34 protein-coding genes and 1 tRNA gene are annotated in these 41,275 nt (G+C 57.5%); 17 read left to right on the top strand and 18 right to left on the bottom strand.

All coding sequences use genetic code 11. The features are described from left to right. Positions 1-194: 194 nt before the first annotated feature. The 3 genes from PMI31_RS28395 to PMI31_RS28385 form a co-directional block, all read right to left on the bottom strand. A complete protein-coding gene (locus PMI31_RS28395) occupies positions 195-1,589 on the bottom strand; it encodes an undecaprenyl-phosphate glucose phosphotransferase (RefSeq protein ID WP_008023430.1) in 1,395 nt (464 codons plus the stop codon). A 378-nt stretch (positions 1,590-1,967) separates the two neighbouring features. Beyond that, positions 1,968-2,627, bottom strand: coding sequence for a helix-turn-helix domain-containing protein (locus PMI31_RS28390; protein ID WP_008023429.1), 660 nt, complete (start codon positions 2,625-2,627; stop codon positions 1,968-1,970). Between the two features lie 270 nt (positions 2,628-2,897). Beyond that, positions 2,898-3,662, bottom strand: a complete 765-nt coding sequence (locus PMI31_RS28385) for a winged helix-turn-helix transcriptional regulator (RefSeq protein ID WP_043302722.1) — start codon at positions 3,660-3,662, stop codon at positions 2,898-2,900. Positions 3,663-4,218: 556 nt separating this feature from the next. Between PMI31_RS28385 and PMI31_RS28380 the strand changes: the two genes are divergently transcribed. After that, positions 4,219-5,052 (top strand): undecaprenyl-diphosphate phosphatase, encoded by an 834-nt coding sequence (locus PMI31_RS28380; RefSeq protein ID WP_008023425.1) that lies wholly within the window; start codon positions 4,219-4,221, stop codon positions 5,050-5,052. A gap of 55 nt (positions 5,053-5,107) precedes the next feature. On the opposite strand, the gene dusA is transcribed toward PMI31_RS28380, so the two are convergent. Continuing rightward, the gene (gene dusA, locus PMI31_RS28375) at positions 5,108-6,103 is read right to left on the bottom strand and encodes a tRNA dihydrouridine(20/20a) synthase DusA (protein WP_008023424.1); all 996 of its coding nucleotides are present in this window, start codon (positions 6,101-6,103) and stop codon (positions 5,108-5,110) included. A gap of 1,257 nt (positions 6,104-7,360) precedes the next feature. On the opposite strand from dusA, the gene PMI31_RS28370 reads away from it, so the two are divergent. The 3 genes from PMI31_RS28370 to PMI31_RS28360 all read left to right on the top strand — a co-directional run bounded on the left by PMI31_RS28370 (position 7,361) and on the right by PMI31_RS28360 (position 10,695). Then, positions 7,361-8,746, top strand: coding sequence for an MBOAT family O-acyltransferase (locus PMI31_RS28370; RefSeq protein WP_238539324.1), 1,386 nt, complete (start codon positions 7,361-7,363; stop codon positions 8,744-8,746). A gap of 11 nt (positions 8,747-8,757) precedes the next feature. Continuing rightward, the gene (locus tag PMI31_RS28365; RefSeq protein ID WP_008023416.1) at positions 8,758-10,293 is read left to right on the top strand and encodes an alginate O-acetyltransferase AlgX-related protein; all 1,536 of its coding nucleotides are present in this window, start codon (positions 8,758-8,760) and stop codon (positions 10,291-10,293) included. A 183-nt stretch (positions 10,294-10,476) separates the two neighbouring features. Continuing rightward, positions 10,477-10,695: a hypothetical protein gene (locus PMI31_RS28360; RefSeq protein ID WP_043302720.1), complete on the top strand. Its 219-nt coding sequence runs from the start codon at positions 10,477-10,479 to the stop codon at positions 10,693-10,695. 50 nt (positions 10,696-10,745) lie between these two features. Here PMI31_RS28360 and PMI31_RS28355 read toward each other — a convergent pair whose 3' ends face one another. The 7 genes from PMI31_RS28355 to PMI31_RS28325 all read right to left on the bottom strand — a co-directional run bounded on the left by PMI31_RS28355 (position 10,746) and on the right by PMI31_RS28325 (position 17,080). Then, positions 10,746-11,174: a DUF2628 domain-containing protein gene (locus tag PMI31_RS28355; protein ID WP_008023412.1), complete on the bottom strand. Its 429-nt coding sequence runs from the start codon at positions 11,172-11,174 to the stop codon at positions 10,746-10,748. Positions 11,175-11,409: 235 nt separating this feature from the next. Continuing rightward, positions 11,410-12,171: a transporter substrate-binding domain-containing protein gene (locus tag PMI31_RS28350; protein ID WP_008023410.1), complete on the bottom strand. Its 762-nt coding sequence runs from the start codon at positions 12,169-12,171 to the stop codon at positions 11,410-11,412. A gap of 117 nt (positions 12,172-12,288) precedes the next feature. After that, positions 12,289-13,212, bottom strand: coding sequence for a copper homeostasis membrane protein CopD (copD, locus tag PMI31_RS28345; RefSeq protein WP_008023409.1), 924 nt, complete (start codon positions 13,210-13,212; stop codon positions 12,289-12,291). A 3-nt stretch (positions 13,213-13,215) separates the two neighbouring features. Continuing rightward, positions 13,216-13,599 carry a copper homeostasis periplasmic binding protein CopC gene (gene copC / locus PMI31_RS28340; protein WP_008023406.1) on the bottom strand — a complete coding sequence of 128 codons (384 nt, stop codon included), beginning with the start codon at positions 13,597-13,599 and terminating at the stop codon, positions 13,216-13,218. 52 nt (positions 13,600-13,651) lie between these two features. Beyond that, positions 13,652-14,554: a copper resistance protein B gene (locus PMI31_RS28335; protein WP_008023404.1), complete on the bottom strand. Its 903-nt coding sequence runs from the start codon at positions 14,552-14,554 to the stop codon at positions 13,652-13,654. 10 nt (positions 14,555-14,564) lie between these two features. Beyond that, positions 14,565-16,271: a copper resistance system multicopper oxidase gene (locus PMI31_RS28330; RefSeq protein WP_008023402.1), complete on the bottom strand. Its 1,707-nt coding sequence runs from the start codon at positions 16,269-16,271 to the stop codon at positions 14,565-14,567. Between the two features lie 107 nt (positions 16,272-16,378). Continuing rightward, complete coding sequence (locus PMI31_RS28325) at positions 16,379-17,080, bottom strand: murein L,D-transpeptidase catalytic domain family protein (protein WP_008023399.1); 702 nt, start codon at positions 17,078-17,080, stop codon at positions 16,379-16,381. An 81-nt stretch (positions 17,081-17,161) separates the two neighbouring features. Here PMI31_RS28325 and PMI31_RS28320 point away from each other — a divergent pair, with 81 nt between their 5' ends. Continuing rightward, positions 17,162-18,916: a L,D-transpeptidase family protein gene (locus PMI31_RS28320; RefSeq protein WP_008023398.1), complete on the top strand. Its 1,755-nt coding sequence runs from the start codon at positions 17,162-17,164 to the stop codon at positions 18,914-18,916. Positions 18,917-19,047: 131 nt separating this feature from the next. Here the strand turns inward: PMI31_RS28320 and PMI31_RS28315 are convergent, their stop codons facing one another. After that, positions 19,048-19,515 (bottom strand): hypothetical protein, encoded by a 468-nt coding sequence (locus PMI31_RS28315; protein WP_008023394.1) that lies wholly within the window; start codon positions 19,513-19,515, stop codon positions 19,048-19,050. A gap of 209 nt (positions 19,516-19,724) precedes the next feature. Here PMI31_RS28315 and PMI31_RS28310 point away from each other — a divergent pair, with 209 nt between their 5' ends. Then, positions 19,725-21,296 (top strand): sensor domain-containing diguanylate cyclase, encoded by a 1,572-nt coding sequence (locus tag PMI31_RS28310; protein WP_008023392.1) that lies wholly within the window; start codon positions 19,725-19,727, stop codon positions 21,294-21,296. Positions 21,297-21,408: 112 nt separating this feature from the next. Further along, on the top strand, positions 21,409-22,815 hold the full coding sequence (locus tag PMI31_RS28305) for a DUF1254 domain-containing protein (protein WP_008023389.1): 1,407 nt from the start codon (positions 21,409-21,411) through the stop codon (positions 22,813-22,815). 38 nt (positions 22,816-22,853) lie between these two features. On the opposite strand, the gene PMI31_RS31565 is transcribed toward PMI31_RS28305, so the two are convergent. After that, complete coding sequence (locus PMI31_RS31565; protein ID WP_008023388.1) at positions 22,854-23,177, bottom strand: hypothetical protein; 324 nt, start codon at positions 23,175-23,177, stop codon at positions 22,854-22,856. Between the two features lie 204 nt (positions 23,178-23,381). Here PMI31_RS31565 and PMI31_RS28295 point away from each other — a divergent pair, with 204 nt between their 5' ends. The 7 genes from PMI31_RS28295 (at position 23,382) to PMI31_RS28260 (ending at position 31,990) form a co-directional block, all read left to right on the top strand. Continuing rightward, the gene (locus PMI31_RS28295; RefSeq protein ID WP_008023385.1) at positions 23,382-24,212 is read left to right on the top strand and encodes an arylamine N-acetyltransferase family protein; all 831 of its coding nucleotides are present in this window, start codon (positions 23,382-23,384) and stop codon (positions 24,210-24,212) included. Between the two features lie 334 nt (positions 24,213-24,546). Continuing rightward, complete coding sequence (locus tag PMI31_RS28285; RefSeq protein ID WP_008023383.1) at positions 24,547-26,064, top strand: nucleobase:cation symporter-2 family protein; 1,518 nt, start codon at positions 24,547-24,549, stop codon at positions 26,062-26,064. Positions 26,065-26,902: 838 nt separating this feature from the next. Continuing rightward, positions 26,903-27,379, top strand: coding sequence for a hypothetical protein (locus PMI31_RS28280; RefSeq protein WP_008023380.1), 477 nt, complete (start codon positions 26,903-26,905; stop codon positions 27,377-27,379). 22 nt (positions 27,380-27,401) lie between these two features. After that, complete coding sequence (locus tag PMI31_RS28275; protein ID WP_008023377.1) at positions 27,402-28,259, top strand: SH3 domain-containing protein; 858 nt, start codon at positions 27,402-27,404, stop codon at positions 28,257-28,259. 8 nt (positions 28,260-28,267) lie between these two features. After that, entirely contained in the window at positions 28,268-30,205 is a 1,938-nt protein-coding gene (locus PMI31_RS28270) for a hypothetical protein (RefSeq protein WP_043302715.1), read from the top strand. A gap of 12 nt (positions 30,206-30,217) precedes the next feature. Continuing rightward, positions 30,218-31,429 carry a hypothetical protein gene (locus PMI31_RS28265; protein WP_008023372.1) on the top strand — a complete coding sequence of 404 codons (1,212 nt, stop codon included), beginning with the start codon at positions 30,218-30,220 and terminating at the stop codon, positions 31,427-31,429. A gap of 84 nt (positions 31,430-31,513) precedes the next feature. Further along, positions 31,514-31,990 carry a hypothetical protein gene (locus tag PMI31_RS28260; RefSeq protein WP_008023370.1) on the top strand — a complete coding sequence of 159 codons (477 nt, stop codon included), beginning with the start codon at positions 31,514-31,516 and terminating at the stop codon, positions 31,988-31,990. A 258-nt stretch (positions 31,991-32,248) separates the two neighbouring features. On the opposite strand, the gene PMI31_RS28255 is transcribed toward PMI31_RS28260, so the two are convergent. Further along, positions 32,249-32,324 (bottom strand) — tRNA-Asn (locus PMI31_RS28255). A gap of 227 nt (positions 32,325-32,551) precedes the next feature. Between PMI31_RS28255 and PMI31_RS28250 the strand changes: the two genes are divergently transcribed. Then, positions 32,552-32,782, top strand: coding sequence for a hypothetical protein (locus tag PMI31_RS28250; RefSeq protein WP_007978659.1), 231 nt, complete (start codon positions 32,552-32,554; stop codon positions 32,780-32,782). Here the strand turns inward: PMI31_RS28250 and PMI31_RS28245 are convergent. Then, on the bottom strand, positions 32,779-32,979 hold the full coding sequence (locus PMI31_RS28245; RefSeq protein ID WP_008023364.1) for a hypothetical protein: 201 nt from the start codon (positions 32,977-32,979) through the stop codon (positions 32,779-32,781). The two genes, PMI31_RS28250 and PMI31_RS28245, sit on opposite strands and share 4 nt — an antisense overlap. A 228-nt stretch (positions 32,980-33,207) precedes the next feature. After that, complete coding sequence (locus PMI31_RS28240) at positions 33,208-34,404, bottom strand: amino acid aminotransferase (protein ID WP_008023362.1); 1,197 nt, start codon at positions 34,402-34,404, stop codon at positions 33,208-33,210. Between the two features lie 335 nt (positions 34,405-34,739). On the opposite strand from PMI31_RS28240, the gene uvrB reads away from it, so the two are divergent. Next, positions 34,740-36,755 carry an excinuclease ABC subunit UvrB gene (gene uvrB / locus PMI31_RS28235; RefSeq protein ID WP_008023360.1) on the top strand — a complete coding sequence of 672 codons (2,016 nt, stop codon included), beginning with the start codon at positions 34,740-34,742 and terminating at the stop codon, positions 36,753-36,755. Between the two features lie 133 nt (positions 36,756-36,888). Here the strand turns inward: uvrB and PMI31_RS28230 are convergent, their stop codons facing one another. Both PMI31_RS28230 and PMI31_RS28225 read right to left on the bottom strand, forming a co-directional pair. Continuing rightward, positions 36,889-38,379: an MDR family MFS transporter gene (locus PMI31_RS28230; RefSeq protein WP_177323588.1), complete on the bottom strand. Its 1,491-nt coding sequence runs from the start codon at positions 38,377-38,379 to the stop codon at positions 36,889-36,891. A gap of 49 nt (positions 38,380-38,428) precedes the next feature. Next, on the bottom strand, positions 38,429-39,517 hold the full coding sequence (locus tag PMI31_RS28225) for an HlyD family secretion protein (protein WP_008023357.1): 1,089 nt from the start codon (positions 39,515-39,517) through the stop codon (positions 38,429-38,431). Between the two features lie 241 nt (positions 39,518-39,758). Here PMI31_RS28225 and gltX point away from each other — a divergent pair, with 241 nt between their 5' ends. Continuing rightward, complete coding sequence (gltX, locus tag PMI31_RS28220) at positions 39,759-41,240, top strand: glutamate--tRNA ligase (protein WP_007956429.1); 1,482 nt, start codon at positions 39,759-39,761, stop codon at positions 41,238-41,240. Positions 41,241-41,275 lie beyond the last annotated feature (35 nt).

The raw sequence follows: 41,275 nt of genomic DNA, 5'->3' as shown, positions 1-41,275 counted from the left end.
CGGGCTTGCTCGCGAAGGCGTCGGCACATTCAGCTTTGATGTCGACTGACCCAACACTTTCGCCGGCAAGCCACGCTCCCACACGGGTCTTTTGGTGATCCAGAAATCCGGGCAGACCCCCATCTCCCGAATCACAGCCACGAAAAAGGGGACTTGCGTCCCCTTGCGGTGTTGCGTTGCGCAGCCCTAATCCATCAGTAGATGTCCTTCGACAACAACGTGAACGGCGTCTTCACCAGAATCTTCAGGTCCAGCCACAACGACCAGTTGTTGATGTACTTGAGGTCGATCTCGACACGCTTCTGCATCTTGTCGATGGTGTCCGTCTCGCCACGGCAACCGTTGATTTGCGCAAGGCCCGTAATGCCCGGTTTGATTCGATGGCGCGCCATGTAGGCGAGGATTTTCCCGGAATAGTAGTTGTTGTGCGCGACGGCGTGAGGGCGCGGGCCGACCAGCGCCATGTGTCCCTGCAGCACATTGAACAGTTGCGGCAGCTCGTCCAGCGAAGTGCGACGGATGAAGCGTCCGACGGCGGTGATACGCGAGTCGTTACGGCTGGCCTGCTTGACCTCGTGATCATCGTGCACACGCATGGAGCGGAACTTCCAGACCTGAATCACCTTGCCGTTCCAGCCATGGCGGTCCTGCTTGAAGAACACCGGGCCGGGCGAGTTGAGCTTTACGGCCAGTGCAATGACCAGCAAAACCGGACTCAGCAGGATAATGGCCAGCAGGGCCACACTTTTTTCCACCAGGCTTTTACTCAACGCAGCAGTGGGCCGGCTGGTCAGCGGACTTTCGTTCAAGTAGATCGCCGGCAGGCCGTCCACGACTTTCACCGAGTGATTGAGCAGCGTCAGGCTGTTCAAGTCCGGCACCCAGACCACGTCAACGTTGGCATCCAGCAAATCGACGTACATGGCTTCGATTTTTGCCGCTTCCGACAGGGGCAGAGTGATGTACAAACGACGAATGTCATGGGTTTTGATCAGGTCCAGCAGGCCCTCCTGGGCACCGACGATGCGCGGTGCGCCCGGCTCCAGGGAAGGAAGGGCACCATTGCTGACCAGCCCCACCAACGGCAGGTTTTCGATGTTGCTCAGCTTGTTCGCCAATCCCAGCGCCAGTTCACCGGTGCCGACGATCAGGGTTTTATGCTCGCTTTTACGTGACCGCTGGTAGAACTTCGAGAACGCATGCAGCGGTGCATAAAGCAACGCCTGACCGAGGAAGCCGTACACCGCCCAACCCAGGATGACTTGCCGGGAAAACAGCTCATCGGCCTTACAGATAAACGCGATGCAGGCCAGCGCTGCCATCGTCATGGACCAACCCATGAACAGGCGTCCCAGCCCTGTCAGATAATTGTCTCTTTTTCGGTACACGCCGCTAAACGTATAAGCCGGAACCGAGGCCAGTACGGCGAGCGTTGCGCACATGCGGTAATAGAACTCGACTGTTCCAGTGTGCTGTTCAGCAAGAATGAACAACAAGGAAACTACAAAACCCTGTGCCAGCGCCCATTGCCCCCAAAAGGTAAGTCCCTTGAGGCCGGTGTTTCGATTGATACTAAGAGTAAGATCCATACAATATCCCCAAAAGACGTCCATTCAGGTTTCGACAGTTGAAATCCGAGTTGTTAAGTAGGCTTATTGTTGTTGTTAGAGCGAGTGTCCTGAGGTAACAACGTCGATATGCCGAACTGTCGTCAGTCAATAGACTAAGTTATTGGTGGAGATGCTGTCTGACGAGTTCTAACAAGATGGCAAAGTGCCAACTATTAAAGTTTTAGAAAGGTCGAGCGTTAGAAAAGGTCGAGTCGAAGGAGGTGAATAATTAAGGAGGTGTTTGGTATTGTAGGGGGGTAAGAGGGGCTGGCTAACGCGGGGGTGGAACCAAACAGAGTGCTCTTTTTGTTTTTGTAATCGCACTGCTTTCTGTTTGTTTTATTCGCTTGGGGAGGCTTACACCACGATTTCCTGTATCAGGCAATAGCCACGATTTCTCACTGCACGAAACAGTCGTTCACCGTTACTGGCATTTTTGAATTTTTCTTGCAAACGACTCAGGCACATTTCCAGACCGCGATATTGTGCCGGCTCTCTGCCGATGCTGAGGATCAGTTCGTCACGACTTACGACACGCTCTTCATGGTTCAGCATTTTCTTTACCAGCGCGGCTTCCAATCCGGTCAGGCTGATCTCGACACCCTCTTTTACCAATACGCTTTGATCTTTGTCGAGTTGCCAGGCTTCGCTGCAAGGAGTGTCGCCCTCGATTGTTTGCGCAATATCGCTGGCTGCCACTGCTGTTGCCGGCATGCTGTGGAATGGATTAGCGGATTGTGCTGCCAGCCATTCTGATTCCAGGGTGGCCAATAATCGCTGCGTATCATGTTCGATACTGCGCGCGACGTTTTTCCTTGAAACGCTTGGGTAGGTGAAATCCATTAGCACTGGAGCGGAAGAGGGCGAAGCAACATCTTCAATAAACATTTGTGCCTGGGAGGTCCCAAACGAGTTGAAGCGCTCACTGGACAGAATGCTCTCAAGTTCGCGCTGCGACGTTGTGCTGTGGGTCACGACGACAAAGTATTTTCTTGGGAGGGTTGTACTGATTTCCATGTCTCTCTCCTGAGGTACACACCAAATTTGGCTAAAAGATGATCGGCAGGGGAGCAATGACTCCCTCGGAAATAATCGAAAGGCAGGGTCTGGGCCCAAATTTGGCCCTCGATAGGTTCCACTCGATCTGCTGCTATAGAATAAACTTTTATTTTTATGGTTCGATGTTGCTACGGTCATGGAAACAATAAATTGCCTTTGGTATCAAGTACAAAAAACGATGAATTCGAGATCTTTGTATCATTGAGGAAATCAACCGGCAGTTTGATATTAAAGTGCCGGTTTTTCTGTCGGTCGGGGGGTTGAAATCAACCCCCTCATCAAGCGGTATCCATGCCCGCGGATGCTCTGGATGGCGTTTGTGCCGTACATGTCCTTGATTTTTCCACGAAGACGACTGATCGATTTTTCCAGCGCCCGGGGGTCATAAAAATTGCTATTGAGCCCCATGATGTTGGCAATTTCATCGTGACTTAATATGTGGTTACTGGTCTGCGCAAAGGCTTCCAGAATCTTCATTTCTGCAAATGAGATGTCCAGCTTCTTGCTGGTACCCAGTAGACAAATACGGGTGGGGTCCAATATCAGATTGATATCTCTTTGCCATTCTTCACTGTTAAAGAATTCGGCAAGCAACTCGGAGCCTTCGTCGGACAGGGTATTGAATTTGATGCAGTAGTCGGCCCCCGCAAGATAGTACTTTATCTTGTTGTAGGCGCCTCGGCCCGTGATGACCGCACAAATGATGGGCTTCAAGTTGCCGGTGCGCAGGTTTTCTACTAGCGCGAGGCTTTCCTCGAGGGCCGGGGGGCTGTCGATGACGATGAAGATGGCGCGATACGAACCGGGGCGTTCATTCTTGTTGGATGAACTAGTGTACGAATTGGCCTCTAATGCCATATCGGTCCGCACATGCCTTGCGACTAGCGCTCTAAAATGTTCAGCCACGCCACGGGTACGACCCAGAGTGAGAACACCGGGTTCATCGTTTGTCTGGCGATGGCTTCTAGTCGCTAAGTTCCCTGTAAGCATCATGCATTGACTCGAAAAGGTGCTGACATCGGGATGTTAAAGCACCGGTTCTCATCTGTGACTGACAATTGGTAACATTTACGCGATTTTTAGACGTGGCTCCCGAGTTTTCTAACAATAACTAAGCTTTTCAAGCTTTTAGTTGATTTTCTGGGCTGCCTGAACTAGTGAAATGACGTCGTTAGATGGTGGCAATATGGAATTGTGCCACTATTTTGAATCGATGGCGATTTGTTTTTTATGTCCTTTTGCCACTGTTTGGCTATGTGTGTGCCATCATGCATCCAGGGTGGTAGTTCCAGTAGAAATACCAATAGTGTGAGAGCGGTCACATTTTATTGAATGGCGCGATTTTTTTCTACTGAGCATCTAAATATTTGCGCAAGGTGTTCGTAGGCGGACGATTAATAACATGGCTTGAGTGTGCCTTTTGATAAGACATATTCTCCCCGGCTACATCAGGTAATGGGTGTGGATGTTTCGATTGTTTTGCTTAAGTTGCTCAACATCTGAGTGCAGTTGACGGACCGCTCTCAACGATCGGTCTGATGGAGGATTAATGGATTTCTGGACTCTTCTCAAAGTGTTGATTTTAGGCGCGGTAGAGGGCCTGACTGAGTTTTTGCCCATCTCCAGTACGGGCCACCAGATTATTGTTGCAGACTTGTTGGCATTTGGCGGTGAACGCGCCATGGCGTTCAATATTATTATTCAGCTAGGCGCAATTCTTGCCGTTGTCTGGGAGTTTCGCCCGAAGATTGTAGAGATCGTCAAAGGACTGCCGACCCAACGCAATGCACAACGTTTCACGCTGAATTTGCTGATCGGTTTTCTTCCGGCAGTCGTTCTGGGTGTCTTGTTCGCCGACCAGATTCATCACTACCTGTTCAACCCGATCACCGTGGCAGTCGCATTGGTCGTGGGCGGTATTGTCATGCTGTGGGCGGAGCAGAGGGACCACGTGGTGCACGTCGACCATGTCGACGACATGCGCTGGCCGGATGCGCTGAAGGTAGGGTTCGCGCAATGCCTGGCGATGATACCCGGCACTTCCCGCTCCGGATCGACCATTATCGGCGGCTTGCTGTTTGGCCTGTCGCGCAAGGCCGCCACCGAGTACTCATTCTTCCTGGCGATGCCCACCATGGTCGGTGCGGCGGTGTATTCAGGCTACAAGTACCGGGGCCTGTTCCAGACCAGCGACCTGCCGGTTTTCGCCCTGGGCTTCGTCACCGCGTTCTTTTTCGCCATGATCGCCGTACGCGGCTTGCTCAAGTTCATTGCGAACCACAGTTATGCCGCCTTCGCGTGGTACCGGATCGTTTTCGGATTGCTGATCCTGGCAACCTGGGCATTCGGTTGGGTGAACTGGACGGCGGCGGCCGCAGGCTGACAGGTGAGCCAGGCGGATCAGACTGCCTGGCTGAAATGGCTGGAGTAGCCGGGCATCAACGCCCTTCAAGCAACCCGGCAGCCTGATCCAGCAACGCCAAAGGCTCTTTGGCCTTGTGGATATCCACCGACAACAACTGCCGGAACTTGCGCGCCCCCGGGAACCCGGTGCCCAGCCCCAGTACATGTCGGGTGATGTGGTGCATCGAACCACCGGCATCGATATGCGCCGCAATATAAGGCCGCAACTGCGCCAGCGCCTCGGCGCGGCTGATCACCGGTGCCGTGCTGCCAAACAGCTGTTGATCCACCTCGGCCATCACATAAGGGTTGTGATACGCCTCGCGGCCCAGCATCACGCCGTCGAATGTCTGTAAATGCTCGTGGCAGGCTTCCAGGGACTTGATCCCACCGTTGAGAATGATCTCCAGCTCCGGAAAGTCTGCCTTCAACCGTGCCGCCACGTCATAACGCAGGGGCGGAATGTCGCGGTTTTCCTTCGGCGACAACCCCTCCAGAATCGCAATCCGCGCGTGCACGGTAAAACTGGTGCACCCGGCATCCCGCACCGTGCCGACGAAATCACACAGCTCCTCGTAACTGTCCCGCCCGTTGATCCCGATCCGGTGCTTGACCGTCACCGGAATCGACACCGCATCACGCATCGCCTTCACACAATCGGCCACCAACTGCGGATGCCCCATCAGGCACGCGCCGATCATATTGTTCTGCACCCGATCGCTCGGGCAGCCGACATTCAGGTTCACCTCGTCGTAACCATGCTCCTGCGCCATTCGCGCACACGCGGCCAGGTCCAGCGGCACGCTACCGCCGAGTTGCAACGCCAGCGGGTGTTCGGCCTCGTCGTGCCGCAGGAAACGTTCGTGATCGCCGTTGAGCAGGGCGCCGGTGGTGACCATCTCGGTGTAGAGCAGGGCGTTTTTCGACAATAGACGCAGGAAAAAGCGGCAGTGGCGGTCGGTCCAATCCATCATGGGCGCGACGGAGAAACGGCGGGAGAGCGGGGCGGGTGTGGCGGTGGTTACGGACATGGGGGATCTGGAATCGGTGAGGCTGGGAGGTGGGGGAGTTTATCAGGAATGGGCTGATAGGGCGCAGACGAGTCTCGCTGCAATTGTTCAGGGCGTATGAGCAAAGGGTTGGGGTAATTTAGCAAAGCAAGCTATGAGTAAATAAATCCGTCCCCTTTATTCTTTATTCTTACTTTATTCTTCAGGAACAAGTGACGGTATTCGTCGCGACAGGAAAGACATCGGGATGAATACACAAGGGAAAAGGGAAGCAAGCAGCAACCAGATTTCTGGAGTGTGCATGATGAATAGTGGTTCCATTGCGACGACCTTGAAAAATTCGCGGAACCTCATCAGATATTGGCACAATGCCTCTACTAGAACTCTCTCGTTCTTGGCCAAAATCTCCTACATTCGATGCCGACCGAGGGAATCCTCTTCGTCGACACACATCCATCACAAATTGCTGTAACCCTCTCAAGGCAGCATGGTCGGCAATGGTTTTCGCCCGGCCGACTTGTAAACCACCCCTTATCCGCCCAGGATTTCCTGCTGTTACGCTGTGACCTCCACGGAGGAGTAGCGGTGCCAAACCCAGACCCAGACCTGCTTCCTCCCTGCTGTTCACGCTCAACGAAAACCAATTCGCTTTGGCGGCCACCATCATGGACCGTTCAAAGTGAGTGGAGAGGCGGGGGTTCTGCCGGCGTCGCCGAAAACGTGCGCTGCGCTCTGAAGTCAACCGATCGGATGAGGTGCTTATCAAGATGACGCTAACGGTACTCATGACGCCGGCGTGCTCCCAAACCACAGGTAAACCGCCTGATTCTACATATCAGGTGTAAACAGCAGTTTGCATGAGTGACTGTAAGCTGCCATCTACGGACTGTTGAAACCCTTTAGGTGTCACAGGGCCAGCATCTGTAGACTTACCGCTAGGGCAGCGATACCATGCGCGCATCGAAATTCACCGGTAACTGAATTGCGAAACTGGGGCTTTCATCGCTCGGCGTAACTCAGAATGGGTTTTTAGAAAACTTCCAAATGCTGGTGGAGTTGGTACTATCCAAGATGATGTGGCTATGTTGCATAGTCTGTCGCAGTGCATTTGAGATGGCACAAACACGCAGCTAGTTAAACTAACCCTAATCGGCCTAATTCCACATGATTTTTAGCTCATGGCAGTTCATTCTGCTTTTTCTACCAATCTCATTTTTTATCTATTTTTGGCTAAATCACCGACGCTTGATCACCGCAGGAAAGGTCTGGTTGGTTGCCGTGAGCCTGTTTTTCTATGCGTATTGGGATATCCAGTACCTACCTCTGATACTGGGTTCGATTTTTTTAAATTTCGCAATCGGTACAGGGCTTGCCCAAGCGCATGGGAAATCTCTTGGTGAGATAAAAAAGCCGCACCATGGGGTCAATAGAAAAGTAGTACTGACAACCGGCATTGCAGCCAATCTGATATTGCTAGGCTACTTCAAATATACTGATTTCCTGCTTGGCAACATCAATGTCGTCTTGGGCACAAGCTACACGCTGCCTCATATCTTGCTGCCACTAGCGATCAGCTTTTTTACCTTTACGCAAATCGTTTATCTGGTGGACAGCTATCGAGGAGAGACAGCGGAATATGACTTGCTGAATTATTCGCTGTTTGTGACATTTTTCCCGCATCTTATTGCCGGGCCGATCGTTCATCATCGACAGATAATGCCGCAGTTCGCCTCACGCTGGACACTGACCCAAAGATACCCAAATATTCTGAAGGGTTTATTCATCTTTTCGATCGGCCTCTTCAAGAAAGTTGTAATCGCAGACAGTTTTGCCGTCTGGGCAACGGCGGGATTTGATGGCGGTCAGGCACTTGGATTTTTCGCTGCCTGGGCAACAAGTCTGTCCTACACCTTTCAGCTTTACTTCGACTTCAGCGGGTATTGCGATATGGCGATTGGCGCGTCGTTACTATTCAATATCTGGCTGCCAATAAACTTTAACTCGCCCTACAAGGCGCTGGATATCCAGGATTTTTGGCGGCGCTGGCACATTACCCTCAGCAGTTTTCTTCGCGATTACCTTTACATCCCTTTGGGCGGAAATCGTTCTGGAAAATATCGCACCTATTTCAATCTCCTCGCCACATTCGTTCTTGGCGGCTTATGGCATGGTGCAACATGGATGTTTGTGATTTGGGGCGCCATGCATGGCGGCGCTCTTGTAGTCCATCGGTTCTGGACACGCTTCCGCAGCCCGATGCCACCAGTGCTCGCGTGGGTCGTGACCTTCATGTTCGTGAACTTCACATGGGTATTTTTTCGCGCCAAGACATTGGATGATGCCTTCCGCGTGCTGGATGGAATGATCGATTTTCGCTCCGCGTTTGGTCATACCATTGCTGCGACCCCAACATCAGACTTGGCCTGGGGTGGCTGGTTGTCTGACTTGGCTTTGAAAATAATGCCCGCAAGCCTCGTCGGGCAAATTCCCATTTATCTCGCAATTATCTTCGCTTTTGCGATCATAACCCAAAAGAATTCGATGGAAATGGCAAACGGGAACATGGAAAGGTGGAAGCTGATTTATGGCGTCGCCCTGCTCTCGGTAGCAATGTGCTTTACGCTGGCGGCTACTAGCTCAGTATTCCTTTACTTCAACTTTTGATTGCACTAATTATGAAACGTAGCATATTCGTTTTCTTGTTATCGGTTTTGCTGGTGCTGCTTGCAGTGCCAACAATCAACATAATTGTTGCGCCGAGTCGCGATGCAATCAACCTGAAGGAAAAGTCATTCCTTTACAACGTGGACTTCGTGTCCAGGTGGACGGCAACACTGCTCTATCCGCTTGGTATCAGCACAGACCCGAAGCAAGTGGTCGTTGGAAAAGATGGCTGGCTTTATCTAGGTGATATGTACCAGCAAACTCTATCCGATGACAGGCGCTCTGCAACGGAAAATGACACTCTCATTGGCAAGCAAATTGGAGCCGCTACCGAGGCTTGGGATGCTTACCTTGCCGGCAAGGGCGTAAAAGTCTTCCGAATCATGATTGGACCGAACAAAGGTACAATTTACCCAGAACACATGCCTTCCTGGGCCAAGCCGGCTTTGTCTAACCCTACTGATGCCCTGCTGGCAGAAACAGGAGGGGAACATTACATTGACCTCAGGCCGCCTTTGTTGGCTGCCAAGGAGACACAGGGCGCAGCTCTCTACTACAAAACGGATACGCACTGGAACGACCTGGGTGCCGGGATCGCATTCCGTGCCTTTGCCCAACAGGTTGGAAAAGCTGCCCCGGAACTTCAATGGCCATCAGAAAAGACGTATGAAATAGCTCGAGTCGATCCGCGAAAAGGAGGCGATTTGGCTAATTTTCTTCGACTCACAGCAAGCCTCACTGACTACGAGCCGATAACTCATGTATCCAGTCTATCCGTAGAAACAACAGAATCTGACTTCGATACCAAAAAAGTTCTTCGCCAAGGCGGTAACCCGGTGGTCGGCGCACCAATGACGCCAATTCTGGTCACGTCTGTGGGAGCGCTAAATAACAAAAAGGTTCTTTGGCTAAGAGATTCATTCGGAATATCGTTGTCTCCCTTGATGGCTGCAACGTTTAGCGAAGTACTTCAACTCCATTGGAGTGAGGCGATAAAGCCGGGCGGTCGTTTTTCTCAGCTTGTTGAAGAATTCAAGCCTGATTACGTTTTTGTAACTGTAGTTGAGCGTGCTTCGAGAACACCTTGGTTTGCTGCTTACCCTCCACTGGCCTTTTTTCCTAAGGGTAAAGATTTTCAGACGGTTCGGACTGTTGCACCCGTAAGGTCAAATCATCTGATACAGGGCCCGTCCGAGAGCGAATACCAAATCAGTGGAAATGACGCCTTTGTCGATTTTGCGCTCTTGGATTCCGCCACTCAGTCAAACGCGCAGTATCTCAATATCGGTCTTACTTGCGCTGACGGATCACCATCGGTTCCACTGCAAGTATTTTGGCTTGAAGATGGGCAACCAACCTACGACGAAGAGCACAGCGCAAGGTTCTCGATTCGCACAGGGCAAACTTTGATTGACCTTCGTACGATACCGAAATGGCGTTCCGTCGCTTCCATCAAGCGGGTTCGCGTGGATATTGATTCTGAAAGTTCTTGTACTCACTTCAAGCTGAACAACCCGAGTTTTGGTGTAAAAACCTCGTCCCTTTAAGAGATTATGCGATTACAGACTATGTCGATCCGCAAACCGGTGGGGGGAGAATATAGCCAGGTGCGCAAGGTTCCTGAACCATCGCTGTCACCTTGCAAAGTTTCATGATGCTTGGCGGAGGCGAGGCATAGCATGACCGCCAAAGGTCATGTCCCCCTCGCCTCAACCCACAGGAATCAAAAAATGATCGCAAACCTCGTCAAAGTCTCGCTGATCACCGGTGCTTTGTTGTTGAGCGCCTGTTCGGGTGTGAGCACCCATAGCAATTATTCGGTCGATTCCGTGCAGCCTGCCGGCTTTGGCCCGGGGCCTGCCAATAACTCCAACAAGATGAATTTCCATGGCAGTGCGCTGGGTAACAGTTTTGGCGAGTATGGTTCAGGATTGCTGCACGACGATTGACCGGTGGCGCAACGGTGGATTGATTTCCACCGTTGCGCTCTGGGTGAGACTCAGACGAGCCTCAAACCTTCAAAAGGATTCCAGCCTTGCGAGCCTTTTACCTGTTTCAGGTAGTAGGCGTAGTTGGCGCTCAATCCGTACATAACTGCACAGGCGATGTTCATACTGGTGTTGAAGGCCTTGGGTGCTTCTTCATAACCCAGCAGGGTGAAAATCAATGCCAGGACGAAGGATAGGGCAACGATGATCGCGATTATTGCCAGGTTCTTTTTCCACAGCCCAAGCACGAAAAAATAGATGGGCCCGAAAAAAAATGCGATGAAGTTCAGGTTGATCAGGATGCGCTTGCGCGCGGGCAACTGCTTGAACCCCGCTTTGAAATCGGGGCTTTTGGGGCTGCCGTATTTATCAAAGAAAGCGAAACGTTCTTGCCATTTCGGTTTGGCATTGTAGGTTTGCAAGTCATCCGTGCTGCTCATTGTCTGTCCTTTTTTTGAGGGTTTTGCTCGGTCGAGGCATCGACCGAATTATCGTTCGGTGCGCTTATCAACGCGTCTTGCATATGACCGGCCTGCTACCGGTGCGATAGCAGTTTCAAGCACATGAAGAGATTAAACAATCCATGACAAAGAGCCTTGGCATGCTGTTGTCGCGTCATGGGTTGCGGGAAAAACGATCAGACGGCGGTAACCCGCTTCAGTGGCAGGCATGCCGTTATTTGCCTTCAGGCACCGCCAGCCACTGCCGCAGAATCTTCTGGTAGTTGCCTGTCGCCTTGGCCAGGTGCAGCCACTGATCGACGTACAGCTTCCAGGTGATGTCGTCCCGGGGCAGCAGGTAGGCTTTTTCGCCGTATTGCATGTAGTGCGTGGGGTTGACCGCGCACAGGCCGGGTTTGAGCTTCTGCTGATACAGCGCCTCCGATGCGTCGGTGATCATCACGTCGGCTTTTTTATCCAGCAGTTCCTGAAAAATGCTGATGTTGTCGCGAAGCTGCAATTGCGCCTGGGGCAGGTAGGCGTGGACGAACGCTTCATTGGTGCCGCCGGCAGGTTCGACCAGGCGAACCAAGGGCTGGTTGATCTGTTCGACGGTCTGGTACCGCGCCTGGTCTTCGCAGCGTACCAGCGGGATTTTGCCATCGACGTCCAGGATGCTGCTGAAGAAGGCTTTTTTCTGCCGTTCCAGGGTGACCGAGATACCGCCCATGGCGATGTCGCACTTGCCGGCGAGCATGTCGGGCATCAGGGTTTTCCAGGTGGTGGGCACCCACTCGACCTTGACGCCAAGGCTTTCAGCCAGGGTGCGGGCCATGGCGATGTCGATGCCGGAATACTCGCCGTCCTCGGCTTTGAAGGTGTAGGGCTTGTAGTCGCCGGTGGTGCAAACGCGCAGTTGTCCCTGTTGCATGACGCTGTCCAGATGCGAAGGTTCTGCCTGGGCGCCAAGGGAGAGTGCGAGCAAGCCGCCGAGCATCATTGCTCTTTTGATTTTCGTCATTGTTATCGGACTTTTGTGCTGGAGTGGTTTTGAAGGGGGGGAGTGTAGTGAAACTTTCATCGGTGTGAAAAATCTACGCTCCCTGAAGATGGCTCATTCCACTTCCGGGCTCAACGTCCCCAGCCACGCCACTAACCCCACAATCAATACCGCCGCGGCCATTTCCACCACCACACTGCGCCGAAGTGCATGGGCCGCCACGCGATACTGGCCCTCCCGCAGCGACTGCTCCAGCAAGGGGCCAAGATGAAAGCGGTTCAGCGCCGCCAACGCCAGCATCCCGGTAAACAGCAGTACTTTGATCGCCAGCAGAATTCCGTACTGACTGAGTAGAACTTCATCGAGCTTCGGCCCGACGATGTACAGGTAGTTCACTAAGCCCGTCACAGTGATGATCACAACGATCAGCGCACCGACAAGTTCGAAGCGCTTGACCGCACCGGCTAGCAAGCGAATGTGTGCTTCGGTTTGCAGGGCCCGGGGTTGAGCCATCAGGGCAAACGCGAGCAATGCGCCGAGCCAGACGCCCGCCACCAGCAGGTGCAGGATGTCTGCCGTAAAGTGCCAGTAGCGGCGACTGCCTTCGTCCATGGCGCCATGCCCGCTCCAGGCCAGGCTGGCGAGGGCGATGCTGCCGGCCGTGGTGGCGATCACCAGGCTGATGCCGGGGGCGCGTGAGTTGAATATCAACGCCAGCCCCACGAGCGCTAACGCAATCATCCGCACGGCCCAGGCCAACCCGACGTCTGTCTCGAACAGCATCATCTCGATGTGAGGGCGCAACTCGGCAACGTCTGATTCGCCGCTCATGGTGCTGGCCATCAGCACCATGCCGGCGCTCGACAACAATGCCCCGAGTCCGGCAAAACCCGCCAACAATCCGCGAAAGGGCAGCACGGTCCCCGAACGGCGCTCCCGTCCTTTGAGGCTATACAGCCCGAACAGCGCCACGCCAAACAACAGCATCAAATCCACATACAACACAAACCGCAGCACGACGTTGGCCGAGTCGTTCATCGATCATTTCACTTTGAACGTGACGTTGCCGGTGATCGGGTGGGTGTCCGCCGACACCGCGCGCCATTCGACCTTGTAAGTGCCCGCAGTCAAGGGTGTTGTCGGGGTGATGAACATGGCCTTCGGATCACTGCCGCCGCTGACTTTGGCCTTGACCGGCATCGGGGCGTGGGCCATGCCGGGCATTTCGGTCATCAGCAGTTTTGCGCCGGAAAACTGGGTGACGAGGTTTTCGGAAAAGTGCAGTTCGATCTTGTCGGGTGATGCACCTTCGACGCCTTCCGCCGGGGTGGAGGAGAGTAGTTTGGGATGCGCTTGAGCGAGGTTGCTCATGAGCAGGCCAGTGATCAGCGCGATGGCGACGGTGGTGGGTTTGATGAGGCGCATGCAAGGTCCTTTACCGCTTGAAGCGGTTGTTATTGGTTTGAGGTGAATCTGTTCAGAACCACAGCCGAATGCCGAGCACGAGGCGTGCTTCGCTGCGGTCCTTGCCTTCGTCGTTGGCAAAATCGGCGGTGTTGCCGTAGGTGCGGTTCCAGGTCACGCCGAGGTAGGGCGCGAATTCCCGGCGGATTTCGTAGCGCAGGCGCAAGCCAGCCTCGGTGTTGGACAGCCCCGCGCCGATGCCCCGTTGCGGATCGTTTTTGCCGTAGGCGTTGAGCTCGACGGTCGGCTGCAGGATCAGCCGGTTGGTCAGCAGGATGTCGTAGTCGCCTTCCAGCCGCACGGCGCTTTGGCCGCCTTCGCCAATGAAGGCTGTGGCTTCGGCTTCGAAGTTGTACAGCGCCATGCCTTGTACGCCGAGCGCGGCCCAGGTCTGTGGGGCGCCGGGTTTGAAGTCCTGGCGCACGCCGCTGACGACGTCCCACCATGGGGAAATGGCGTGGCCCCACAGGGCCTGGATTTCCGCGTCTTCGGTCACGCCGTTGCTGCGCTCGCCTTCGGAGCGCAGCCACAGGCGATCAATGTCGCCGCCGATCCAGCCCGACAGGTCCCAGGCCAGGGTGCTGCCGTCATCGGCGTCCTGCCATTCCAGTTTGTCGGCGAGGAAAAACGAATTGAGTGTGTTGTCGTGCACATGGTGACCGGCGGGATCGACATACACCGCAGCGCGATCGGCATCGGTCAGCACCGGGATCGGCGTGCGGCTTTCGCTGGGGGCGGCGGGCTGCATCTGGCCCTCGTCCATGCTTTGCATCTGACCGTGGTCCATCTGGCCATGATCCATGCCTTGCATCTGGCTGTGGCCCATCTGGCTGTGATCCATGCCTTGCATGTCATCGCTGGCGGCCATCGCCGTCGAGGTCGCGAGTGCGAAAAAAACCGGGGTGAATCGAATCATGGGGTGCGCCTCATTCTTCCACGCGAACTTCACGGAACATGCCCATTTCCATGTGGTACAGGAGATGGCAGTGATAGGCCCAGCGGCCGAGCGCGTCGGCAGTGACCCGATAGCTGCGCCGGGAGCCCGGTGGCATGTCGATGGTGTGTTTGCGCACCATGAACTGGCCGTTCTCGTCTTCGAGATCGCTCCACAGGCCGTGCAGGTGGATGGGGTGCATCATCATCGTGTCGTTGACCAGCACGATCCGCAGTCGCTCGCCGTACTTGAGGCGCAGGGGCTCTGCATCGGAGAACTTCACGCCGTTGAACGACCAGGCGAATTTTTCCATGTGTCCGGTCAGGTGCAGCTCAAGGGTGCGGCCAGGGTCGCGGCCGTCCGGGTCTTCGAAGGTGCTGCGCAGGTCGGAATAGGTGAGCACGCGGCGACCGTTGTTGCGCAGGCCCATGCCGGGGTCGTCGAGTTTCGGTGAGGTGGACATGGCTTGCATGTCCACCAGCGGGTTGTCGGTTTCCGAGGCCGGGTGGGCCTGCATGCCGGGCATGTCGCCCATGGCCATGTTGCTGTGATCCATGCCCGCCATGCTGCCGTGGTCCATGCCGCCCATGCCCATGTCATCCATGGTCACCAGGGGGCGCGGGTCCAGTGGCGGCAGCGGCGCAACCAGCCCGGTCTTCACCGCGAGGGTGCCCCGGGCGTATCCGGTGCGATCCATCGCCTGGGCGAACAGGGTGTAGGCCGCTTCGGTCGGCTCGACGATAACGTCAAAGGTTTCCGCCACGGCAATGCGAAACTCGTCGACGCTCACCGGTTTGACGTGCAGGCCATCGGCGGCGACCACAGTCATTTTCAGGCCGGGGATGCGCACGTCGAAGTAGGTCATGGCCGAGCCGTTGATGAAGCGCAGCCGCAGCTTTTCCCCCGGGCGGAACACCCCGGTCCAGTTCGAGTCCGGCGCCTGGCCGTTCAACAGGTAGGTGTAAGTGGCGCCACCGACGTCCGCCAGGTCGGTGGGGTTCATCTTCATCTCGGCCCACATTTTGCGATCGGCGACGGTCGACCCCCAGCCTTTATCGCTGACGTCGTGGATGAAGTCGCCCACGGTGCGTTTGTTGAAGTTGTAGTAATCGGACTGTTTTTTCAGGGTCTTCATCAGGCCGACCGGGTCTTCGTCGGTCCAGTCGCTGAGCATCACCACGTAGTCGCGGTCGTACTGGAACGGCTCCGGGTCTTTGGCGTCGATCACCAGCGGGCCGTAGACGCCGGATTGTTCTTGAAACCCCGAATGGCTGTGATACCAGTAGGTGCCGTTCTGGCGCACGGTGAACTGGTAGACGTACAGGCCGCCGGGCTCGATGCCCTTGAAACTCAGCCCCGGCACGCCGTCCATGTTGGCCGGCAGCAGGATGCCGTGCCAGTGAATTGACGTGCTGTCCTTGAGCTTGTTGCGCACCCGCAGCGTCACCGTATCGCCTTCACGCCAGCGCAACAGCGGGCCGGGAATGCCGCCGTTGATAGTCTTTGCGGTGCGTGGGCTGCCGCTGAAGTTGACCGGGGATTCGCCGATGAACAGGTCGAAATCATTACCGGCCAACACCTGTGGTTCACCGGGACTGCTGATCGCCCAGACCGGCGTGCGCCATAACCCGAGGCCGCCGAAGAGCCCGCCGATGGCCAGCCCTTTGACGAAAGTGCGTCTTGAAGTGTGGGAGTGCATGCCGTGTGTTCCGCCCGTCAGCCTGTTGAACTTGTCGACGAGGCTAGCGGGCGGTGCCTTTCAGCAGGCTGAGGCGAAGATTACAGTTTTGACAGGTTGGGCGTCGCTTACCGGCGTGAAGTGGACTTTTCCCTTGAGGCCACCGTGTCGCCGCCGCAATTGATGTAGGAAGACGACTTCAACCAGCGTTGGTCCGGGTAGTAGGAAAACAACAACTGCCCGTCCTTCATCGAGTCGATCAGCCGATGGGCAATCGCCGGTCTCACGGCCGGGCAACCCAGGCTGCGGCCGATCCGGCCGTTGGCGCGGGCCAGTACCGGGCTGACATAGGGCGCGCCGTGAATGACGATGGCCCGGTCATAGGCGTTATCGTTGAAGCCGGGCTCCAGGCCTTCCATGCGCAGCGAGTAACCGTTCTGGCCGAGGTAGCTCTCCTGGGTGCGGAACAGGCCGAGGCTGGTGGCGTGGCTTTCGTTGCGGTTGGAGAACAGCGTCGCCATGTTTTCGCCGCTGTTGCGGCCATGGGCGACCAGTTCGTGAAACAGCAACTTGCGTCGTTTAAGGTCGAAGACCCACAGGCGTTGTTCGGTCGAGGGCAGGGAGTAATCGATCACCGCCAGTCTTTGGGCGGGGGCGACACCTTGGGCGCGGCTGCATTGAGTGGCGCGAACGGCCAGGGCAATCACTTTGGCGTCGGCGCCGGGTGCTGCTTTGACCAGCGCGTTTTCAAGCGAATCGGCGTAGGCTGACGTTACTGAAAGGCACGTCAGTAAAATGGCAAATAAAAGGCCAAAGCGGTTTAGCGCCATAGTCGGGTCTCATCATGATAATTTCGAGTCTAGCAGCGAGCGGAAAACTAGCCGTTTGAAACGGGGGATTAAGGATTATCCATGGTGCAATTAACAAGGTCATTCGTCATAAGCCGCATGTTTTTTATGGGCTTTCTGATCAGCGGTGCGGCGATTGGGCAAACTTCGCCGATTGAGCCGGTATCTGCGGCGAGCAGCACAATCGATGCCGCTGCGCCCGACGACACGGTCGGCCAGGCGATTCAGGCGACGCTGGAACCGCTGCGTTCGGCCTTTCCGCCGTTGCTCACGTCCAGGCGCCATCAGCGTGTGGATGTCAGCCGGGTGGTGCTGGATTTCTATATGCATCGCAGCTATCGCGCGGCGTGGACGGATGACCGTGATGTGGCCCAGTTACTCAAGAGCCTCGAAGACACCCGGATCGACGGCCTGAATCCCGCGGATTTTCGCATCTCCGAACTGGCCCAGGCCCATGAATCGCTGGTAGCGGCCATGCCTTCCACGGCGCAACTGGCGACGTTCGACATGGCGGCCACCCGCACGTTCATCACCGCACTGCTGCAACTGCGGCGGGGCAAGGTCGATCCGTCGCGGCTGGACATTCACTGGAATTTCGACCCAGCCGGCGGCGATGCCCGCGAGGACATGAACAAGCTGTTTGCCGCCCTTGATGCCCATGACGTGGCGCGTGCATTCGCCGAGGCGCCTCCTCAGGAAGAGATTTACCGCAACTTGCGTGAAGGCCTGGCCCGGTTGCGCCAGGTCCGTGATGCGGGCGGCTGGCCGAAAGTCACCGAAGGGCAATCGCTCAAGCCCGGCATGGACGGGGTGGCGGTCGCCCAATTGCGTGCGCGTCTGGTGGCGGGCGGTTACCTGAATCCGCACCTGTCGAAAAAAGCCGGTTACGACGACAAGGTCATTGCCGCGGTGAAGAAGTACCAGACCGAGCAATACCTGGGGGCCGATGGCGTGGCAGGGGCGGCGACACTGGCGGCACTGAACGTGCCGGTCGAGGCGCGGATCGATCAGGTGCGGGTCAACATGGAGCGCGCCCGCTGGCTGTTGTACAAGCTTCAGGGCACGTTCGTGATCGTCGATATCGCCGGATACAAGGTGGCGATGTACCGCGACGGTCTGCCGATCTGGCGTTCCCGGGTGCAAGTCGGTAAGCCGGTGCGCAGTACGCCGGTGTTCCAGGCCGAAATCACCTACATCACGTTCAACCCGACCTGGACCGTGCCGCCGACCATCCTCAAGCAGGACGTGATTCCGAAAGTCCAGAACGATCCGGGTTATCTGGCGGCCAACCGGATTCGTGTGCTTGATCGCGAAGGCAATGAGCTCGATCCGTCGAGCGTTGACTGGAGCAACCCGCGAGGCATTCACCTGCGTCAGGATGCCGGGCCCGACAGTTCGCTGGGGCAGGTGGCGATCCGCTTCCCCAACGACTATGCGATTTACCTGCATGACACGCCGCACCGCGAGCTGTTTGCCAAAACGGTTCGGGCCACCAGTTCAGGCTGCATCCGCGTGGAAAACCCGTTGCAACTGGTCGAGTTGTTGTTCAACGACCCGGTGCGCTGGAACAGTGCCGGGATTCAAAAACAGTTGGCCAATGGCAGGACCGAGAACATCCCGCTACCGGTGAAAGTGCCGGTGCTGTTGGCTTATTGGACCGTGGACCTGAGCAATGACGGGCGGGTGACGTTCAAGCCCGACATTTATGATTTCGATGCCAGGGTGCTGCAGGGCTTGAGTCAGCCTGTGAAGTTGCCGGCTCTGGACTTGCGTCGTGCAGAGATACCGCTGGTGGTGACGGGGCAGAACAAGTTGTAGGAGCGAGCTTGCTCGCGATGGTCGTTAACGATACCGCGTGTTTACTGGCTAAACGCAGCGCCTTTGAGTCCATCGCGAGCAAGCTCGCTCCTACAGTATTAGCGTTAGCCCATAGCCGATCGGCAATCACCCTAAAGCGCCAACCCTCGTTGCACCACTGCCAGCAGGTCGGTTTCCGTCAGCGCCACCGCGTCCAGCTGCACTGTGGCCTGCTCGATCGTTTGTAGCCACCAGTGTGTTTCACCGTGTTCGTCCACGGTGCGCAACAGGGCGAACTCGTCGGTTTGTGAGTGAATTTCGACCCGCCCCTCGCCATCGGTTGTGAAGCGTGCAACCGGGTCAAAGGTGAGGCTGTGGGCGTTGCCGGAGATGACCAACTGGTCGATGGCATAAGCGTAAGAGTCGCCATTGGGGTGACTTTCAAACACGTGGGTGGGGTTGCGCCGCAGGGCCAGGCCAACTTCGGTCAAGGGCTGCAGCCAGGCCTCTATCCGTTGATACAGTTCGTAGACCTGGCCCGGCCAGGCATCGATCGCCTGGTCCGTGCTGGCAAGCCGTGTCTGTTTCAATTTTGCCGCGAGCTCGTCTGCCTTGCTCATGTCGATTCCCTGTATTGAGGTCAGTCTAATCTTAGCTCGTTGCGGCGCAGGCAGCGCTGCCCTGGATCATGTTTGCGGCACCACCGGGCAAGTGTGACCACTGGGCACGTGATCACCCATTTATCATGGATAACCCCGTAAACTACGCCCCACAAAGACTGAGGGCTTTGGGTCGTTGCCCATGCCTTGCCCCCCGACAGGATGAACTTTTGCCCACACGCTTCAACGACCCGGACCACGCCCCAGGCGTCGCATTGAAACGCATACCGTTGCGCAAGGCCGCGGTATTGTTCATTGCCACGGTGTGCCTGTGCCTGTGCGGTTTGCTCTACCTGCAACTGGAACAGTCCCGTCGCCATGATCTGAGCTTGGCGCAAGTGGCGTCTTCGAACCTGACGCGGGCCATGGCGCAGCAAGCCGAAGACACCTTCATGAAAGCCGACCTGGTGCTGACCAGCCTGGTGGACTGGATTCAGGTCGACGGTTTCGGCCCGGACCAGCGACCGCGCTTGCAGCAGACCTTCGCCCGGCGAGTGCTGGCGCTGGATCAATTGCACGGCATCCTGCTGTTCGACCAGAAGGGCCAGTGGGTGGTGACCTCGTTTGAAAATCTGCCCCGGGGGGCCGGGGTCGCGGATCGCGAGTACTTCAAGTATCACCAGCAGAACGTATCGTCGGTGGCGCATATCGGCCCGGCCATCCGCAGTCGGGAAAACGGCGAGTGGATCATTCCGATTTCCAAACGGGTCAACGACAGGAACGGGCACTTCCAGGGCGTATTGCTGGCTGGCATCAAGATGTCGTACTTCGACCAGTTCTTCAAAAGCTTCAGCCTCGACGACAACGGCTCGATGTTTCTCGGCTTGACCGATGGCACGTTGTTGGCGCGTCGACCTTTTGTAGAGGCGCAGATCGGCACGTCGCTGGCCCAGAGCGAGATTTTCCAGAAGTCCCTGCCACTGGCCACCTCCGGCAATGCGGTGTTCACGTCCATCATCGATGGCGTGACACGCCTGTACGGTTACCGACAGCTGGAGGCGTATCCGCTGGTGGTCACCGCTGCGTCGTCCACGGAATCCATTCTCGCGGGTTGGTACGACACGGCGTTTCGCTCCAGTCTCATCGTTGCCCTGGTGTTAGTGGGCGTGGGGTTGTTCGGTTGGGTGTTCATTCATCAGGTGCGTGTGGGCGAGCGGGTCGAGTCGGATTTGCGCAGGGCCCAGGAGGCGCTTGAGCTGATCGCCACCCACGACAGCCTGACCGGGCTGGCCAACCGCCGCTTGTTCGAGCGGGCGCTGGACATCGAGTTCGGGCGCGGCGCCCGGCAGGCGAGCCCCTTGAGCCTGATCATGCTCGATATCGATTACTTCAAGCGCTACAACGACACCTACGGTCACGTGGTGGGGGATCACTGCCTGGCCGAAGTGGCACGCGCGCTGAAGAATTGCTGCCACCGCAAGGCCGATCTGGCGGTGCGTTACGGCGGAGAAGAGTTTGCGGTGCTGCTGCCCGACACCGACATCCACGGTGCCATGACGATTGCCGAGCAGATCCGCCGCAGCGTCATCGACAAGAGCATCAGTCACACTGGCTCGCCCAACGGTTACGTGACGGTCAGTCTGGGTTGCTATTCGTTTGTGCCGTCGGGGCGTGACAGCATGGACGTGTTTGTCCAACGGGCGGACGCGGCGTTGTATCAAGCCAAGCATTCGGGGCGAAACCGTGTGGCAACGTTGTCGATGGCCAGCGGTGTCGAGGCGTTGATGCGTTCCGATCGTTGAAGTGTTCTTCCTGCCGGTTGTCCGTCTCACTAGCCAGGCCGAATTGATCGTCTAGAGTTTCGTAAGTTCTGTCGAGCCCGGCAGACTTCCCTTCGCACGGACGATCGCCAACATGTTGATACCTCAAGCGTTGACAGCTGTTGCTTTGACCGTCGCAGCCGCTGCCATCTTCCCGCTGGCCAGCCACGCGCAATCGAAAATCACCGCCGAAGAAGCTCATGCGATCGGCGTGGATGCCTACATCTATTTTTACCCTCTGCTGAGCATGGACATTACCCGCAAGCAGTTCACCAACATCGAGCCAGGCAAGGAATTCGGCAAAGGCCCGATGAACATGTTTGTGAGTGTGCCGCAGTACCCGCCTGCCGAATTCAAAGGGGTGGTGCGTTCAAACTTCGACACACTGTATTCGATTGCCTGGCTGGACCTGACCAAGGAGCCGCTGGTGATCGCCGCACCCGATACCGACGGGCGTTTCTACCTGTTGCCGATGCTCGATATGTGGACGGATGTGTTCGCTTCGCCGGGCTGGCGCACCACGGGCACCGAGGCCGGGCAATTCCTGGTGACACCGCCGGGGTGGGCCGGCACGGTGCCCGCCGGGATGAGTCATCTGCCGGCGCCAACCCCGTTTGTCTGGGTCATCGGCCGTACCAAGACGGACGGCGCGGCGGATTACGCGGCCGTGCACAAGATCCAGGCCGGCTACACGGTGACGCCGTTGTCCCGGTTGGGTAAAGAGCCTGAGGCCGTTACCGTGAAAATCGACCCGGAGGTGGACATGAAAACGCCACCGAAGATTCAGGTCGATACCATGTCGGCCGCCAATTACTTCACTTACGCTGCCGACCTGCTCAAGGTCAACCCGCCGCACAGCACCGACCAGCCCATGCTGGCGCAGATCAAGCGTATTGGCATCGAAGCCGGTAAGCCGTTCAACATGGACGCGCTGGACCCGCAAATCCAGGCCGCGCTGCAATCGGTGCCCCAGGATGCGCAGGCCCTGATGACCTGGAAAGTGCCGACCCTGGCGCGGGACGTCAATGGCTGGTCGATGAACACTGACACCATGGGCGTCTATGGCAACTACTACCTCAAGCGCGCCATCGTTACGCAGATGGGGCTCGGTGCCAACCTGCCCGAGGACGCGATCTATCCGTTGAACATCGGCGACAGCAATGGCAAGCCGCTCGACGGCGCAAACAAATACGTGCTGCATTTCGATAAGGGCGAGACGCCGCCGGTGAACGCCTTCTGGTCGATCACCCTGTATGACCCGGAAGGGTTCCAGATCGCCAATTCACTCAATCGTTTTGCGGTCAGTAGCTGGATGCCGTTCAAGGGCAATGCCGATGGCTCGCTGGACCTCTATTTCCAGAACGAAAGCCCCGGCAAGGATCTGGAGGCCAACTGGCTGCCTGCGCCCAAAGGGCCGTTCAACCTGACCATGCGTTTATACGGCCCGAAAGCCGAGGCGCTGAATGGCAAATGGAACCCGCCGGCGGTCAAGCCGATGTAGGCCTCGGGCGACAAGAAGCAGGCAATGACTGCCCGCCATTACCTGCTTTTGCCTGTCCAGCTGCCCGTCCCGCCACCGGCGCCACCGGTTCCACCGCCGGGAGCGCCGGTGCCACCGCCCGCGCCACTGCCTGGACCATTGACGCCGGTGGTGCCGATTGACGAGCTGGGGCCCTGACCGCGGCCGTAGTCGCCCGAAGGGGCGCTGGGCCTGTTGTTGTCTGGCAGAGTGGTTGAGCTTCGGGTCGCACCCGATGTCGTACCGGTTGTGCCAGCGCCATCGCCGGACGCGGCCAAAGTAGCGAGGGGCGTTGCCGACAATAATCCCGCCAAGAGCAGCGAAGTTATTCTGATGTTCATCATGGTCGTCTCCTGGGATGAGTCGTTCCCTGATGTTGGTGTGAAGGGGCGCGCGGAGTCGTGGTGCCAACTGGATTCACACAAACAGTGTTGAGTTTTTCATGCAGGGTGATTGGCTAAATCAATTGTCGGCCGCAGTGCCTGATCCCGTATACATAGCGGCCACTGGCGGAGCAATCCGCCGCTTGCGTGCAAAAGGACTGAACGATGAGCGAGCCACGCCTGACTGACCGTGCTTTGTATCTGCAACGCCTGGGCTTCGATGCGCCTCCGGCACCGACCCTGGAAACCTTGCGCCAACTGCAACTGCGCCATACCGGCGTTTTTCCGTTTGAAAACCTCACCACATTATCCGGCGAGCCGGTACTGATCGACTTGCCGTCCATCGAGCAGAAGGTCTTGCACGATGGTCGTGGCGGTTACTGCTACGAACTCAATAACCTGTTCCTGGCCTTGCTTCAATCGTTGGGTTTCGACGCCCGTGCCATCAGTGGCCGGGTGGTGATGGGCCAGCCGGAGGGGGCCTGGACTGCCCGCACCCATCGCCTGAGCCTGGTCATCATCGACGACGTACGCTACATCACCGACGTCGGCTTCGGTGGCATGGTACCGACCGCGCCACTGCTGCTCGATTTCCGCGACGAACAACTCACCCCGCACGAGCCGTATCGCATCGATCTGCACGTCGACGGCTTTACCCTGCGCGCCAACGTTGCGGGTGAATGGCGAGCGATGTACATCTTCGACCTGCAACGCCAGGAAGACATCGATTTTGCCGTGGGCAACTGGTACGTCTCGACCCACCCTGAGTCGACTTTCGCCAAACAGTTGATGGTGGCGCGCACTGGGGAGGGGTGGCGGCGCACGCTCAACAATGGCAGCTTCGCGATTCACCGGATTGGCCACGACAGCGAGCGGCGGGAGGTGACGGATGTTCAGGAATTGATTGGCCTGCTGGGCAGCGAGTTCGGCATTCGCGTACCGGAACAGGCGCAGTTGGTGCGGACCCTGGAACGCTTGATCGCAGCGCCGCAATAGCGGGCCGATCGAAAACATCACATCGCCAAGGGCTGATCCGATCGATCAGCCCTTGGCGTTTCAGGGCCGAACCCCCGGCTCCATCACCCGTTGAATTTCGCGCAAGGCCTCTGCCGGTTTCTGCTCCAGGCCCTTGAGTTCGGCAGGGGGGAGGGTTTGTTTCAGGTGTGCGGTCTTGCCTTGGTTGAGCAGGGCCCAGGGCTGCGCTTGTGGCTGCCAGGGGAAATGGACAGGTATCCATTTTGTGACTGATAAGTTGTATACAACTCTATAGACATTTGTAATGACTATTGCATACAGTGTGCGCATAACAAAAACCAGGGAACCCCCTACCATGAAAACGCCCCATGTTTCACACCAACGGCCCGAGGACGAAAATCTTGGGATCGGCGCGAATATGGCTTATGGCCTGCAACATGTTCTGACCATGTATGGCGGTATCGTCGCAGTGCCATTGATCATCGGCCAGGCGGCCGGGCTCTCGCCGGCGGACATCGGTTTGTTGATTGCTGCTTCATTGTTTGCAGGGGGGCTGGCAACGCTGCTGCAAACCCTGGGTTTACCGTTTTTTGGTTGTCAGTTGCCGCTGGTGCAGGGCGTATCCTTCTCTGGCGTCGCGACCATGGTGGCGATTGTCAGCAGTGGCGGGGAGGGCGGGTTTCAGTCGGTACTGGGCGCGGTCATAGCGGCGTCCCTGATCGGATTGCTGATAACCCCGGTGTTTTCGCGCATCACCAAGTTCTTCCCGCCGTTGGTGACCGGCATCGTGATTACCACCATCGGCCTGACGCTGATGCCGGTAGCCGCGCGCTGGGCCATGGGCGGTAACAGTCACGCGCCGGACTTCGGCAGCATGGCGAATATCGGCCTGGCGGCGGTGACATTGGTGCTGGTGCTGCTGCTGAGCAAAATCGGCAGTGCGACCATCTCCCGCCTGTCGATTCTGCTGGCCATGGTCGTCGGCACGGTGATCGCGGTGTTCCTCGGCATGGCGGATTTCTCATCCGTAACCCAGGGCCCGATGTTCGGCTTCCCGACACCGTTCCACTTCGGTATGCCGACCTTCCACTTCGCTGCGATCCTGTCGATGTGCATCGTGGTGATGGTGACGCTGGTGGAGACTTCGGCGGATATCCTTGCCGTCGGTGAGATCATCGGCACCAAGGTTGACTCCAAGCGCCTGGGCAACGGTCTGCGCGCCGACATGCTGTCGAGCATGTTCGCGCCGATCTTCGGTTCCTTCACCCAAAGCGCTTTCGCCCAGAACGTCGGGCTGGTGGCGGTCACCGGCATCAAGAGCCGCTATGTGGTGGCAACCGGCGGTCTGTTCCTGGTGATCCTCGGCCTGCTGCCATTCATGGGTCGGGTCATTGCCGCCGTGCCGACCTCGGTGCTCGGTGGCGCCGGCATCGTGCTGTTTGGCACCGTTGCGGCCAGCGGTATTCGGACCTTGTCCAAGGTCGACTACCGCAACAACGTCAATCTGATCATTGTCGCCACCTCCATCGGCTTCGGCATGATCCCGATCGCGGCACCGAACTTCTACGACCACTTCCCAAGCTGGTTCGCGACCATTTTCCATTCGGGCATCAGTTCTTCGGCGATCATGGCCATCGTGCTGAACCTGACCTTTAACCATCTCACCGCCGGTAACTCCGACCAGCAATCGGTCTTTGCGGCCGGTACCGAGCGGGTGCTGCGTTATCAGGATCTGGCGGCGTTGCGTGAAGGCGACTATTTCAGCGACGGTAAACTGCATGATTGCGACGGCAAGGAGATTCCGGTGCTGGAATCGGAACACGGCGTGGCAGAACCACGGGCGGTGCACGTCAAAAGCAGTGAACATGTCTGACGTTCACGGCAACTGAAAAGGGCCGATCTGTTGAATAGACAGATCGGCTTTTTGCTTTTCAGGGGATGGCTTTTCAAGCGGGATCCGGATCAAGGAGTGCGAGGCAGGTCGTGTCATCGTTGGCCGGTAATACGAACTGAATGCTCCGGAGCATTGAAGACCATGCCGCTGTCATCCACCACCCTTCCTTGAGTAGTGGTGATCGTTGTGTCCTCGCCGGGTTTGAGTGACCGATTCAATTGAAGTCGCCTAATCCATGGTTTTTTGCAGCATACGTTCATGTGCTGCACTTTCGTTGTTTGAGTGCGAAGGTTGCCGTAGCGGGAAGAATCCTTTTTAAGGCACGTGCCGTATCAATGGAGTTTAACGGCTTGTCGGCACACCGACGTGTCAACCAAGCCGAGGCAATTCCCAACCCGCAGGACCGTCGCGGGAGTACCCGGTGAGGGAGCGATGTGCCCTGACATTGAAAGTCCTTCGAGTCCCGTTAAGTTCTGACCGTAGGTATCGAACACATCCACTCCGGTGCTCTGCTTCGGAGCTCGACGGTGCATTTTGAGTGGTGCTGCCGCCAGTGAGATGGCAATATGCTATATCTGTTCGCGCACCCCCCTCATCACCCGGGATCTAGCGAAATTCTGACAAGGACCAGTTGGATGCTTATCGCGCTTGTTGTGCTCAACGCCCTCTATGTCATCTGCAGTCTGATTTTCAACGCTGAGCTACTCAACTTCGCTGGCGCTGACATCCCTCTTCGAAAACTCGAAATTCTTGAGACATACAGCCAAGTCCTCGCCGCCACCAGTATGTGCTTACTCGTGTGGCGGAGGTTCGGCATATGGCCAAGAACAAGCTCGGTCCTCTCTACGTGAAAGGCATGAGCCTGCTGGTCACGCGCGATCAATACCAAACCTATCTGCCAGGCATCGCGGACAACATGGCCTATGACGTCGCGCACACGGATATACACGGTGCGGAAGGTCTTAACGTGTTGAAAAATATGTGGTTTATCCCATTTTCCTTGCTGAGTGGCCTGTTTTTCGGCGGCATCAGCTTTGTGGTCTTGATCATCTCTGGGATAGAGGCGCTGCGTCGTGTGCCTGGCCGAATTCGCTTCGTGCGACCGGTCGCCATCGTGTCGATCGTTTTGCTGCCGCTCGTGGTTGGTAACGCGATTGTCGATAGCCCTGGGTACAGAGATGCGTTCAGAAGTTTGGGCAAACAACCGGTTGTGCTTGCCACAGTTTTCCATTGGGCCATGTCCTCAGAAGCCATGCTTTACAACATCACAAGGCCTCTGCTGAAGGCAGAGTGACCGACACAAAGGGAGAGTCACCGTGCGTAAAAAGTTTCTCGTTTCAGTGCTGGCATTGGCCATCGCAGCAAGCACCTCTGGCTGCGCTGAGTTGGGTATCAACAAACAACAGGCCGGCACCGCCATGGGCGTCGTCGCTGGCGCTGTCGTTGGGCAATTCATCGGCAAAGGCAACGGTCGAATCGTGGCCACCCTGATCGGCAGTGCCCTCGGTGGCTACATCGGTAACAAAATCGGTGCAAAACTCGATGAGCAGGATCAGCAGGCTCTGGCACAGCGCACACAAGACGCTTTGAATGCCTCGCCGAACGGTTCAACTGAGCCAGTGTCCTGGGCATCAGCACATTCCGGTGCGACCGCGCAGATCGTTCAGGGGCAGGAATTCACCCAAACCAAAACGGTTGAAGTGAAACGGGCACCGAAGATTGTCGCGGTTCCATCGATGAAGCTCATCAACGAGCAGTACCTCACCAAGAGCAGTTCCAACGTCCGCGCCGCGCCTGAAAAAAGCGCCGACAAAGTGGGTGGTTTGAAACCCGGCACCGAGTTCACAGCCGTCGGTTCGACCGGCGACTGGATACTTGTCGGCCGTAAAGGCGTGACTGTCGGTTACGTCCACAAGGACCTGGTTGAGCCAAAAGCTGTAGCTGTCGCCAAGAGTGTGAAGCCAGCGGCCAATCTGGACGAGATGAACGTCGCGGCCGACAAGGAGACAAAGGCCTTCGATCTGGATTCGATCCCGACGTTGCCAACTCAACAGGTCGCTGCTGAAACCTCCTGCCGGCCGGTGACTGTGAGTCTGAAAGCGGCGGACGGCAACACTGAGCAGGAGAAAAATACCTTCTGCAAACAAGCCAACGGCACCTGGGAACTCATCTAAGGATCTCCATGAAAAACCGCGCACTCGCCCTCGTTGTAGCGAGTGCTTGCGGCATCGCGCCGCAAGCATTTGCACATGAATTGGCCTATTCGAAGTCCGAACAGATCCACGTCGTCGTTGAAGGTGAGCCTTCCACCTGGTGTAAACCAGATGTTGCCATCACCCTGCAGCGCCCAACGTGGGATGACCAGAAGCCGCTGAACACGCTTCTGTCGAAGCTCCCATACATCCTGGGCCAGGAATGCCCGACTGCGAAGGTCACATGGAAAGCGATCGACGCGAAAGGGGTAGTTTTCGCCACGGGTTCGGGCAATGCGACCAACCTTGGCCTGGCCACGCTGGCGTCACCCTCTGCACCGGCTCCAGCGGTTCCAGCGCCGGCAAATGTTGCGGCTACGGTCCCTGTGACTTCTCCAGCAGTGACACCAACTGCGGCAGTACCTGTTGCTGCAGCACCAGTAGCTGCGGTAGCGCCTACCCCAGTTGAGCCCGTTGCGAAAGCCCCTGTGTCGGCACCACAGCCCGTGGCGGCGGTACCGGCCCCAGTGGCACAAGAGCAGGCCGTTGTTGCGCCAGTTGCGCCAGTTGCGCCGACCGCTCCGACCGCTCCAGTTGAACCTGAAGCCGTTGTCGCCCAACCTGTGGCACCGGCTGCGCCTCAGGCTGCTGTGGCTGCGGTACCGACATCAGACTTTGGCCGTTCATTGGTACTGGCGAACCAGAACCTGATGACGATTTCCGACGGCAGCGGGTGCAAATGGCTCGTCAGCAAATCGGTCATTGATGACAACGACCCAAGCCTGTCTTTCGCAGCGACACCGGCTATGCCTTGCGGCGTGTCCGGATACGCCGAGGGGACCTTCGACAAACTGCGTTGGGCCGTACCGAACACTTACCGGGGCGACACCTGGTCAAAAACTACCGTGCATCCAAGCGGCCTGATGTTCAACCAGGCGCTTGTCCCTGCTGTGAAAGGAAAGGCGTTGTCCTTCCTGAGCAGTAGAGCTGACCAAGCGCTCTTTCAGGTTGGTGAGTTGCCTGCGCGTGGAATGAAGGTTTATCTGGCCTTTGAACGTCCCAACTACCGCGTCTTGTCACCGTTCTCGAGTGATCCTTATTACGTGGTCATCACTGCGGATGAAGCGTTCGCTCTTGATGCGGTTGAGTTGAAGCGTGCAGTCGTCGAGGTCTACCAATTGGTGAAGGCAACGTCACCAACAACTGTCGGCCTATCGAACCTCTTCTTCGCCAAAAATTTCGGAGCACTGTATCCGGAGGGGTACGCCTCGGAAACCAAGGACAATATTCTTAAAACGCGTATGGGCGAGAGCCGCGGTGAGTTTTACTTCGATGCCCGCCAAGGCAACAACTACGCCCTTCGTCGTGAGGAGCTCCGCCTGAGAGAGGCGCGCCGCCTGCAGCAAGAGTTGGCCGAGACGCACACTCGAGTGCTCAGACGTTATGAGCAGATCAAAACAGGGATGAAAGATTACGAGGGTCGCGAGACTGAAGCCCTGGCCCAAATGGCAGGCATCAAAGTTTCCTTCGGCGCACCGATCGCCATGTTCAATCCATCGTCTTCGAAGACGGCGGTACCGATGATGATCCACGTCACCGGTAAGTCTGGCGACTTCTACGAAATCGACTTCCCACGCAAGGGCCGAGTTCAGACTGATGCCGAACTGGAGAATCAGTGGTACGTGATGCCGGCGGCCAACATGACCCCGTATCTCCCTCTGGAAGATGGCCGCGCCGTTCCGACCTTCCGTGTGTACCCGGTGGCTGGTGCCGAGGCTTGCAAGCAAGATCACTGCGCGGACCGAGTTTCGTTCGGTGCCGTCCTGGCCAAGGAGTTTCCGAACGCCGGCATTGACTTCAGCTGGACCCCGGAAGTTTCCCAGCAGTATTTGGATGCCTGGCAGCAAGCATCCGCCCAAATTCAGTAAGGCCTTGCCACTATGAAAACGATGAACAAGAAACACATTCTCATCGCTGCAGCAGTCGCAGGTATTGCGATCCTCGCCGGAGGCGCGATGCTGTCCAGCGCTGGGAAGAAGCAAGCCCTGGGTTACTACGACGAGTTGAAGGAGCAATTTGCCCTCGAGAACGTCCTGAGCGAGGGGGATATTTCGTATTCCTTCTGGTCCGGAAACGTTACCGTGGAGTCACCAGAAATCCGGTTGGTCGCGCTGCAAACCAACGGTGCCGAGAAATTCCTCAAAGGCATCATGGGGCTGATGGGCGAGATGGCCTCAGGCACGAATGAAACCGGCCTGGTCGCTTGGTCGCGGTACTTGCTCGCGTCTGCCACTGGTGGCGGGAACGCAGGCGGGGCGTATTTGAACGCAGACGCCCTCAAGGTCAGCCGCGACGGTGACAACAAAAAAGGGGAAATTCATGTCCAATTGTTGGGCATGGATATGGGCACGCCATACCTGTCGCACAAGGGCTCCGACGTGGTCTTGCCCGCCGAGGTCGCCGATGAGATCCAGCCCCGCAGCGAGATTGATCAGTATGGCAGCGTGGTCAAATCGCCCTACTCGTGGGGCAGCAACATGGTCCAGCGACTTCCGTTCACCGGTGCATTCATCACGGGCGCGACCGGAGAGTTCGGTACCAAGGTTGACTTGGATTTCACTCTACAGCGCTCTAGCGATGGCGAAGGCTCGATCAAGTTTGTAGTCGTGCATCGCAATGACGGCAGCGAAATCGGCCGGATTGTGCGAGAGGCCAAATTCGCATCGCTTCCAGAACTGGATGAAGTCCAGGCTCAACTCAAAACTGCGTTCAACGGCTTCATCATGGGGGCTTACAGTGCCTCGATGGGCCAGGCTGTGATCGCCGAAGCGGCGAGCGACTTTGCTCGCAAGACCAAGGTAGCCAGCTACTCGCTCACCTATAAGGGCTTCGATCAGTTAAAGGAAGGATTCGACGAGTACAAGACCGCCACGAAGGGCCAGGAGTTCGCTGGCTACTGTGCCGAAGCAGGCTTCTCCGCCTACCAGAGCGACTTTGGTGCCAAGGCCAAGAATCACAGCGACTCGGAGTGTGCGATCGCGCAAAAGCTGGTCACCGACGGCAAGTTCGTCGAAAGCTATGAGTTCAAGGAAGACAAATCGCTGTTTGCAGGACTGTTCGTCAGCAAAAGCTTCACGCTAGAGACGAACTGATCGCCCAACCTCCCGGCTGGGAGCCGGCCTGCCGAGCTCCCCGCCAACGGTCTATTACACGAACGACACATGAAAGGACACTTCATGGCCAATGCATACAAATGGGCAATCACGGCGCTGTGCGCAACATTTCTGAACGGCTGTGGCTCCAGCTCGGACAAGGCCGAAGAGCTTGTCAAAATCATGGGGTTGGACGCCCAGTACAAGATGGTTATCCAGGTCGCCACGGCTGGTTACTCTCAGAAGTATCACGATGTCCCGCCGGTGAAAATCAAGGCAGTGATTGAGGAGAACATCTCCCAGGAGCTGCTGAAAGAAACCCTCATCGAGGTCTACTCCGACCATTTCGACGCCGATGAACTGGAGCTGATGATCGAGGCAAACAAGCATCCCACCGAAGCGATGTCGATCATCATGAAGTCCAAGGACGGGATGAAGCTCGCGAAGAAGGCGATGGAGGTCCAGGTCGACCTGCAACGCGACATGGCCAAGGCCTTCGAGGATCGCGATGAAGACATCGTGGACGAGCTGGACGATCTTCAGAAAGAAGCGCGCGGCTGATCCGATTGACGATTGCCGCCTCATGCCCGAGCTACAGGTGCATCGAGGCGGTGACTGCATCAACAGCCCCAGGCCGCCCCTGGCAATTCATGGAAGTGTGCGATAAGACAAATTTTGTTAATGCCGTTGACGCTCAGCGGCTTCGCTCAAAAAGTCAGAAGGAGTAACCCTATTTCAGGACTAGACACTGGACACCAGACAGCGGCCACAAAAAAGCCCCTGGATCTTTCGATTCAGGGGCTCTTCGATGTTGCTGTCTGGCTCCACGACCTGGACTCGAACCAGGGACCCAGTGATTAACAGTCACTTGCTCTACCAACTGAGCTATCGCGGAATGGCGCGTATCTTACTGATTCAAAAAGAGAAGTCAAGCATCGAATAACAATTGGAGCGAATCATCGGGACGGACGGTGGTTTGGTGGCGATTGGCGGTTACCAGGATCGTCCCAGAGGTCTACCATGGCCACCCGGAAGTGGTGACACGCGCTGCCGGCCATTCGCCGAAAAGGTACGCGCCATGAATCATTTGACCCCCACACCTCGACACCACAGGGTGCACCCATGAGCATCTCTCAGATCAGCCTGCCCAAAGGTGTCGGCCCCCACGCCGAAAAGTTGTTCGACGCCATCACTCAGGCCGGCACTGCTGAAGCATTGAACCGCGCGGGTGGCAAGGCCGAAGGTTTTGTCCTGGGCCTGGAAAGCACTAAAGCGATCAAGAGCCAGGTCGCGGAATCGCTGTATGTCGCCTACGACGACGCTGCCAGCCAGCGTGCGACCGAACTGGCTTAACCGCCGAAGGTAATCGTGGCAACCATCAGTTTGGCGTAGAGCGCCGTGGCACCCAATTGCACCAGCCACAGGGCCAGGCCGCCGAGGAATACACCAGCAGCGACTTGCATTACCAGGTTGTTGCCACGTTTTGTCGGGGCGCGGGGGATGAAGTGATCCAGGTCATCGCGGTCGGCGCGCAGGTCATCGTTTTTCATGTGGGGTTCTCGCAGAATACTCAGGCATACATAAACCTGTAGGAGCCGGCTTGCCGGCGAAAAGCCAATGGCATTCATGTTGGCCGATAGACCGCCATCGCCGGCAAGCCGGCTCCTACAGGGTAGATGTGTGCAGTCTAGAGGGCTGGGTCGTTGCTTTGAAAATTATCTGAAGCGAATAAAAAACGGGAAGCCCAAAGGCTTCCCGTTTTTTATTTCAAGGCGTCATCAGATGACTTGGACGATAGCGTCCGTCACAACCTTGATGTTGCTCTGGTTCAGTGCAGCCACGCAGATGCGGCCGGTGTCCAGGGCGTAGATGCCGAACTCGTTGCGCAGGCGGTGAACCTGCTCAACGCTCAAGCCGGAGTAGGAGAACATGCCGCACTGACGACCGACGAAGCTGAAATCGCGCTGCGGCGCTTTTTGTGCCAGCAGGTCGACCATCTGGGTACGCATGCCACGAATGCGCAGGCGCATTTCGGCCAGTTCGGCTTCCCACTGGGCGCGCAGTTCCGGGCTGTTCAGCACTGCAGCGACAACACTGGCACCGTGGGTCGGCGGGTTGGAGTAGTTGGTGCGGATCACGCGTTTGACTTGCGACAGCACACGCGCGCTTTCTTCTCTCGATTCGCTGACGATCGACAGGGCACCCACGCGCTCTCCGTACAGCGAGAACGACTTGGAGAACGAGCTGGAGGCGAAGAAAGTCAGGCCCGACTCGGCAAACAGGCGCACGGCAGCGGCGTCTTCGTCGATGCCATCGCCGAAACCTTGATACGCCATGTCGAGGAACGGCACGTGGCCCTTCGCTTTCACTACTTCAAGAACGTTTTTCCAGTCCGCCGGGCTCAGGTCCACGCCGGTCGGGTTGTGGCAGCAGGCGTGCAGCACGATGATCGAGCCGTTTGGCAGCGCGTTGAGGTCTTCGAGCATGCCGGTACGGTTCACGTCGTGGGTCGCGGCGTCGTAGTAGCGGTAGTTCTGCACCGGGAAACCAGCGGTTTCGAACAGCGCGCGGTGGTTTTCCCAGCTCGGATCGCTGATCGCCACAACGGCGTTCGGCAGCAGTTGCTTGAGGAAGTCGGCACCGATTTTCAGGGCGCCAGTACCGCCAACGGCCTGGGTGGTGATTACACGGCCAGCGGCGATCAGCGGCGACTCATTGCCGAACAGCAATTTCTGCACAGCCTGGTCGTAGGCGGCAATACCGTCGATTGGCAGGTAGCCACGGGAAACGTGTTGAGCGGCACGAATGGTTTCGGCTTCGACAACGGCGCGCAGGAGTGGAATTCGCCCCTCCTCGTTGCAGTAAACACCGACCCCCAGGTTGACTTTGTTGGTCCGGGTATCGGCGTTGAATGCTTCGTTGAGGCCCAGGATTGGATCGCGTGGTGCCATTTCGACAGCGGAGAACAGGCTCATTATTGCGGCGGCTCTGAATGGAGAGTGGAGGGACGTGTCGCGCTCCAGCCGAATGCACTAGAGCGGTGCACAAACGGGGAGCTAGTATAGAGGCCATCCGCGATCGATGGCGACAGGCGATTCGGCTTTTAAGGTAAGTTTTTCCGATTATTTTTCGACCGTTAGTCGAATGGTGTCGGCAAAGGTTTTGCGCGATGTAGGACGTTTGCCTTGAAAGCGATGGCAATCGACTCCACATTGAGCACAATCCTGTTTTTTCCTCGGGCGACATCGGTCGTTTGCGGTCTTTCTCGTTCGTGCCGGTTTTGCCGGCAAGAGTGATCCAGAGGTTTTTCATGTCTGAATTCCAGCTAGTCACCCGTTTCGAGCCCGCCGGCGATCAGCCGGAAGCCATCCGCCTGATGGTCGAAGGCATTGAGGCCGGGCTGGCGCACCAGACGCTGCTCGGTGTGACCGGCTCGGGCAAGACGTTCAGCATCGCCAACGTGATCGCCCAGGTGCAGCGTCCAACCCTGGTGCTGGCGCCGAACAAGACCCTCGCGGCGCAGTTGTACGGTGAGTTCAAGGCGTTCTTCCCGAACAACGCGGTGGAGTATTTCGTTTCCTACTACGACTACTACCAGCCTGAAGCCTACGTGCCGTCCTCGGATACCTTCATCGAGAAAGACGCCTCGATCAACGACCACATCGAACAGATGCGTTTGTCGGCGACCAAGGCATTGCTTGAGCGCAAGGACGCGATCATCGTCACCACGGTGTCCTGCATCTATGGTCTGGGCAGCCCGGAAACCTATTTGAAGATGGTGCTGCACGTGGATCGCGGCGACCGGCTCGATCAGCGTGAATTGCTGCGGCGCCTGGCCGACTTGCAATACACCCGCAACGACATGGACTTTGCCCGTGCGACCTTCCGCGTGCGTGGCGATGTGATCGATATCCATCCGGCGGAATCCGATTTTGAAGCGATTCGCATCGAGCTCTTCGACGATGAGGTGGAAAGCCTGTCGGCATTCGATCCGCTGACGGGTGAAGTCATTCGCAAACTGCCGCGCTTCACCTTCTACCCGAAGAGCCACTACGTGACGCCACGGGAAACCCTGATGGGCGCGGTCGAAGGCATCAAGGTCGAGTTGCAGGAGCGCCTGGAATACCTGCGTTCCAACAACAAGCTGGTGGAAGCCCAGCGCCTGGAGCAGCGCACCCGTTTCGATCTGGAGATGATCCTCGAACTGGGTTACTGCAACGGCATCGAAAACTACTCGCGTTATCTGTCCGGTCGCGAAGCCGGTGCGCCGCCACCGACGCTTTATGACTACCTGCCGCCGGATGCCTTGCTGGTGATCGACGAGTCCCACGTCAGCGTTCCCCAGGTGGGCGCCATGTACAAGGGCGACCGCTCGCGAAAAGAGACGCTGGTGGAGTACGGTTTCCGCCTGCCCTCGGCCCTGGACAACCGGCCGATGCGTTTCGATGAATGGGAAAGCATCAGCCCGCAGACGATTTTCGTCTCGGCGACTCCGGGCAACTACGAAGCCGAACACGCAGGGCGTGTCATTGACATGGTGGTGCGTCCGACCGGGCTGGTGGACCCGCAAATCGAGATCCGCCCGGCACTGACTCAGGTCGACGACTTGCTGTCGGAAATCACCAAGCGCGTCGCTCTGGAAGAGCGAGTGCTGGTCACCACGTTGACCAAACGCATGGCCGAGGATTTGACCGATTACCTGGCCGACCACGGTGTGCGCGTGCGCTACCTGCACTCGGACATCGACACCGTGGAGCGCGTGGAGATCATCCGCGACCTGCGCCTCGGCACTTTCGATGTGTTGGTGGGCATCAACCTGCTGCGTGAAGGCCTGGACATGCCGGAAGTCTCGCTGGTAGCGATCCTCGATGCCGACAAGGAAGGCTTCCTGCGTTCCGAGCGCTCGCTGATCCAGACCATCGGGCGCGCGGCACGTAACCTCAATGGCCGGGCGATTCTGTATGCCGACCGGATGACCGGTTCCATGGAGCGGGCGATCGGTGAAACCGAGCGTCGTCGTGACAAGCAGATTGCGTTTAACCTGGCCAATGGCATCACGCCAAAAGGCGTGTTCAAGGACGTTGCCGACATCATGGAAGGCGCCACCGTGCCTGGTTCGCGCAGCAAAAAGCGCAAGGGCATGGCCAAGGCCGCCGAGGAAAACGCCAAATACGAAGCGGAATTGCGCTCGCCGGGCGAGATCGCCAAGCGTATCAAGGCCCTGGAAGAGAAGATGTATGCGTTAGCGCGTGATCTGGAGTTTGAAGCAGCGGCGCAGATGCGCGATGAGATTGGCAAGTTGCGCGAGCGGTTGATCACTGTCTGATTTGCGCTGACCGGGCTGGCCTCGCCCGCCAGGACAACTCGGTCAACTGTAGGAGCTGGCTTGCCAGCGAAGCGATGGTGGCCGTTATGCCGCCTTCGCTGGCAAGCCAGCTCCTACAGGGAATGCGGCTAATTCAATGGGCTTCGCCAGCCTTCAACCCCGCTGGCAATTTCCTGGTCAACAACACCGCCACCATGCTGATCCCCAGCGCAATTCCGACAAAATGAAACGCATCGTTGTAGGCCATGATCGACGCCTGCTGGTGGGCGATTTCGCTGAGTTTGCCCAGTGCCGCCGTTTCGTTGCCCAACGTGCTGGTCAACGACGCCAGGCGTTCAGCCACCTGCGGATTGCTTGGCACGATGGATTCACGCAGGTAGTCAAAGTAAACCTTGGTCCGCGCATCCAGCAGGGTGGCGAGCAGGGCGATGCCGATGGCCCCGCCGAGGTTGCGCAGGATGTTGAACAGGCTCGACGCCGATCCCGCATCCTGGGGCAGGATGTAGGAGGTGGCGATCAGCGAGATGGTCACCATGATCAGCGGCTGCCCCAGGGCGCGGATGATCTGGATCTGATTGAACTGTGGCCCGGCAAAGTCGGGGTTCAGCACCCCCGACGAGAAACTCGCCAACCCGAACAACCCGAAGCCCAGCGTGCACAGCCATTTCGGCGAAACAAATTTCATCAGCTTGGGCACCAGCGGAATCAGAAACAGCTGTGGCACGCCCATCCACATGATCACTTCGCCGATCTGCAGGGCGTTGTAGTTCTGGATCTGCGCCAGGTAGAGCGGCAACAGGTAGATCGAGCCATACAGCCCGACCCCCATCCCGACGCTGGAAATACTGGATAAGCCGAAGTTGCGGTTACCGAGGATGCCGAGGTTGATCAGCGGATTGGGTTTGGAAAACTGCACGATCACAAAGGTGATCAGGCTGACCAGCGCGATGCTGCCCAGGGTCACGATCAGGTTCGACTCCAGCCAGTCCTTGCGGTGGCCTTCCTCCAGAAACACCTGCAGGCAACCGAGCCCGACGCCGAGGGTAAGAATGCCGGCGTAGTCAGTGCTTTTCAGCAATTCCCAGTGCGCTGGTTTTTTCTCCAGCCCGTACATCAGGCCGGCGATCATGATCAGGCCGGGCGGGATGTTGATGTAGAAGATGTATTCCCAGCCCCAGTTCTCCGTCAGCCAGCCGCCGAGGGTCGGGCCGATGGAGGGGGCGAAGGTGGCGGTCATGGCGAACATGGCCATGCCTTTGGCGCGGTGGTGTTCCGGGAGCTTGATCAGGGTCAGGGTGAACGCCAGTGGAATCAGTGCGCCACCGGTAAACCCCTGCAGGGCGCGGAACACGATCATGCTTTCCAGGCTCCAGGCCATGGAGCAGAGCAGGGAGGCCGCGAGAAACCCGAGGGACACCCACACGGCCAGGCGCCGCGCCGACAACAGCTGCACGAGCCAGGCGGTGAGCGGGATCATGATGATTTCCGCCACCAGGTACGAGGTGGAGATCCACGAACCTTCTTCCAGGGTTGCCGACAGCGCACCCTGGATATCCTTGAGCGAGGAGTTGGTGATCTGGATGTCCAGCACCGCCATGAAGGCGCCGAGCATCACGCTCATCACCGCGATCCAGTCGCGCCGGGTCGGTTCGCCGACCGGGCGGATCAGTTGATCACCGGCCATCGTCAGGGGCGTCTTTGCTGCTCACTTTGGTGGCGACATCGTCAGGGGCGTCCTTGATGTTCACCTTGGCGGTCACCGACATGCCCGGGCGGATCTTGCCGCGCAGCGGGTTGTCGGCGGCGAAGGTCAGTTTTACCGGAATCCGTTGTACGACTTTGGTGAAGTTGCCCGTGGCATTGTCCGGCGGCAACAGGCTGAACTGTGCGCCCGAGGCGGCAAACAGGCTGTCGACCCGGGCTTCGATCGGGGTGTCGCTGTAGGCGTCGAAGGTCAGCTCGGCTTTCTGCCCGGGCTGCATGTGGCCGATCTGGGTTTCCTTGAAGTTGGCCTGAATCCAGATGTCTTCGTCCGGCACGATCGACAACAGGTAAGCGCCGGCCTGCACGTATTGGCCTTCGCGGGCTGCACGCTGGCCGATCAGGCCGCTGATGGGGGCGTGGATTTCGCTGCGGGTCAGGTTCAGTTCGGCCTGGGCGAGGTCGGTCCTGGCGTTGGCGATCTGCGCGTCGAGGCGTTTGATCTCGGCGGTCAGTGCGTTGACCTGCTGACGCTGACTTTGCGCGTCGGCCTGGGCCTTGGCCACTTGCGAGCGGGCAATGTGGTTGTCGGCGGACAGGGTGGTCACCCGCTCTTCCGAGACATAACCAGGCTTGCGCAAGGTCTCGGCGCGGGTCAGGTCGATCTGCGAGCGACCCAGGCTGGCCTGGCTGGACGCAACTTGCGCTTCGCTGGCGGCAATCAGGCTGGCCTGCTGGGTCAGTTTGCTCTGGGCTTGCAGACGCTCGGCCTGGCGGGTGGCCAGGGCGGCATTGGCGCGGTCGACAGCGAGGCGGAAGTCGTCGCCTTCGAGTTTGATCAGCAACTGGCCTTTCTCGACATGCTGGTTGTCCTGCACCAGCACCCGATCGATGCGCGCCCCCAATTGGCTCGACACACGGGTGATCTCGCCCTGGACATAAGCGTTGTCGGTGCTTTCATAAAAGCGCCCCTTGAAGAGCCAATGGGCAAACAGGCCCCCGCCAATCAACAGGACAATCAGCAGGAAAGTGAAGAGGCGACGCTTGAGTTGGGCAGGCATGGGCAAACTGTAGTCGAGAAATTGTAAGAGAAGTTATCAGCAGGCAAATCTGGCATACAGCCGATAAACGGTAAATGCCATCGGCTGATATTCGGCCATTCACCGCGCCATACGGGCGTTACAGACGCAACCTTGGCTTAAATGCCCTGTTCACTGGAGCCTGGCCTGTGTCGCCTGTTACCATTCGCCTCTTGTTTGACGTTCGCTTTGAACTTCGCTTTTTATCTTTTCGAGACATGCCATGACCACCGTCCGCACTCGCATCGCGCCATCGCCTACCGGGGATCCCCACGTAGGTACCGCCTACATCGCCTTGTTCAACTACTGCTTTGCCAAGCAGCACGGCGGTGAGTTCATCCTGCGGATCGAAGACACCGACCAACTGCGTTCGACCCGCGAGTCCGAACAGCAGATTTTCGACGCCTTGCGCTGGCTGGGTATCGACTGGAGCGAAGGCCCGGACGTCGGCGGCCCGCACGGTCCGTATCGTCAAAGCGAGCGCGGCGACATTTATCAGAAGTATTGCCAGCAACTGGTCGACATGGGGCATGCCTTCCCGTGCTTCTGCACCGCCGAAGAGCTGGACCAGATGCGCGCCGAACAGATGGCTCGCGGTGAAACCCCGCGTTACGACGGCCGCGCACTGCTGCTGTCCAAGGAAGAAGTCGCCCGTCGCCTGGCGGCTGGCGAGCCGCACGTCATCCGTATGAAAGTACCGAGCGAAGGCGTTTGCGTGGTGCCGGACATGCTGCGCGGTGACGTTGAAATCCCGTGGGACCGCATGGACATGCAAGTCCTGATGAAGACTGACGGCCTGCCGACCTACTTCCTGGCCAACGTGGTCGACGATCACCTGATGGGTATCACCCACGTATTGCGCGGCGAAGAGTGGCTGCCATCGGCACCGAAGCTGATCCTGCTTTACGAGTACTTCGGTTGGGAACAACCGGAGCTGTGCTACATGCCGCTGCTGCGTAACCCGGACAAGAGCAAGCTGTCCAAGCGCAAGAACCCGACCTCGGTGACGTTCTACGAGCGCATGGGCTTCATGCCCGAAGCAATGCTCAACTACCTGGGCCGCATGGGCTGGTCGATGCCGGACGAGCGCGAGAAGTTCTCGTTGCAGGAAATGGTCGACAACTTCGATCTGAAGCGCGTGTCCCTTGGTGGGCCGATCTTCGACATCGAGAAACTGTCGTGGCTCAACGGCCAGTGGCTGCGTGACCTGCCGGTGGAGGAGTTCGCCGCACGCGTGCAGAAGTGGGCGTTCAATTCCGAATACATGATGAAGATCGCTCCGCACGTGCAGGGCCGGGTCGAAACCTTCAGCCAGGTGGCACCGCTGGCCGGGTTCTTCTTTGCCGGTGGCGTGAATCCGGATGCGAAGTTGTTCGAATCCAAGAAGCTATCGGGCGATCAGGTCCGTCAGTTGATGCAGTTGATCCTGTGGAAGCTCGAAAGCCTGCGTCAGTGGGAGAAGGACAGCATCACCGCGACGATCCAGGCTGTAGTCGAATCCCTGGAGCTGAAGCTGCGTGATGCCATGCCGCTGATGTTCGCTGCGATCACCGGCCAGGCGAGCTCGGTGTCGGTGCTTGATGCGATGGAGATTCTCGGGCCGGACCTGACCCGTTTCCGTCTGCGCCAGGCCATTGACCTGTTGGGCGGTGTGTCGAAGAAAGAAAACAAAGAGTGGGAAAAGCTGTTGGGCGCCATCGCCTGATCCTGCGCACCTGACCTTGTAGGAGCCGGCTTGCC

The sequence above is a fragment of the Pseudomonas sp. GM55 genome, from assembly GCF_000282395.1.
In the GTDB taxonomy this organism is placed as follows: domain Bacteria; phylum Pseudomonadota; class Gammaproteobacteria; order Pseudomonadales; family Pseudomonadaceae; genus Aquipseudomonas; species Aquipseudomonas fluorescens_CC.
The sequence above is the reverse complement of the archived record's forward strand: the minus strand, read 5'-3'. Positions and strand labels throughout refer to the sequence as shown.

What these genes read in the sequence shown, in the direction of transcription:
- PMI31_RS28265 (WP_008023372.1), top strand. Translation starts at nt 30,218, where the DNA reads ATGAAAACGATGAACAAGAAACACATTCTCATCGCTGCAGCAGTCGCA.
- dusA (WP_008023424.1), bottom strand. Translation starts at nt 6,103, where the DNA reads ATGTCCGTAACCACCGCCACACCCGCCCCGCTCTCCCGCCGTTTCTCC.
- PMI31_RS28325 (WP_008023399.1), bottom strand. Translation starts at nt 17,080, where the DNA reads ATGGCGCTAAACCGCTTTGGCCTTTTATTTGCCATTTTACTGACGTGC.
- PMI31_RS28355 (WP_008023412.1), bottom strand. Translation starts at nt 11,174, where the DNA reads ATGAGCAGCACGGATGACTTGCAAACCTACAATGCCAAACCGAAATGG.
- PMI31_RS28335 (WP_008023404.1), bottom strand. Translation starts at nt 14,554, where the DNA reads ATGATTCGATTCACCCCGGTTTTTTTCGCACTCGCGACCTCGACGGCG.
- PMI31_RS28380 (WP_008023425.1), top strand. Translation starts at nt 4,219, where the DNA reads ATGGATTTCTGGACTCTTCTCAAAGTGTTGATTTTAGGCGCGGTAGAG.
- PMI31_RS28350 (WP_008023410.1), bottom strand. Translation starts at nt 12,171, where the DNA reads ATGCTCGGCGGCTTGCTCGCACTCTCCCTTGGCGCCCAGGCAGAACCT.
- PMI31_RS28395 (WP_008023430.1), bottom strand. Translation starts at nt 1,589, where the DNA reads ATGGATCTTACTCTTAGTATCAATCGAAACACCGGCCTCAAGGGACTT.
- PMI31_RS28245 (WP_008023364.1), bottom strand. Translation starts at nt 32,979, where the DNA reads ATGAAAAACGATGACCTGCGCGCCGACCGCGATGACCTGGATCACTTC.
- PMI31_RS28225 (WP_008023357.1), bottom strand. Translation starts at nt 39,517, where the DNA reads ATGCCTGCCCAACTCAAGCGTCGCCTCTTCACTTTCCTGCTGATTGTC.
- PMI31_RS28365 (WP_008023416.1), top strand. Translation starts at nt 8,758, where the DNA reads ATGAAACGTAGCATATTCGTTTTCTTGTTATCGGTTTTGCTGGTGCTG.
- PMI31_RS28305 (WP_008023389.1), top strand. Translation starts at nt 21,409, where the DNA reads ATGTTGATACCTCAAGCGTTGACAGCTGTTGCTTTGACCGTCGCAGCC.
- PMI31_RS28390 (WP_008023429.1), bottom strand. Translation starts at nt 2,627, where the DNA reads ATGGAAATCAGTACAACCCTCCCAAGAAAATACTTTGTCGTCGTGACC.
- gltX (WP_007956429.1), top strand. Translation starts at nt 39,759, where the DNA reads ATGACCACCGTCCGCACTCGCATCGCGCCATCGCCTACCGGGGATCCC.
- PMI31_RS28285 (WP_008023383.1), top strand. Translation starts at nt 24,547, where the DNA reads ATGAAAACGCCCCATGTTTCACACCAACGGCCCGAGGACGAAAATCTT.
- PMI31_RS28270 (WP_043302715.1), top strand. Translation starts at nt 28,268, where the DNA reads ATGAAAAACCGCGCACTCGCCCTCGTTGTAGCGAGTGCTTGCGGCATC.
- PMI31_RS28330 (WP_008023402.1), bottom strand. Translation starts at nt 16,271, where the DNA reads ATGCACTCCCACACTTCAAGACGCACTTTCGTCAAAGGGCTGGCCATC.
- PMI31_RS28320 (WP_008023398.1), top strand. Translation starts at nt 17,162, where the DNA reads ATGGTGCAATTAACAAGGTCATTCGTCATAAGCCGCATGTTTTTTATG.
- uvrB (WP_008023360.1), top strand. Translation starts at nt 34,740, where the DNA reads ATGTCTGAATTCCAGCTAGTCACCCGTTTCGAGCCCGCCGGCGATCAG.
- PMI31_RS28295 (WP_008023385.1), top strand. Translation starts at nt 23,382, where the DNA reads ATGAGCGAGCCACGCCTGACTGACCGTGCTTTGTATCTGCAACGCCTG.
- PMI31_RS28280 (WP_008023380.1), top strand. Translation starts at nt 26,903, where the DNA reads ATGGCCAAGAACAAGCTCGGTCCTCTCTACGTGAAAGGCATGAGCCTG.
- copD (WP_008023409.1), bottom strand. Translation starts at nt 13,212, where the DNA reads ATGAACGACTCGGCCAACGTCGTGCTGCGGTTTGTGTTGTATGTGGAT.
- PMI31_RS28385 (WP_043302722.1), bottom strand. Translation starts at nt 3,662, where the DNA reads ATGATGCTTACAGGGAACTTAGCGACTAGAAGCCATCGCCAGACAAAC.
- PMI31_RS28250 (WP_007978659.1), top strand. Translation starts at nt 32,552, where the DNA reads ATGAGCATCTCTCAGATCAGCCTGCCCAAAGGTGTCGGCCCCCACGCC.
- PMI31_RS28260 (WP_008023370.1), top strand. Translation starts at nt 31,514, where the DNA reads ATGGCCAATGCATACAAATGGGCAATCACGGCGCTGTGCGCAACATTT.
- PMI31_RS28315 (WP_008023394.1), bottom strand. Translation starts at nt 19,515, where the DNA reads ATGAGCAAGGCAGACGAGCTCGCGGCAAAATTGAAACAGACACGGCTT.
- copC (WP_008023406.1), bottom strand. Translation starts at nt 13,599, where the DNA reads ATGCGCCTCATCAAACCCACCACCGTCGCCATCGCGCTGATCACTGGC.
- PMI31_RS31565 (WP_008023388.1), bottom strand. Translation starts at nt 23,177, where the DNA reads ATGATGAACATCAGAATAACTTCGCTGCTCTTGGCGGGATTATTGTCG.
- PMI31_RS28240 (WP_008023362.1), bottom strand. Translation starts at nt 34,404, where the DNA reads ATGAGCCTGTTCTCCGCTGTCGAAATGGCACCACGCGATCCAATCCTG.
- PMI31_RS28360 (WP_043302720.1), top strand. Translation starts at nt 10,477, where the DNA reads ATGATCGCAAACCTCGTCAAAGTCTCGCTGATCACCGGTGCTTTGTTG.